The sequence below is a fragment of the Paucibacter sp. TC2R-5 genome, assembly GCF_025717605.1.
GTDB classification, from domain to species: Bacteria; Pseudomonadota; Gammaproteobacteria; order Burkholderiales; family Burkholderiaceae_C; genus Paucibacter_A; species Paucibacter_A albus.
This window is the reverse complement of sequence record NZ_JAJIRQ010000003.1, coordinates 282752-339124: the sequence shown is the minus strand read 5'-3', so window position 1 is coordinate 339124 and position 56373 is coordinate 282752. Positions and strand designations below refer to the sequence as shown.

Below are 56373 nucleotides of genomic sequence, written 5' to 3'. Positions count from 1 at the left end.
CCGAGGCTTTGTGATCAATGTCACGTTTGGCCTGCAATTAAAGGGTTTACCCTTGGCTATTTGATCGAAATCAAAGATACTTCAATACCAGTTGCGAACCAGTGTTGATCTGCTCGCAGCGCCAAATCGGCACACCCGCTTGAAAGACGGGGTCGCAAAGCTTCCGGTCTACCGTTCAGGCGAGCATCACGCTCGGCTGGGCCAAGATAGCGGGGTTGCCAGTCAAGCTCAGTTCAAGCCCCCGTTGATGGTGCGGTTTGGCCGGACTTGCCTGTCAGACAGTTCACCCAGCGCGATCCCGCATCGCCGCCGTGAAGCCTCTGCGACTCTCTTCTCGCTTTCTCCCTTGCAGGGCGTGCCAATGGTTTTGTTTGCCCATTGACCCCTGCGCGTTTGGCACTGGCTGCCCGCGCGGCCGTGCCGGCTCCTGTGAGTCGGCATGCCAACCCAGAGAATTGCATTGAAGATGAACAACTTGTCCAACTCATCAGCCGCTGGCACCCATCCCAAGTCATATGCCAGCCTGGCCCGGCGCGTTGCTGTCGCCGGCGGCTTCAGTGTCGCCGTCTTGATCGGCTTGACCAGCCTGGGCCTGAGCTACAAGGCCACCGGTGCGGAGCGTGAGCGTGCCGCGCTGCTGGCCGCCAGCGAAGCCGGCGCTGTGGCCCGCATGGCCGACGCCTTTGACAACAGCGCGCGGCTGATGGTGGAACGCTTCTACAACACCTTTGCGGGCGACTTCAAGGGCAGTTTCAGTTTGCAGACGGACGCGTCCGACCTGCTGTTCGAGGGGCACAAATTGGCCGGAGACTTCGAGGCCGTCGACCGCTTCAGCCGCAACACCGGTGGTGCCGCCACCATCTTCATGCGCAAGGGCGATGATTTCTTGCGCATCACGACCTCGTTGAAAAAAGAGAACGGCGAGCGCGCGGTCGGCACCACCTTGGGCAAGGCGCATCCGGCTTTTGCCAAGATGATGGAAGGCCAGCCCTATGTGGGCAAGGCGGTGCTGTTTGGCAAGCCGTTTATGAACCATTACCAGCCGATCAAAGACAGCCAAGGGGCGGTCATCGGCATCTTGTTCGTCGGCTTTGATACGTCGGAATTTCAGCGCTCGCTGGAGCAGCTGAGCCAGGGCGTTAGCTTGTTCGGCACCGGCGGTGTTTATTTGATTGACCCGACCGGCGCCAAGGGCAAACCGATGTTCCGCGCTCACCCGACTCAGACGGGCAAAGCGGTGGCCGAGTTTGACCCGGCGGCGGAAGCTTTTTTGACCGAGCTGTTCCGCAAGCCCGCAGCTGATATCGCAAACATGCCCGTCAAGGCACCGGCCCTGCTCAACAAGGCCAATGACGACGCCTGGGTGGTCGCCAAGCACAGCGAGGCAACCGGTTTGTGGGTGGTGGCCGAGGTGTCGGATCGCCAGGCGCTGCGCGAGCATTGGGTGGCGCAGCGCAATCTGTGGCTGACCTTGGGTCTGGCCAGTCTGAGCTTGGCCATGGGCCTGTGGTGGCTGCTGCGGCGCTGGGTCGGCGCGCCGCTGACCGCGCTGAATACGGCAGTTGCCCGCTTTGCAAACGGAGATTTGTCAGTGCCGGTGCGGGCGCAGCGTGATGATGACTTGGGCGCGCTGGCCGGCCATGTCGAGCTGATGCGCCAGCAACTGGCCCAGACCATTGGCTCGGTGCGCATGGCCACCGACGGCATCTCCACCGCAAGCTCGCAAGTGGCGGCCGGCAGCCAGGACTTGTCTGGCCGCACCGAGAGTGGTGCGAGCAGCTTGCAGCAAATTGCCAGCTCGGTTGAGCAGCTGACCGGCGCGGTGGCGCAGACGGCCGAAGCCGCGCGCTCGGCCACGGCCTTGGCGCTCAGCGCCAATCTGGCCGCCAACCAGGGTGGCGAGGAAATGCAGCAGGTCTTGATGACCATGGACGACATCAGCACGGCCAGCCGCAAGATAGTTGAGGTCATTGGCACGATTGACGCAATCGCCTTCCAGACCAATATCCTGGCGCTGAACGCCGCGGTTGAGGCAGCGCGGGCCGGCGATCAGGGGCGCGGCTTTGCGGTGGTGGCCAAGGAGGTGCGCAGCTTGGCCCAGCATTGCGCCGAGTCGGCGCGTGAAATCAAGGGCTTGATCGGTGGCAGCGTGGTCTGTGTGGACGCCGGGCTCAAGCAGGTGCAGGCGGCTGGCCGCTCGATGGGCGAGATCATGAGCAGCATTGGCCGCGTCAATGCGGTGGTGTCGGAGATCAGCGCCGCAGCCAGTGAACAGCGCGCGGGTATCAGCCAGGTCAACGTCGCCATCACGCACCTCGACGCCAGCACGCAGCAAAACGCAGCGTTGGTGGAGGAAAGCACGGCTGCCGCCGAAAGCCTGCAGTCGCAGGCCCAGCATCTGGCCGAGATGGTGAGCGGCTTTCGCCTCGCTTGTGGGCGGGCCGTCCAGGCCTGAGCTTGAGGGCTGGCAGGGGCAAGAAAGAAGCGCCGGGGCTGAGCCGGCGCTTCTTTTGCGGCTGCGACAGATATCGGTCGCAGCTGCACGGGGGTCAAGGGCTCGGTCAGTTGTGATTGGCCACCAGGCTGGCCCCGCTGACGTTGGCATAGGCGCTCAGCAGCAGGTAGTAGACGCCGGCCTTGGGCGCGGCCACGGTGATGGTTTCGGCATTCGTGCTGCCGTCTGACTTCAGCTCGAAGGATGTCGTGCTTGGGGCGGCGCCAAACTTCAGATAGATGTCGCCGTCACCCGTGCCACCGCTGAGCTTGAACGTCAGGTTTGTTGCTGCGGTGGGCACGGTGAGCTTGTACAGCTTGCTGGCACCCTTGGTGAGCGCGATGCCAGTGATCGCCACACCCTTCGTCAGCGCCATGGCCGCCGGCGCCGTCGTGCCGCAGCTGACGCCTACGGCGGCGAAGGCGGCGGTCACATCGGCCGTGGTGTAGCCGCGGTTGGTGGCGGCTTTCTCGACGCCGCATGCGCCTTGGTTGAAGGTGCTGTTGGCCGTCCAGTACAGGCGGTTGGCATCCACCATCACTTCAAACGCCTTGCGGGTGTTCCAGCCGGGGCTGCTGGCCAGCAGGTAATAGGCCTTGTTGTAAACACCACTGGTGTTGTGAACATCCATGCTGCTGGTGTAGTCCTTGGCATTGCCGATCGAGCGGCCATCTTGCGGCGGGTTTTTCATATAGCGCAGCGCGCCACTGGCCTTGAAAATCTCGGCGCCGACCAGCCAGTCGTTCGTGCCCTTCATGAAGTACTCGGCGGCCTCGCCGGCCATGTCCGAGAAGGCTTCGTTCATGCCGCCGGACATGCCCGAATAGACCAGACCCGAATTCTGCTCGGTGAAGCCGTGGCTGACCTCATGCGCAGACACATCCAGCGAGACCAGCGGATAGAAAGTGCTGGCGCCGTCACCGAAGTGCATGGCCGTGCCGTCCCAAAAAGCGTTTTCGTAGTTGCTGCCGTAATGCACGCGCATGTAGAGCGTCTGGCTGATCGGGCGCAGGCTGAACCAGCCTTGATACATATTGAAGACCACATTGCCGAAGTAATGCGCGTCGTTCAGGGGCGAGTAGGCCCCATTGGTCAGCTTGTACTCATTGCGCGAGCAGGTGAACTTGAACGGTGTGCTGCCGGTCGTGCCGCCTTTGAGGTCGACGGTGATCACATTGCCGCTGTTCATCTGGCAGTCGTTGGTGACGACCAGGGGCCCGTAGGTCGTGCCGTACTCGTATTTGCCGGTCTTGGCGTTGCCGCCGGGGCCTGTCGCATTGGCGTGGGTCAGGCCTTCCCATTTCTGCAGCACCGCGCCGCTGTTGGCGTCGATGATGAAGTGAGGCCGGCTTGGATGATCGCCTTGGCCGTTCAGGAATGAGACCAGGTAGACCAGCTGAGCGACGTTGTTTTCGTTCAGACGCACATAGAGCTGGACCTGATCATTGGACGTTCTTGCGCCGCGCACACCACCTGCCACCAAGCCCTTGGCCTGTGCCAGCACGGCGGCGCTGGACAGGCTGGGTTGGGTGTGCGCCAGGTCTTGCTCCAGTTGGCGGATCAGGCTGCCAGTGAAGGTGGAGCCGGCGCGCAGGCCGGCGACCGAGCTGTCGACATGTTCCACCACGGCTTCGTTCCAGATTGGCACGCCTTGGTAGTACTGCTGATGCCTTGTGACGCGCAAATTCTTGCCATAGCTTTGGCTGCGCAGCGGCCTGAGCTCCTCGTTGAGCAGACCCAAGGTGGCCGCAACGCCGCTGGAGGCGACGCCGCTGGCACTGCGCTGAACCGACAAGTTAGCGCCGGCCAAATCCAGGCCCTCCAGTGGAACCCGCTCGGCCGCGATGGCTTGGCAGGCTGCGGCGGTGGCGCTGAGCAGCAAAAGGCCACGGCCTAGTTTTTTGAAGCTGATATGCATGGCGAATCTCCAAATATGGGCCTGTAGCCCGGTTTGTTTGTGCCGACGCGCAGGGTTGATTTGCAGCGGCGGTTTATGCAGTTGGCGGCCCGGATCTCAGGCCGACCCGCTGCCTCATGACCTCTGAAACTGTTGGGATGTCGCACACGAGCGGCTTCACTTCATTTCGCCGCAGGCTTGGCGTCAACAGCCACACCCGGTCACTGGGGCCCCATCCTAGGCAGGGGCGAGAAGCGCGCAAGCTGTCAGAGTTGACATCCATGCTTGCCCTGATTCGCGGGACAAGTTGCGAGCCTAGGATCGCGCCGGTTCAGTCGCCTCGGTCACCTCATTTGGCACATTCGCCCAACCGCCCTAATTGCAACGGAGTCTTCCCCATGCGCTCAGCACCTGCTCCTTTTTTCTCGCCGCTTTGTATGGCACCTCTGGCTTCGCTGCTGGTCGGGCTGGTATTGCTCAACACGACTGCGCCCGCCGCAGCGGCCGGTGACAAGGTCTGGATCAGCTTGGGCGATGCCGCCTGGGCCCAGTTACAACAGCTTCAGCCCGCAGCAAAAGCGAGTGCCAGCGTCGAGATCAAACAAGTCTCAGCAGAGGCGACTCAAGGAGCGCGAGCTGCGATCAAGGCCGAGAAAGTGCATCTGGTCGAAGTTGATGAGGCCGCGCTGCTGGGCTTATCAAACGCTGTGCATGAGAAGTTGCGGCGCTGCGGCGGCTATATGTTTCACGCCAGCAAGGCCGAGGGCATGAAGGCGCTGCAGTCCGGGCAGGCCGGGTTTACCGCGCTGCTGGCCCCCACACGTCCGAGCTATGTGATTGATCAGCAGACGACGGTGAACCCGATGCTCGCGCAAATGCAAGCGAGCAATATCGGTCAAACCATTCTTGATCTATCCGCCAATACCAACCGTTACTACACGACCAGTGGCGGCGTGGCCGCGTCCAATTGGCTCAAAAACCGCTGGAGCAATCTGGCGGCGGGGCGCAGCGACATCACGGTCGAGCAGTTCAGCCATGCGAACTGGGCTCAGAAGTCGGTGATTGCGACCATCAAGGGTAGCGACAACGCCGCGCAAATCGTGGTGCTCGGCGCCCATCTGGATTCGATCAATTCGCAAGGCACGACCGAAACCACCCGCGCACCCGGCGCCGATGACGATGCCTCGGGCGTCGCCAGCCTGACCGAGATCTTCCGTACCTTGGTCAATAGCGGCTTCAAGCCACGCCGCACCCTCAAGTTCATGGCTTACGCGGCCGAGGAGGTGGGCCTGCGAGGTTCGCAAGAAATTGCCAATAGCTTCGCCGCAGCCAATGCCAATGTGGTCGGTGTGATGCAGTTGGATATGACCAATTACAAGGGCGCCGCCAACGACATCTATATCTTCACCGACTACACCGACAGCGCGCAGAACACTTTTGTGAGCAATTTGATCAAGACCTATTTGCCCACACTGAAGGTTGGCACTGACCGCTGCGGCTACGCTTGTTCCGATCATGCCTCTTGGAGCGCCAAGGGCTTTTACGCATCGATGCCGTTTGAATCTTCGTTTGCGGCCGACAACCCCTATATCCACAGCGCCAATGACACCTATGCCAATAGCGGCAACCAGGCCGATCATTCCTTGAAATTCGCGCGCATGGCTTTGGCCTATGCGGTGGAGTTGGGGGCCGACGGCGCCGCCACGCCGCCGGTGGACAAGACCGAAAACTTCAGCGGCAGCCTGGCTTTGAATCAAACCCAATCCTTCGGGCCCTTCAAGCTCGCCAGTGGCGGCAGCTTGAAGGCCAGTACCACCGGCAGCGGAGACATCGACTTGTTCGTCAAGCGGGGCGGCCCTGCCAGCACCAGCAGCTACGACTGCAAGAGCGACGGCAGCACGGCGACCGAAAGCTGCAGCCTTGGTGCCACCGTCAACAGCGACGTCTACGTCTTGCTCAAAGGCTATAGCGCGGGGACATTCAAGTTGACGGTGAGCTACACGCCCCAATAGCGGATGAGCCGTTTGGCTCTTTAGGCAAAATTTGACGTCATCAGGGTATCACCTAGGGTCGCAAGAATGCCCCTTGTCGCGCAGGCTGTCTGCGCTCAGGGAGTAGTAGAGATGAAGACAAAGTCATATGAAGTGAGCGAGAAGGCCCACACCAAGTCCTTGCGTTTGATTGCAGTGGCTTGCGGTCTGGCCTTTGCGGCGCCGGCCTTTGCCGGCGGCGCCTCGCTGGAAGGCTGGGCCATCATGCCCGCCAACACCTTTGCCGACGGCCCCACCACGGGTCAATTTGCCAGCGGCGCTGGCGGCAATCCTTTGCCTTTGCTGAACAAGCAGTCGGTGCAAGGCTTCTCGGCCGTGTTGAATGGTCCGGTGGCGGGCAGCTATTTGTTCATGCCCGATAACGGCTTTGGCACCAAGGGCAACTCGGCCGATGCCTTGCTGCGCATGTATGCCGTAACGCCTGATTTCAAGACATCCCTCGGTGGCAGCGGCACGGTCAAGGCCGCCAACTACAACAGCGGCGCAGTGATGGGCGGCTTCAGCAGCGGCAGCTACATCAATTTGGCCGACCCCGACAAGAAGATCGGCTTCAAGATTCAAGCCGACTACAACAACTACTACAACGACGCCAGCAAGCCCTTGGTCGACGCAAGCATTCGTGCCGGCCGTTTGTTGACAGGTGCGGATTTCGACATCGAGTCGGTGCGCAAAGACAAGAACGGCAATCTGTGGTTTGGTGATGAGTTCGGGCCCTTCCTGGTCAAGGCCGATGCCAGCGGCAAGGTGCTGCGCGGCGAGGTCGGCCTGCCCGGCGTGATGTCGCCGCAAAACCCTTATCTGAACGGCGGCACGCCCAACTTGAACGGCTCCAACGGCTTCGAAGGCATGGCCATCAATCGTTCCGGCGACAAGCTGTTCACGCTGCTGGAAGGCACAGTCGCCGGCGACGACGCCAGCCGCAAGACACTGCGCATCAACGAGTTCAGCATCGATGCCGAGGCCTATACCGGCCAGCAGTGGAAGTACAAGCTCGACGTGGCCGGCACCAATATCGGTGACATGACCGCCATCAATGACCATGAATTCCTGGTCATTGAGCGCAACGGTGTGACGGCCACCTCGGCTTCGGGTACACCGTTCAAGAAGATCTTCCGCATCGACATCAACAAGGTCGATGCGGCCGGCTATGTCGCCAAGTCCGAAGCGGTCGATCTGATGAATATCGCCGACCCGGATGACCTCAACGGCGACGGCAAAACGACCTTCACCTTCCCCTTCGTGACGATCGAAAGCGTGTTGGTCTTGGACGCGAACACCTTGCTGGTGGCGAACGACAACAACTACCCCGGCATCGGTGGCCGTGATCTGGGATCGGACAACACCGAGTTCCTGAAGATCCACCTGACCAGCCCTATCCCTGAGCCAAGCACCTATGCCTTGCTCTTGGCGGGTCTGGGCGGGATCGGCTTCTTTGTGGTGGGTCGCCGCAAGCGGGACTGATCAAAGGGCTGAACTGCCTGCAATTGCAAAGAAGGCCCGAACCAGCAGGTTCGGGCCTTCTTTGCTATGGAAGAGGTGAACAGCTTACAAGCTGGGCCAGACCTCGGCCTGAACGTCAAAGCGCGGGTACCAATCCGAGGGCAGGGTGCCCGACCAGACCCGGTTGTGGTGAGGCAGCAGGCGCTTTTTGCCGAAGGTCATGCGGGCATCGGCTAGGGCCAGCAAGCTGCGTGCAGTCCAGTCTGAGCCGCTAGGGCTGGCGGCGGCTCCCAAGGTCACGGTCAAGGGCGTGGGGCCGCCCAGCGAGGCAAATTCGGCTTCGACCGCCGCGCGCAAGGTTTCGGCGGTGGCCACCGCAGCGGCCAGATCGGTGGCCGGCAGCAGCATCACGAATTCATCGCCGCCCAGATGGGCCAAGCTGGCGCCGGCGGGCATGCGGTCGGCAAATAGTTTGGCCGCACTCTGCAACACGGTTTGGGCTTGGCTCTGGCCTTGGTCTTCGAGATAGGCCTTGAAATGGTCGAGATCCAGCGTTAGCACCGCCAGCGACTGGCCACTCGAGCGGGCCGCAGTGGCCGCCTGCTCCATCAGGGCCTGCAGAGCCTGTCTATCCATCAGGCCGTTCAATTGGTCAGCAATCAGATTGGGCATTGAGCACTCCATTCAGGAACATGAGTCCATAGTATGCAGGCCGGCCGGCTTTGACACCCTCCAAATCCCGATGTTTTTGCCCCCAGTTCCAAAAAAATAGGCTCAGTCCTTGTGCCGGCATGCCAGCAAAAAGCTGTCAATCAAACGTGAATCCCGCCGGTCCTTCAGGCAATACAGGTATTCGCGCACCAGCGGCGCCGCCTCGTCATTGGCCATGCCGGTCAGGGGGATGACGCGCAGATCCGGGTGTTCACAGACTTCGTTGGCGGCAAAGATGCTGACACCCATTTGCCGGATCACCGCCTCGCGCAAGGCCTCACGGCTAGCAATCTCCATGCAGCTGAGCGGCTGTACTTTGGCTCGTGCGAGCATTTGCTCGGTCAGCTGGCGCGTCATCGAGCCGCGCTCGCGCATCAAGAGATGGCAGCCAGCCAAGGCGCTCAGCCGCACCTGGGCGAGTCGCGCGAGCGGATGGTCGCGGTGCGCGACCAGGGCCAGCGGGTCGGCGCCGAGTTCGAGGCGGTGCAGGCGCGGGTCGTCTTCCAGATGAGACGAAGTAGCGATGTCGACCCGGTACTCTTGCAGCGCATCGATCATCTGGCGCGAATTGCCGGCCGCCAAGGTGATCTCGACCTGCGGGAAGCGCTGGCGGTAGCGCTGCACGATGCTCAGCACGTAATAGGGCGCGGTGGCGCCGATGCGCAGGCTGCCGCGCTGCAACTCGCCGGCATTGCGCAGCGCAAACTCCAGGTCGATTTCTTGCTGCAAGAGCTGATCGACGCGCGGCATCAAGAGCACGCCGGCATCGCTGATCAAGAGCCGGCCGCCCTCGCGGCGGAACAGCTCGACGCCGTAATGCTCTTCCAGCGCGCGAATTTGTGTGGTGACCGTGGGCTGGCTCAAGCCAAGGTGCTTGGCCGCCAGCGTCACGCTGCCCAGGCGCGCAACGGTGAAAAACGCCTTCAGCTGGCTCACCAACATGGTCGACCCCCGCAGTCGCTCTGGGGCAGCGGTGCAAAACCCGCCAATAGCTGCTTTGTCAAATTTGCGTCATTTGACGCGCTGTGTTCATCCGTCATCCCTACAGTTTCGCCGATGCGCCGTCTGGCTCATCGGAGCTTTGCGCACCGAGAGCTGAAAACCATTTTTCGTCGAACCTGCTGGAGTTGAAATGCGTCAAACCTTTGTGAAATTGGCCTTGTTGAGCTTGACTACCCTGATGGGTGCCCAAGCATTTGCTCAAGGCAAGACCGAGTTGCTGGTCTATTCGGCGCTGGAAGCCGATCAGATCAAGGCCTACAAGGCTGCTTTCGAGGCCGACAACCCCGGCATCGAACTGAAGTTCGTGCGCGAGTCCACCGGCATCATCACCGCCCGCTTACTGGCCGAAAAAGCCAATCCGCAGGCCGATATGGTGTGGGGGCTGGCCGCAACGTCCTTGATGCTGCTGGACAAAGACGGCCTCTTGCAGCCATATGCGCCCAAGGGCCTGGAGCAGGTGCGCGCCAGCATGCGCGACCCGCGCGCTCAGCCGACCTGGGTCGGCATGGACCTGTGGTCCTCGGCGGTTTGCTTCAACACGGTCGAGGCCGAAAAGCGCCATCTGCCCAAGCCCACCAGTTGGGCCGACCTGACGCAGCCGGTCTACAAGGGCACGGTCACGATGCCGCACCCGGCCTCCAGCGGCACCGGTTTCTTGATGGTGTCGGCCTGGTTGCAAAGCATGGGCGAGGCCAAGGGCTGGGCCTTCATGGACGCGCTGCACCAGAACGTCGGCGTCTACACCCACAGCGGCTCCAAGCCTTGCCGCCAGGCCGGTGCTGGCGAGTTCCCGGTCGGCCTGTCTTTTGACTACCGCGCCAACAAGACCAAGAAGGACGGCGCGCCTATCGACATCATCTTCCCCAAGGAAGGCCTGGGCTGGGATGTTGAGGCGACCGCCATCTTCAAGAGCAGCAAGAAGCAAGAAGCCGCGCGCGCGCTGGCCGACTGGGCGGTGACCAAGAAGGCCAATGAGCTCTATGCCGGCAACTTCGCCGTGCTGGCGCTGCCGCAGGTGCAAGAGCGTTTGGAATTTGTGCCGTCCGACATCGAAAAGTTCTTGGTCAAAAACGACTTCGCCTGGGCCGCCGCCAACCGCGAGCGCATTCTGAACGAGTGGGCGAAGCGTTATGAAGGCAAGGCTGAAGCAAAGAAATAAGAGTAAGCAATGCTCTCGGTACAACACATCACCAAGCGCTACGGCACGCAGTCGGTGCTGCGCGGCATCGCGCTGGACGTGGCGCAGGGCGAGTTCATCAGCTTGCTGGGGCCTTCGGGCTGCGGCAAGACCACGCTCTTGCGCATACTCTGCGGCATCGAGACGCCCGACACCGGCAGCATTTACCTGCGCGGCCAGGACATCACCGCGCTGGAAGCTTCGCAGCGCCGCTTCGGCGTCGTCTTTCAGTCCTATGCCTTGTTCCCCAACCTGAGCGTGGCGGCGAACGTAGCCTATGGGCTGCAAGGCACGAAGCGGGCGCAGCAGCACAGCCGGGCTTTGGAAATGCTGGACCTTGTCGGCCTGGCCGATCAGGCGCACAAGTTCCCGGCCCAGCTGTCCGGCGGCCAGCAGCAGCGCGTGGCCTTGGCGCGAGCGTTGGCGCCGCAGCCGCCGCTGCTCTTGCTGGATGAGCCGCTCTCTGCGCTGGACGCGCAGGTGCGGGTCAGCCTGCGGGCCGAGATCCGCCGCCTGCAAAAGCAGTTAGGCATCACCACGCTGATGGTCACCCATGACCAGGATGAGGCGCTGTCGATGTCGGACCGCGTCGTCGTCATGCACAAGGGGCAGATCGAACAGACCGGCACACCGCAGCAGCTTTACTCGCGGCCGGCGAGCGAGTTTGTGGCCGGTTTTGTCGGCAAGATGAACCTGATGCCGGCGTTGGTGGTCGGGCGCAACCGGGCCCGTGTCGGTACACAGGACTTGCACTGCGATATCGAGGCCTTCAAGACCGGCAGCCCTTTGCTGCTGGGCCTGCGGCCCGAAGCCATTGGATTGCGGCCCTTCGTCGTCGACGCGGAGCCAGGGCCAAGTGCCAGCCTGAATAGCTTGCGCGCGGAGGTGCTGGAGACGGTGTTCCTGGGCCCCTGCACCTTAGTGCGTTTGCGTTGTGAGGCCTTGGGCGGAATCGTCATCGAGGCCGAATTGCCGAGCTCGGATGACGCGACTCTGCCGGTTTGGCTGCAGGGTCAGGTCTTGATGGAACTGCCTGCCATGAGTATTCGCGGCCTGGCGCAGCCGCTCTCAACAATGCGCGCCGCATGAAGATGAAGAGCAATATCAGCGAGCGCGGCCCCTTGGCGCTGCTGTTGGGCGTGGGCCTGCTGGTCTTGGGCCTGGGCATTGCCTTACCGGTCGGCAGCCTGTTGGCGATGAGTTTTTACGGCGCCGACGGCAGCTTCGCCGGCCTGGGCAATTTCAGCGCCTATCTGAGCGGGCCAAACGTGGGCCGGTCCTTGTTCAACAGCCTGTGGCTGTCGGCCTTGAGCGCCGTGATCAGCGTGAGCTTGGCCTATGGCTATGCCTACGCGCTGACCCAGACTTGCATGCCGGGGCGGCGCTTCTTTCGCGCGGTGGCCTTGCTGCCCATCCTGGCACCTTCGTTGTTGATGGCGATCAGCCTGATCTATCTGTTCGGCAACCAAGGCTTGTTGAAGAACGCCTTGGGCTTTGAATCCATCTACGGCCCGCCCGGCATCGTCATTGGCTCGGTGCTGTGGACGCTGCCGCATGCCTTGCTGATTATGTTGACGGCGCTGGCCACCAGCGACGGCCGCTTGCACGAGGCGGCCGCCAGCTTGGGTGCGAACCGCTGGCGGATCTTCCGCACCGTCACGCTGCCGGCCAGCCGCTACGGGCTGCTGATCTCGCTGGTGGTCGTGTTCGTGATGGTCTTGACCGACTTTGGCGTGCCCAAGGTGATTGGCGGCAACACCCAAGTGCTGGCGACCGATATCTACAAGCAGGTGATCGGCCAGCAGCGCCTGCAAATGGGCGCGGTCGTGGCCTTGTTGCTCTTGCTGCCTGCGGTGCTGGCCTTTTGGGTCGAGCAGCGCCTGCGCCGCGCGCAAGGCGCGGCGCTGACCGTGCGCGCTGTGCCCTATCAACCCAGCCCCAGCAGCGGACTTGACGCTGCCATGCTGCTCTATTGCAGCGCTATTGCCTTGCTCTTGATCGCCGTGATGGGCGTTGCCGTGTTCGCCGCGTTCGCGACTTATTGGCCCTATAACTTGGCGCCGTCCTTCAACAACTTTCGCTTCGACATGATGGATGGCGGCGGCTGGGCCAGCTACGGCAATTCGATCAAGCTGGCCATGGGCTGCGCGGTGCTGGGCGCGGGCCTGACCTTTTTGAGCGCCTATCTGGTCGAAAAGCCGCGCCGCTTTGCCGCCGGGCGCGGCCTCTTGAACGCGATGGCCAGCTTGCCGATGGCGGTGCCGGGTCTGGCGCTGGGCCTGGGCTATATCTTGTTTTTCAACGCCGGCTGGAATCCGCTGCACGGCCTTTACGGCAGCTTGAGCCTGCTGATCATCTGCACGGTCGCGCATTTCTACTCGGTCGCCCACATCACGCAGCTGGCCGCGCTGCGCCAGCTGGACCCCGAATACGAGCTGGTTGCCGCGTCCTTGGGCGTGCCGTTTTGGACCACGCTGTGGCGCGTGCATTTGCCGGTCAGCCTGCCGGCCATGATGCAGGTGGCCGCCTATTTCTTCATCAATGCGATGACGACGGTGTCGGCCGTGGTGTTCTTGTATTCGCCCGAAACCACGCTGGCCTCGGTGGCAGTGCTGGCGATGGACGACGCCGGTGACATCGGCCCGGCTGCGGCGATGGCGGTGCTGATCTTTTTGACCGCTGCCTTTGGCCGGTTTTTGATCGCGCTGCTGGAACGCGTGTTGATCAATCGCACCCAAGCCTGGCGTGCACGCTGAGTCTTCGTTCTTCTTTCTAGAGTTTGATAGCAACTATGAAATACGACCTCCTGGTAGTCGGCGCCGGCATCGTCGGCCTCGCCCATGCCTATACCGCCGCCCGGCGCGGCTTGAAGGTGCTGGTGTTGGAGCGCGACGCGGCCTGCGTCGGCGCCTCAATCCGCAACTTTGGCTTTGTCACTGTGACCGGCCAAAAAGCCGGTGCCAGCCATGCCAGAGCGCGTCGCTCGCGCCAGGTTTGGGCTGAGGTGGCGCCGCTCGCCGGCATTGATGTGGTGCACACCGGTCTGTTTCTGGCGGCCGAGCGGCCCGAGGCGCATGCGGTGCTCGAGGCCTTTATGGCGACCGAGATGGCCGAGGCTTGCGAGCTCTTGAGCCCGGCCGAGGCGGCCGATCGCAACGCAGCCCTGCGCACCGAACATTTGCAAAGCGTGCTCTACAGCCCGCATGAACTGCGGGTCGAGTCGCGGACCGCGATCCCGCGCTTGACCACTTGGCTGGCCACCGCGCATGGCGTCGAGTTTCGTTTCGGCGAGGCGGTGCTGGCGGTTGACACGCCCCATGTGCAGACGGCGCGCGCCAGCTACCAGGCCGAGCGGGTGGTGGTCTGCGGCGGCGCCGAGTTGAACGGCTTGTTCGCCAACAGCTGGCTGCCGCACCGGCTGCGCATGTGCCAGTTGCAGATGTTGCGGGTACGCCCCGAGCCCGGCTTCAAACTGCCCGCCTCGGTGATGGGGGACCTGAGTCTGGTGCGTTACGAGGGCTACTCGGAGCTGAAGGAGGCGAGTGCCTTGCGCGCGCGGCTGGAGCAGGAAGAAGCCGCCAGCCTGGCCCACGGCATCCATCTGATCGTGGTGCAAAGCGCCGATGGCTCGCTGGTCGTCGGTGACTCGCACCATTACGGTCCGGTCTTGCCGCCGTTTGCGTCCGAAGAGGTCGATGCCTTGATCCTGCGCCATCTGCGCACAAGCCTGCACATCAAGAGCGTCGAGGTGACCGAGCGCTGGGTCGGCACCTATCCGTCCTCGGCCACCGAGCCCTGCCTGGTCGAGGCGCCCGCCGCCAACACCCGGCTGGTCACGGTCACCAGTGGCACCGGCGCCAGCACCGCGTTTGGGCTGGCCGAAGAAGTTTTCAAGAATTGGTAAACCGCAATGAATGACAAGACGATTCAACATTTGCAAGCGGTGGTGTTCGACTGGGCCGGCACCATCATCGACTTCGGCAGCTTGGCGCCCATGGGCGCGTTTGTCCAACTATTTGCCCGTTATGACGTGAGCATCAGCATTGCCGAGGCGCGTGTGCCGATGGGTCTGGCCAAGTGGGACCATATCCATGCGCTGGGCAATCAGCCTGAGATTGCGCAGCGCTGGCGCCAGGCGCATGGGCGCGACTTTTCTGATGCCGATTGCGATGAGCTGTACGAGGTCTTCACGCCGATGAACCAGGCCAGCGTCACCCAGCACGCAAGCCTCATTCCAGGCGCTTTGGAGACGGTGGTGGCCTTGCGCGCGCGGGGTTTGAAGATCGGCTCAACGACCGGCTACAACCGCCCCATCATGGATGTTGTCGCGCCGCTGGCCGAGGCGCAGGGCTACAAGCCCGACAACCTGGTCTGCGCCGGCGATATGGCCAGCGCTAGACCGGGGCCCCTGATGATGGTGCGCACGCTGTCGGATCTGGGCGTTTGGCCACCGGCTGCGGTCGTCAAGGTGGACGACACGGTGCCGGGCTTGCAAGAGGGCAGGGCGGTCGGCGCCTGGGTGGTCGGCCTGGCCGTCACTGGCAACTGTTTGGGGCTGAGCGAGGCCGAATGGCTGGCCACGCCGGCCGCGCAGCAAGCGCTGCTGCGGGCGCAGGCGCGTCAAGTCTTGCTGGACGGCGGCGCGCATTTTGTGATTGACGGGGTGGCCGACTTGCTGCCGCTGATAGCCGAGATCGAGCGCCGCATGGCTGCGGGCGAATTGCCCGCCTGAACAGTAGTTTTTGGCCGGCCTGAGACAATGCCGGCCATGAATGAATCAGCAACTGTCAGTACAGATCGCCCAGACGGCTTTGTGCGCGTCCAGGCCGCGCTGGCGCAGGCCCGCCATCCCTATGCACCGCAGTGGTTGGAGGTGGCCGCACGCACCTCGCAAGAAGCGGCCGATGCCTTGGGCGTGAGCTTGGGGCAGATTGCCAAATCGGTGGTGTTCAAGCGTAAATCGGATGAGGCCGCTGTGCTGGTGATCACCTCGGGTGACAAGCGCGTGGACGAGAAGAAGCTTGCCCCCCACACCGGGGCGCTGGGCCGCGCCGATGCCGACTACGTTAAGGCGCGCACGGGCTTTTCCATCGGCGGCGTGTCGCCGCTGGGTTTTGCGCCGGCCGCTGATGCGTCGCTGCCCTTGCTGTTTGTCGATCAAGAGCTGTTTCGCTTCGATGTCATCTGGGCCGCTGCGGGGCACCCCAACGGCGTTTTTCAGATGTCGCCGGCCGAGCTGGCCGCCTTGACCGGCGCGCCGGTGATCGATGTGGTGCAAGCATGAGCAGCGTGTCCGCGATCGCCGGGGCGGTTAAATCGCCTTGCACCAATGTCTGCAAGATCCACCAGCCCACCGGCTGGTGCGAGGGCTGCGCCCGCACGATTCCTGAAATCACGGTCTGGTCCAAGGCGGCCGACGTCACCCGCCTGGAAATTCTCGACCGCTTGCCGCCGCGCCGCGAACATTTGCTCAATTTGGGCATCTTCACCGCCGCCGAACAAACCCACGAGCCCTGAAAGGCCAAGCCGCACCATGAAACATATGCGTTTTTATTTCGACCCGATCTCGCCTTACGCGGCACTGGCCTTCGAGCGCCTACCCGAAGCCTTGAGCGGCATCAGCTACAGCGTCGAGTACCGGCCGATTCTGTTCGCGGCGCTGCTACACGCCCTGGGCCAGAAAGGCCCGGCCGAAATCGAGCCCAAACGCCAGTGGACCTTTCGCCAAGTGGCTTGGGCGGCCCATCAGCTGAATATCCCTTTGCAGGTGCCGGCGCAGCACCCGTTTAATCCTTTGCCGCTGCTGCGCCTGGCTTGGGCCTGTGCGCCGGCCGGCGGTACGCCGAACCGGCTGCAGGTCGAGAAGATCTTGCACCATGTCTGGCGCGGCGAGGGTGCCGATGCGAATCAGGCCGAACGCTTGGCGCTGCTGACGCAAGACCTGACCCCGCAGCGCGATGTGGCCAGCGAAGAGATCAAGGAAGCCTTGCGCAACGCCACCGAACAAGCGCTGGAGCTGGGCGTGTTCGGTGTGCCCACCATCGAGGTGGACGGCCGCTTGTTCTGGGGATTGGACTCGCTCGACATGCTAGCGGCCTATCTGCGCGGTGACCCTTGGTTTGAACAGGGGGCCTGGGATGCCGCGGCCAAAGCCCGTCCGGGCGTGCGCCGGGCCAGCAGCACCAAGTGACCCAGGACTTACCCTTGATCTGGATTAAATTTTGCATTGCGAAATCCTAAGCAAGGGTTTCAGCGGGTTTTGTAAGCAAGCGTTCAGCGCGGTGTCAGAGTGGGGTCAGAGGGCGCTTCCATAGTTGCGGCCAAGAGCTGCCGGTCGGTGGTTCTCAGGCAAATATTTGGAGACATCCACCATGGCAACTGCAACAGCAGTCTCCACGAGCAACACGCCAATGACGGGTGAAGAGAAGAAGGTTATCTTCGCCTCCTCGCTGGGCACCGTGTTCGAGTGGTACGACTTTTACCTCTACGGTTCTTTGGCGCCAATTATCGCCAAGCAATTCTTCTCGGGCCTGGACCCGCAAGCGGCGTTCATTGCGTCCTTGCTGGCCTTTGCCGCCGGCTTCATCGTGCGCCCCTTCGGCGCGCTGGTGTTTGGCCGTTTGGGCGACATGATCGGTCGCAAGTACACCTTCTTGGTGACCATTTTGATCATGGGTCTGTCGACCTTCATCGTCGGTGTGCTGCCGAATTACGCCACCATCGGCGCGGCCGCCCCGGTCATCTTGATCGGCCTGCGCATGCTGCAAGGCTTGGCGCTGGGTGGTGAGTACGGCGGTGCCGCAACCTATGTGGCGGAACATGCGCCACAGGGCAAGCGCGGTGCTTACACCTCCTGGATTCAAACCACCGCGACGCTGGGCTTGTTCCTGTCGCTGATGGTGATTCTGGGTACCCGCACGCTGATTGGCGAAGCTGCCTTCGGTGAGTGGGGCTGGCGCGTGCCTTTCATCGTGTCGATCTTGCTGCTGGCCATCAGCGTCTGGATTCGCTTGTCGATGAACGAAAGCCCTGCCTTCCAGAAGATGAAGTCCGAAGGCAAGACTTCCAAGGCGCCGCTGTCCGAGTCCTTCGGTCAGTGGAAGAACCTGAAGATCGTCATGCTGGCGCTGTTCGGTCTGGTCGCCGGTCAGGGCGTGGTCTGGTACACAGGCCAGTTCTATGCGCTGTTCTTCCTGACCAGCGTGTTGAAGGTGGAGATGTCGGCCGCCAACATCATGGTCGCGATCTCGCTGCTCTTGGGCACGCCTTTCTTCGTGATCTTCGGAACACTCTCGGACAAGATCGGCCGCAAGCCCATCATCATGGCCGGCCTGCTGCTCGCCATCGTCACCTACTTCCCGCTGTTCAAGGCGCTGACCAACGCTGCCAACCCTGATCTGGCCAAGGCACAAGCCACAGCGCAAATCACGCTGACGGTGGATACATCGACTTGCTCCTTCCAGGGCAGCCCGATCGCTCGTGAAGTTGACTTCACCAGCAGCTGCGACATCGCCAAGCGCGCTTTGGCTCAGTCTTCCGCCAGCTACGAAACCCTGCCCGGCCCAGCCGGCTCGGTGGCCGTGATCAAGGTCGGCGACAAGGCCATCACCGGCCTGAACGCTACCGTGATGGCCGGCGGGCACAAGTTCGACGAAGCCAGCGCCAAGGGCATCGCCGCCTTCAAGAAGGAGCTGAGCGAAGCAATGAAGGCTGCCGGCTACCCCGCCAAGGCCGATCCTGCCAAGATCAACCAGCCCATGGTCGTCGCGATCCTGTTCATCTTGGTCCTGTATGTGACCATGGTCTACGGCCCGATCGCTGCGATGCTGGTGGAGTTGTTCCCAACCCGTATCCGTTACACCTCGATGAGCTTGCCTTATCACATCGGTAACGGCTGGTTCGGTGGACTGCTGCCTTCCATCACCTTCGCGATGGTTGCGCAAAACGGCAACATCTACCACGGCCTGTGGTACCCAATCGGCGTCGCTGCCATGACGCTGGTGATCGGCCTGCTGTTTGTGCGTGAAACCAAGGATGTGGATATCTACGCCAACGACTAAGCCAAAGCTCCTCAGCGAGCCAAACGCTTGAGTTGCACGGGGCGGCCTTAGGGCCGCCCTTTTTCAATTCGGCTTTGCCAAAGCGCTCTCAGGCTGGAGTCAGCAAGTTCGGTAACAATAAAATTTGCTGCTAACCTTTTCTTTGTACTGGAACCGAATCATGTGGAAATTACTCGTCGGCTTTGCCGCTTTTGCTGCCCTGGCCATCTTTATCTTGATGAAGAGCGGTGGAAACGTTGATATGAGCGGAGAAAAGCACGACGTGGCCGCACCGCATGTCGAAGAGTCAGCTTCGGCTGCTTCGAGCCCTGCTTCGGTGCCAGCCCCCGCTTCCGCCGCATCCAACTAAAGATTGCAGCAAGATCCTAGAAGCGCGGCGCTCTTGACCTAGGTCAATGACCGCCGCATGCCGCAGGCCTACCCTGCGGCATGCGCAAGCTCTATCGAACATTGGCGGGCAAGCTCGCCCTGATTCAAACCACATTCTTGGTCGTGGCGCTGGCCTCGATCGCCTTCACGCTTTGGGTGTCATGGCAGTTGGAGGGCGGGGCGGGTGCCATCAACGAGGCCGGCCGCATGCGCATGCTGACCTACAAGCTGACGCTGATGCATCAGGCCGGTGAACATATGGAGGTCGCGCAGGGTGTCGCAAGCTTTGATGCGATGGTCTTGAGCCTACGGCGAGGGGACCCCTCACGACCGCTCTTCATTCCCGACAATCAAACCAGTCTGGACCGATTCAAAGAGGTCGAGCGGGCCTGGTTGCCGCTGCGCGGCAAGTTGCTGGAGCCCACCGAAGGCCCGGCGCTGCGCAGCCAGGCCGATCAATTTGTCAACACGGTCGATGCCTTTGTTTCGGCCATCGAGAATGCCATCGCCACCCGTACCGCCTTGCTCGGCGGCCTGTGTTTCGGCTTGGTGGTGCTGGTGGCTGCCGCCTCGGTGGTGTTTGTGTCGGGCACTTTTGTCTGGATCATTCAGCCCTTGCAGCGCTTGCGTGATGGCCTGAAGCAAATGGCGGCGCGCGACTTTTCGCTTCGCATCGATGAAAGCAACACCGTCGAAGAGTTCAGTTCACTGGCCTTGGGCTTCAATGCCATGGCCGACGCGCTGGAGGGTTCTTACCGGGGCCTGGAACACAAAGTGGCCGAGAAGACGGCGGATCTGGCTCGCCAGAACGAGCGTTTGGCCGCCCTGTATGACGTCGCCCTGATGGCGGTGCAAAGCCAGCCCAGCACCCAGGACTTGGCGCAAGAGTTCGCCGCGAAGATCTGCCGCATTTCAGGCGCCGATGCGGCCGCCGTGCGTTTGGCTGCCGAGGACGGCGAACGCCTGTTGATGTTGGGTCATCACCGGCTGCCGGCCAGCATGGTCGAGGCCGAAGCCTGCGTGCGCAGGGGCGACTGTGCCTGCGGCGAGCATCTGGAGACCGTGGCCGGCGCGCGCATCATTCCGATTCGGGCCTTGGGCCAGCGCAAGCTCAAGCATTGCGAGGCGGCCGGCTATCAGACCGTGGTCGCGATTCCGATGCGTACGCCCAACCGCACGGTCGGCGAGGTTGAGCTGTTTTTTTACGGCGAGCGAACCATCTCGGAGGAAGAGCGCCATTTGCTGGACGCCTTGGCGGGCCAGGTCGCGACGCAGCTGGACAATCTGCGTTTGGCCTCACGCATGCGCGAGATGGCGGTCAGCGAGGAGCGCAATTTGATGGCGCAGGAGCTGCACGACTCGATCGCGCAGTCGCTTGCCTTCTTGAAAATCCAGGTGCAACTGTTGCGCCGCGGGATCAAGGAGGGGCACTCGCAGGAAGTGGAGGCGAGCTTGGCCGAAATTGATGCCGGTGTGAAGGAAAGTTATGCCGATGTGCGCGAGTTGCTCTTGCACTTTCGCACCCGGCCCGACCAAGAGGATATTGCGCACGCGCTGCGCAGCACCTTGTCTAAATTCGAGCTGCAAAGCGGGCTCAGCACGCAGCTGACGATGGCCGGGCAGGGCGTGCCCTTGCCGCCTGACCAGCAGGTGCAGGTCTTGCATGTGTTGCAAGAAGCGCTCTCCAATGTGCGCAAACATGCCGGTGCCAGCTCGGTGGAGTTGCGCGTCACGCAGTCGCCGCAGTGGCGTTTTGAGGTGCGCGATGATGGCGCCGGCTTCGACGCGCTTGCCGGGCGTTTCGATGAGACCCATGTCGGCCTGCACATCATGCGCGAGCGTGCCCAGCGCATCGGCGCCACCTTGCAGGTGAGCAGCCAGGCGGGGCAGGGCACGCAGATCAGCCTGACGCTGCCGCCGCAGGGCCGCAGTTCAGCGCCCGACATCAGCCTTGTGGCCGATGTTGCCCCGGGTCCCGGCCTTGCCGCTAGGTCCGTTTAAGTTAACCGTTTGCATGCCATGACTATTCGCGTGATGGTGGTCGATGACCACAGCCTGTTTCGCCGCGGCCTGACCGCTCTGTTGACCCATGAGCCAGGGCTGGAGGTGGTGGGGGAGGCGGCAGACGGCGTCGAGGCCTTGCGTCGGGTCAAGGAGCTGCAACCTGCCGTCGTGTTGCTGGACAACCATATGCCCGGTGTGCGCGGTGTTGATTTGCTGCCCGGCTTGTTGGAAGTGGCGCCCGAAACCCAGTTCATCATGTTGACGGTCAGCGAGGACGAAGAAGATCTGGCCGCCGCCTTGCGCGCTGGTGCGGCCGGCTATTTGCTCAAGACCATTGACGGGCAAGACCTGGCGGCAGCGATCCGCCGTGCCGTCGGCGGAGAGTCGGTGGTCAGCGCCGAGATGACGCACAAACTGGTGCGTGCCTTCAAGGCGTCCACAGCGGCTGCGCCGCCCCCTTGTGCAGCCAGCGCGGCCGAGGAGTCTTTGCTGTCGCCGCGCGAGCAAGAGCTGTTGCGCGAAATCGCACGCGGCGCCAGCAACAAGGAAATTGCCCGCACGCTGGGCATTGCCGAGACGACGGTGAAGATCCACGTCCAGCATATTCTGCGCAAGTTGAACCTGAGTTCGCGCGTGCAGGTGGCGGTCTGGGCGAGCGAGCGGGGCCTGGGTTAGCCAAGGCTGGCTTTTTGCGGGCCGGGCTTCATGAGGCCGGCACCTTGATCAAACGCAAACTTAAGCGCCGGCTAGTTCGAAGGAACTATGGCCGGCGTGGTGTCATCGTCCTTATGGCGGCCTGGCGCCTACCCTTGGAAGGATGTTCGCCGCGACGCTGATCCGGGACAGTCACAGACATAGAAAAGAGGAGAACCTCCATGTCTGTGAACCCCGCAAGTCCTGTTGGCGCCAGCGTCGATGCATCAAGCCAAGGCCGCAAGGCGCTCAGCGTCTTGATCGTCAGCACGCTGGCTTTCACCGTTTGCTTTATGGTCTGGATGATGTTTGGCGTGATCGGCATCCCGATCAAGAAGGCGCTGAACCTCAATTCGACCGAGTTCGGTCTGCTGACCGCGATGCCGGTCTTGAGTGGCTCGCTGATCCGTGTGCCGCTGGGCATCTGGACCGACAAGTTCGGCGGCCGCATCGTCTTTTTCTGCCTGATGATGGCCTGCGTCTTGCCCATCTGGCTGATGAGTTATGCCACCGCCTACTGGCATTTTTTGGTCATCGGCCTGTTCGTCGGCCTGGCTGGCGGCTCCTTCTCGGTCGGCACGCCTTATGTGGCGCGCTGGTTCCCGAAGAATCGGCAGGGTTTTGCGATGGGCGTGTTCGGTGCCGGCAACTCCGGCGCTGCGGTCAACAAATTCGTCGCCCCTGGCCTGGTCGTGGCCTTCGGCTGGACCATGGTGCCGCATGTCTATGCCGCCGTGCTCTTGGGTACGGCCATCCTGTTCTGGTTCTTCAGCCACTCGGACGACAAGCATCTGGTCGCCAGCAATGCCAGCTTTGTGTCGCAGCTGAAGGCCTTGAAGGACCCTCGGGTCTTGAAGTACTGCCAGTACTACTCCATCGTGTTCGGCGGTTATGTGGCCTTGAGCCTGTGGATGGTGCAGTACTACGTCGGCGAATACGGCCTCGACATCCGTGTCGCCGCCTTGCTGGCCGCCTGCTTCTCGCTGCCCGGCGGCGTCTTGCGTGCGGTGGGCGGCTGGATGTCGGACAAGCATGGCGCGCACAACGTCACCTGGTGGGTGCTGTGGGTGAGCTGGATATGTTTGTTCATCTTGTCCTACCCGCAGACCGACTTCACCGTCGTGACCGTCAATGGCCCCAAGACTTTCCACATCGGCCTCAATGTCTATGCCTTCACCGGCCTGATGTTCACGCTGGGCATCGCCTGGGCTTTTGGCAAGGCCAGCGTCTTCAAGTACATCAGCGATGACTACGGCGCCAATATCGGCACCATCTCCGGCATCGTCGGCCTGGCCGGCGGCCTCGGCGGCTTCGTGCTGCCCATCATGTTCGGCGCCTTGATGGACCTGACCGGCATCCGCTCCAGCGCCTTCATGCTGATGTACGCGGTGGTCTGGGTCTCGCTGATCTGGATGTATTGGACCGAGGTCCGCAAGACCGAAATGATGGGCAGCAACGCGCCCGCATCACCCATCTAGTGTCATTTAGAACTGAGAGAAAAACATCATGAGTAGCCCATCAAAGAATGACATCGTCGACTGGCGCCCTGAGGACGAAAAGTTCTGGGAATCCACCGGCAAGAAAATCGCCTACCGCAACCTCTGGATCTCGATTCCTGCGCTGCTGTGCGGCTTTGCGGTCTGGGGCATGTGGGGCATCATCACAGTGCAGATGCTCAACCTGGGCTTCCCCTTCAGCAAGGACGAGCTGTTCACGCTGACGGCGATTGCCGGCATCTCGGGCGCCACCATGCGTATCCCGGCCTCCTTTTTGATCCGCATGGCCGGCGGGCGCAACACCATCTTCTTGACCACCGCGATGCTGCTGGCACCTGCTATCGGCACCGGCGTGGCACTGCAGCATCCCGAGTGGCCGCTGTGGGTGTTCCAGCTGATGGCGCTGTGGTCGGGCGTGGGCGGCGGCAACTTCGCCTCGTCGATGTCCAATATCAGCCCCTTCTTCCCCAAGCGCTTGCAGGGCACGGCGCTGGGTCTGAACGCCGGTCTAGGTAATTTTGGCGTTACGACGATGCAGATCGTGATCCCGCTGGTGATGACGGTGGGCCTGTTCGGCGCCTTGGGCGGCGACTCGCGGCCGCTGATCAAGGACAGCGGCTGGATTCTCGGCAAGATCGTGGCCGGCACGCCCACCTGGATTCAAAACGCCGGCTTTGCCTGGGTCTTGTCATTGGTGCCGCTGTCGATTCTGTGCTGGTTCGGCATGAACAATCTGAAAACGGTGTCGCCCGAAACCGGCTCGCCCTTGACCGCTTTCGGCAAGATCATCTATCTGTATTCGCTCGCCTTCGTACCTTCGATCGCGATGCTCTATCTTTACCTGCCAGCACCGACCGGCTTGGGGCTGCTGAATATGTGGGTGGCGATCCCGCTTGACATCATTGCGGCCTTGGTCGTGATGAAGCTGGCCGCCTTTGGCACGATGAAAGAGGGCGTTAGCAAGCAGTTCGCGATCTTCAAGAACAAGCACACCTGGGCGATGACGGCGCTCTATGTCGTGACCTTCGGCAGCTTCATCGGCTTCTCGATGGCCTTGCCCTTGGCCATCACGGTGATCTTCGGCTTCATCCATGCGCCCGATGCGGCCGGCGTGCTGCAACACGCCTTGAAGAACCCTAATGCTCCGTCGGCACTGACCTATGCCTGGATCGGGCCCTTCGTCGGCGCGGCGGTGCGGCCGATCGGCGGCTGGATCGCAGACAAGGTCGGCGGCTCCATCGTCACGCAAGTGATCTCGGCCATCATGGTGTTCGCCTCCGCAGCGGTCGGCTACGTGATGATGCAGGCCTACCAATCAAGCACGCCGGAGCAGTATTTCCAGCTCTTCATGGGCCTGTTCATCCTGCTGTTTGCCGCAACCGGCGTAGGCAATGGCTCGACCTTCCGCAGCGTTGGTTTCATCTTTGACAAGGCCCAAGCCGGCCCAGTGTTGGGCTGGACTTCGGCCGTCGCCGCTTACGGCGCCTTCATCGCCCCGGTGCTGATTGGCCAGCAGATCAAGGCCGGTACGCCGCAATATGCCTTCTACGGCTTCGCGGTCTTCTACGCCGTCTGCCTGATTTTGAACTGGTGGTTCTATCTGCGCGCCAACGCGTACGTCAAGAACCCATGAACGAAGCGCAAACGAAGAACAAACGACAAAACAAGGAATAGACCATGAGCCACTTCCTCGACCGATTGAACTACTTCGCGTTGCCGAAGGAAACGTTCTCCAATGAACACGGCGTCACCACCGCCGAAGACCGCACCTGGGAAGAAGCCTATCGTGCCCGCTGGCAGCATGACAAGATCGTGCGCTCCACCCATGGCACCAATTGCACGGGTTCATGCTCGTGGAAGATCTACGTCAAGGGCGGCATCGTCACCTGGGAAACCCAGCAGACCGATTACCCGCGCACGCGGCCGGACCTGCCCAATCATGAGCCGCGCGGTTGCGCTCGGGGTGCGAGTTACTCCTGGTATCTGTACAGTGCCAACCGGGTCAAATACCCGATGGTGCGGGGCTCGCTGCTCAAGCATTGGCGCGCGGCACGCGGCGTGGCCAAGAGCCCGGTCGATGCCTGGACCAACTTGGTCGAGAACCAGGAACAGCGTACGGAATGGCAAAAAGACCGTGGCCTGGGCGGCTTTGTGCGCTCGACCTGGGATGAGGTCAACGAGATCATCGCCTCGGCCAATATCTACACGGTCAAGAAGCACGGGCCCGATCGCGTGATCGGTTTCTCGCCGATTCCTGCCATGTCCATGATCAGTTATGCCGCTGGCAGCCGCTACCTAAGCCTGATGGGCGGCGTCTGCATGAGCTTCTATGACTGGTATTGCGATCTGCCACCGGCCAGCCCGCAGGTCTGGGGTGAGCAGACCGATGTGCCCGAGAGTGCCGACTGGTACAACAGCAACTACATCATCGCCTGGGGATCCAACGTGCCGCAAACGCGCACGCCGGACGCTCATTTCTTCACCGAGGTGCGCTACAAGGGCGCCAAGACGGTGGCGGTGACGCCGGACTATTCCGAGGTCGCCAAGCTGGCCGACATCTGGATGCACCCCAAGCAGGGCACCGACGCCGCGATCGCGATGGCGATGAGCCATGTGATCTTGAAGGAGTTCTACTTCAAGGATGGCGGCAAAGGGCGCTCCACGTATTTCGACGATTACGCCCGCCGCTACACCGACCTGCCGCTGCTGGTGAAGATGAAGAAGACCACGACCGCCGATGGTCGCGAGCTCTTGGTGCCCGACCGCTATCTGCGTGCAAGCGACTTCGGCGGCAAGCTGGGCCAGGACAACAACCCCGACTGGAAGACGCTGGCCTTTGATACGGCCGGCAAGGTGGTGTTGCCGAATGGCTCGATCGGTTTCCGCTGGGGTGCCGGCGACAGGCCGGACCTGGGCAAGTGGAACCTCGAGTCCAAAGAGGCCGTGCATGACTGCGATGTGAAGCTGAAGCTGTCGGTGCTGGAGGATGGTGAGCAGCCGCATGAGATCGCCACCGTCGGTTTCCCTTATTTCGGCGGCATCGACACGCCGAATTTCCAGTCCAACAAGCAGCAAGATGTGCTGAGTCGCAATGTGCCGGTGGTGCGCCTGAAGCTGGGCAAGCACGAAGACGCGGGCGAATGCCTGGTCGCGACCGTTTTTGACCTGCAAGTCGCGCAGTACGGCATCAACCGCGGCCTGGGCGATGACTGCCCGACCAGCTACGACGACAACCTGCCCTACACCCCAGCCTGGGCGGAGTCCATCACCGGTGTGAAGCGTGAGCAGATCATCACCGTCGGTCGTGAGTTCGGCGACAACGCCGACAAGACCCGTGGCAAGTCCATGGTCATCATCGGTGCGGCGATGAACCACTGGTACCACTGCGATATGAACTACCGCGGCATCATCAATATGCTGATGATGTGCGGCTGTATCGGGCAAAGCGGCGGCGGCTGGGCCCATTACGTCGGCCAGGAAAAGCTGCGTCCGCAGACCGGCTGGACGGCGCTGGCCTTTGCACTCGACTGGATCCGCCCACCACGGCAGATGAACTCGACCAGCTTCTTCTACGCCCACACCGACCAGTGGCGCTACGAGAAGCTGGATGTCTCCGAGATCTTGTCGCCGCTGGCCGACAAGGCCAAGTACGGCGGCAGCCTGATCGACTACAACGTGCGCGCCGAGCGCATGGGCTGGTTGCCGTCCGCGCCGCAGTTGCAGACCAACCCGATGCAGGTGGTCAAGGACGCGGCCGCTGCCGGCATGGATGCCAAGGACTATGCCGTCAAGAGCCTGAAGGACGGCTCGCTGCGCATGAGCTGCGAGGACCCGGATCACCCGTCGAACTGGCCGCGCAATATGTTCGTCTGGCGCTCCAACATCCTTGGCTCATCCGGCAAGGGTCATGAGTATTTCTTGAAGCATCTCTTGGGCACGACCCACGGTGTGCAGGGCAAAGACTTGGGCAAGGATGATGTCAAGCCGGAAGAAGTGGAATGGCACGCCAAGGCGCCCGAGGGCAAGCTGGACTTGCTCGTGACGCTGGACTTCCGCATGAGCACGACCTGTCTGTACTCGGACATCGTCTTGCCCACAGCGACCTGGTATGAGAAGAACGACCTCAATACCTCGGACATGCATCCCTTCATCCACCCGCTGTCCACCGCCGTGGACCCGGCCTGGCAGGCACGCAGCGACTGGGAGATCTACAAGGGTTTTGCCAAGAGCTTCAGCGAGCTTTGCGTCGGCCATTTGGGCGTCGAAAAAGAGCTGGTCTTGACGCCTTTGATGCATGACACGCCGGCCGAATTGGCCCAGCCTTTTGGGGTGCAGGAGTGGAAGAAGGGCGAGATTGATTTGATCCCCGGCAAGACCGCGCCGCAAATCGCCGTGGTCGAGCGCGACTACCCGAATCTGTACAAACGCTTCACTGCTTTAGGCCCCTTGATGAACAAGGTCGGCAATGGCGGCAAGGGCATCAGCTGGAATACCGACACCGAGGTTGAGCAACTTGGCGACTTGAACGGTCGTGTGCGCGATGAAGGTGTGACCAAAGGCATGCCGAGAATCGAGACCGACATCGATGCCGCCGAGGTCGTCTTGCAACTCGCCCCCGAGACCAACGGCCATGTGGCGGTCAAGGCCTGGGAGGCTTTGAGCAAGCAGACCGGCCGCGAGCATGCCCACTTGGCGCTGCACCGTGAGGACGAGAAGATCCGCTTCCGCGACATTCAGGCGCAGCCGCGCAAGATCATCTCGAGTCCGACCTGGTCGGGGCTTGAGAGCGAAAAAGTCAGCTACAACGCCGGCTACACCAATGTGCATGAGCTGATCCCATGGCGCACGCTGACGGGCCGCCAGCAGTTCTACCAGGACCACCCCTGGATGCAGGCCTTCGGCGAGGGCTTCAGCAGCTATCGGCCGCCGGTCGATTTGAAGACCCTGGTGGAAGTGCAGGGGCTCAAACCGAATGGGCATACGGAGATTGCGCTCAACTTCATCACGCCGCACCAGAAATGGGGCATCCACTCGACCTATAGCGACAACATCATGATGCTGACGCTGAACCGGGGCGGCTCGGTGATTTGGATCAGTGAAGACGATGCGACCAAGGCCGGCATCGTCGACAACGACTGGGTCGAGTTGTTCAACGCCAATGGTGCGATTGCGGCGCGCGCCGTGGTCAGCCAGCGGGTCAAGAACGGCATGGTGATGATGTATCACTCGCAAGAGAAGATCATCAACACACCGGGCTCGGAGATCACCGGCACGCGCGGCGGCATCCACAACTCGGTCACCCGCATCGTCACCAAACCGACCCACATGATTGGCGGTTATGCGCAGCTGAGCTACGGCTTCAACTACTACGGCACGATTGGTACCAACCGCGATGAGTTCGTGCTGGTGCGCAAGATGGCCAAGGTGGATTGGTTGGAAGAAGCAGTTGAGGGAGAACACGCATGAAAGTACGCGCTCAAATCGGCATGGTGCTGAACCTGGACAAGTGCATTGGTTGCCACACTTGTTCGGTCACCTGCAAGAACGTCTGGACCAATCGCCCCGGCGTCGAATACGCCTGGTTCAACAATGTTGAGACCAAGCCCGGCATCGGCTACCCGAAGGAATGGGAGAACCAGGACCGCTGGAACGGCGGCTGGCACCGCAAGGCCAATGGCGCGATCGAGCCGCGCCAGGGCGGCAAGTGGAAGTTGCTGATGCGCATCTTCTCCAACCCCAACTTGCCCGAGATCGACGACTATTACGAGCCCTTCACCTTCGACTATGACCATCTGCAGTCGGCGCCGAAGTCGAAGGCGCCGCCGACCGCCCGCCCGCGCAGCCTGATCACCGGCAAGCGCATGGAGAAGATCGAATGGGGTCCGAACTGGGAAGAAATTCTCGGCGGCGAGTTCGCCAAGCGCAGCAAGGATCAGAACTTCGAGAATGTACAGAAGGAGATGTACGGTCAGTTCGAAAACACCTTCATGATGTATTTGCCGCGCCTGTGCGAGCATTGCCTGAACCCGGCCTGCGTGGCGTCTTGCCCCTCGGGCTCGATCTACAAGCGCGAGGAAGACGGCATCGTCTTGATCGACCAGGACAAATGCCGCGGCTGGCGCATGTGCGTGTCGGGCTGCCCTTACAAGAAGATTTACTACAACTGGCAGTCGGGCAAGGCCGAGAAGTGCATCTTCTGCTATCCCCGCATCGAGGCCGGCCAGCCGACCGTGTGTTCGGAAACCTGCGTCGGACGAATCCGTTACCTGGGCGTGCTGCTGTATGACGCAGACCGCATTCAAGAGGCCGCCAGCGTCGTCAATGACAAGGATCTGTACCAAGCGCAGCTGGATATCTTCCTCGACCCGAACGATCCCAAGGTGATCGAACAGGCGCGCAAGGACGGCATCCCCGACGCCTGGATGGCCTCTGCCCGCAAGAGCCCGGTCTACAAGATGGCGGTCGAGTGGAAGGTGGCGCTGCCGCTGCACCCTGAGTACCGCACGCTGCCTATGGTCTGGTATGTGCCACCGCTCTCTCCAATCAGCGCTGCTGCCAATTCGGGTCAGCTCGGTATCAATGGTCAGATCCCGGACGTCAAGCAGTTGCGCATTCCGGTCCAGTACCTGGCCAATTTGCTGACGGCCGGCGACGTGCCACCGGTCGAGCGGGCCTTGGAGCGGATGCTGGCGATGCGCGCCTATCAGCGCAGCAAGCATGTGGACGGCGTCGAGAACAAGGCGGTGCTGGATCAGGTTGGTCTGCTCAAGCACGAGGTCGAGGACATGTACCAGACCATGGCGATTGCCAACTATGAGGATCGCTTCGTGGTCCCGACCACGCACCGCGAATATGCGGAGAACACCTTTGATGTGCGCGGCGGCTGCGGCTTCAGCTTCGGCAATGGCTGCTCCGACGGGCAGACCGAGACCAGCCTCTTCGGTGGCCCCAAGAAGCGCACGATTCCGATCAAAGCGACCGTCTGAGGCAGAGCAAATGAAAACATCGATTTTTTCTAAGTCCTGCCGCGTATTGGCCCGTTTGCTCGACTATCCGCACGCCGAAATGCGCGCAGCCTTGCCGGAGCTGTTTGCCGTGCTGACGGAGGAGGGCGCCTTGAGCCCCGCCCGTCTGGCGGAAATGAAGGCCTTGATGGGGACGCTGCAGCAAGGCGACGCCTACGAAGTCGAAGCCCGCTATGTCGAGAGTTTTGATCGGGGCCGCGCGACCAGCCTGCATATGTTCGAGCATGTACATGGCGACTCGCGCGACCGTGGGCCGGCTTTGATCGACCTGCAGCAGACCTACGCCGCCGGCGGCATGTTTTTTGAAGCCAGTGAGCTACCGGATTACTTGCCGGTGGTCTTGGAGTTCGCGTCCACCCAACCACCCGAGACGGCCAAGGCTTTTCTGGCCGAGATGGCGCATATTCTGAACGCCATCCATAGCGGCCTGATCAAACGTGACAACCCCTATGCCGCCGCGATTGGCGCGGTTTTGGAGTTGGCCGGTGAGAAGCCGCAGGCGGTGCAAATCACCGTTGACGAGGCGCTTGATGAGGCTTGGCAAGAGCCGGCCGCCTTTGATGGTTGCTCGTCCAAAGGTCAGAGCAAGCCCGGTGCGCCTCAGCCAATTCATATCGTCAGAAAAACAGCCCCCCATCAGGAAGGAGTGCGACCATGAACTCTCTCGATTTCGCCTTGTTTGGCATCTACCCCTATATCTGCCTGGCCGTCTTTCTGGTCGGCAGCCTCTTGCGCTTTGATCGCGACCAATACAGCTGGAAGAGCGATTCCTCGCAGCTGCTGCGCGCGGGCTCGCTGCGCTGGGGCAGCAATCTGTTTCATGTCGGCGTGCTGTTCCTGTTCTTCGGCCACACCTTCGGCATGTTGACGCCGCATTTCATGTACGAGCATTTCATCAGTGCCGGCAACAAGCAGCTGATGGCGATGATCAGCGGCGGCATCGCAGGCGTGCTGGGCTTTGCCGGCGTCTCCATCCTCTTGCATCGGCGCCTGAGCGATGAGCGCATCCGCATCAACTCCAAGACCAGCGACATCCTGTTGTTGGTCTTGCTGTGGATTCAGCTGGCCCTGGGTCTGGCGACCATCCCCTTGTCGGCGCAACATCTGGACGGCGGCATGATGATGAATCTGGCTGGTTGGGCCCAGCGTATCGTGACCTTCCAGTCCGGCGGCGTTGAGTTGCTGGCCCATGCCTCTTGGGTCTTCAAGCTGCATATGTTCTTGGGCATGACGGTGTTCCTGGTCTTCCCCTTCACCCGCTTGGTGCATGTGTGGAGCGGCTTCGGTACGGTCGCCTATCTGTTCCGGCCTTACCAGATGGTGCGCAGCCGGCGTTTGTCGCTGCCGCCTGGCCATAACCAGCCGCAACAGCATTGATAGTTAGAGGAGGTTGCTATGAGCCAAGAACAAGGATGTGGCGGCGGGAGCTGCGGCTGCGCCAGCGCGGCGCCGGCCGTTGACGATGTCAAGGTGGCCGTGGCGATGGTCAACGGCGTGCCCTTGCATGGTGAAGGCGAGTCGCCCGACCCGGAGGCGCTGCGCCAACGGGCCTATAGCGAGTTGCTGCGCCAGGCTGCGCAGCGTAAGGGCTTGCTGGCGGTCGGTGACTTACCTTCGCTGGACGGCGTGCTGAGCGAGGCGGCGTCCGATGCGACGCTGGCCCTGCTGGAGCGCGAGCTGCAATTGCCCGAGCCCGACGAGGCCAGCTGTAAACGCTATTTCGACGCCCATCCGGCCCGCTACCATGTCGGCGAAAAGGTTCAGGCCAAACATATTCTGTTTGCCGTAACGCCGGGTGTCGACGTGCCGGCGCTGCGTGGGCGGGCCGAGGCCTTGCTGGTGACGCTGCGCTGCGAAGCGCTGAACAGCCCCGCATTTGCCACGGCCGCAGCCGAAAACTCCAACTGCCCAAGCGGGGCGGAGGGTGGCGATCTGGGCTGGCTGGAGGCACAGGACTGCGCGCCCGAGTTCGCCTCAGCCTTGTTCGCGCAAGACGAAGCGAACGCCCATATCGGCGTGCTGCCGCGCCTGATCACCACGCGCTTTGGCTTTCACATCATCCAGGTGCTGGCCCGCGAGGCCGGGGTGGCCCAGCAGTTCGAGTCCGTCAAGGGCGCGATCGGGCAGGTCTTGCGCCAGCAGGCCTATATGACGGCGCTGCGCCAGTACCTGAGCTTGCTGGCGGGTGAGGCGGAACTGCTGGGGCTCGAACTGGATACGGCGGACTCACCGCTGTTGCAGTGAATTTCAGGGTCAGGCTATGAGCGACGAACTACTGACCCGTCTGCGCCGGTTCAACACCGACTACTTCCCGCAGTATCAGGCGCAGTTCAAGGATCTGGTCGATCAGGGCCAGCATCCGACCACGCTCTTCATCGGCTGCTCCGACTCGCGTCTGGTGCCCTATATGCTGACCGGCGCTGGCCCGGGCGAGCTCTTCATGGTCAGAAACGTCGGCGCTTTTGTGCCGCCCTATGACGGCTCCAGCGGCCTGCACGGCACCGCCGCCGCGATTGAATATGCGGTGCTTGCCCTGCATGTCCAGCACATCATCGTCTGCGGCCACAGCCATTGCGGCGGTATCCGCGCCTTGTACGGAGAGGTGCCCGCCGAGGCCACCAATTTGAAGTCCTGGCTGGAACTGGGCCGCGAGGCGACCTTGCCAGTGCAGCTCAGCGATGAAGCGCTGCGGCGCACCGAGGAGCGCTCGGTGGTGCTGCAGCTGGAGCGGCTGATGGACTACCCGATGGTGCGCTCGCGTGTCGAGGCGGGGCAGATCGCCTTGCACGGTTGGCACTGCGTGATCGAGGCCGGCGAGGTCAATGTGTTTGACGTCAATCTGGGGCGCTTTGTGCCGGCCTCTAGCGCCGAACACAGCGGTACCGGACCTTACCGAGCGCATGCCGAAGACCCTGGCGCCCTGTTCAATGAAATCGATGACGCCTGGGCGCCCAAGGCCTAAATCCTTAGCTCATCAGTGCAGCGAAGCTTCCGCCCCGCCACGCTCGGGCGCCACCGTCGGCAGGCGGATCATCATGCGCGCACCGTTGCCGGGTGAGCTGATGACTTCGATCTGACCGCCCAAGACATTGGTGACGATGTTGTGCACGATGTGCATGCCCAGGCCGGAACCACCAGTGCCAAGCTTGGTGGTGAAGAAGGGGTCAAAGATGCGCCTGCGAACCGACTCATCCATGCCGCGGCCGTCATCGCTGATGCTCAGTTCCACCTCATCGCTGCCCAGTTGTGCGCAGCGAATCATGACCAGCCCTTTGGTCTTGCCCTCGAAGCCATGCACCAGCGCGTTGATCAAGAGATTGGTCAGCACTTGGCCGAGCGAGCCGGGGTAGCTGTTCATCTTGAGTCCAGCGTCAAGCTCGGTCTTGATGACGAAGGGCGTGTGCTTGAAGCTGGGCTCGACCATGATCAACACGTCTTCGACCACACGGGCTAACTCGAAGTCACGCCGCAGGTCGGTGGTTTGATCGATCGCCACTTGTTTGAAGTCGCGGACTAGATCGGCGGCTTTCTGCACATTGCGTTGCAAGATGTCCTGGCCACGCCGGGTATCGCGCACCAGGTCTTCCAGCAAGCTGCGCCGCATCGGCGTATTGCCTTGCAGCATTTCTTCCAAGGCTTTGTATCTGTCCTCGAGCGAGGACACCACGGTCAGCGAGTTGCCCAGCGGTGTGTTCAATTCATGCGCAACGCCGGCCACCAAACGACCCAGCGAGGCCAGCTTCTCCGACTCCACCAGCTCATGTTGCGCCGTCTTCAGATGGGAGAGCGCCTCGGTCAACTCGCTATTGCTGGCGGTCAACTCGGTGGTGCGCTGCTCGACCTGTTCTTCCAGCGTGCTGGCATGTTGGCGCAGCGCTTCAAAGGCGGTGAGCAAGGATTGCCGCATGCGCTCCATCGCCAGGCCCACGCGCGCAATTTCGTCGTGGCCGCCCAGGGCCAGCGGCTTTTCCAGCTTGCCGGCGGCGAGTTCTTCGGCAGCCTGCGTCAGCTGTGTCATCGGGGCCAGCACCCGGCGGCGCATCACCCACAGAATCAAGATAGACGAGGAGGTCAGGGTCAGCACGCTGCGCCAGATGGTGCGCACCATATCGGCCTGTTTGGCTGCCACCAAGGGCCCCGCACTCATCTCAATGGTCAGCTCAGCAATCTGGCGGCCGTCGCGTTTGACTGGGAGGGTCTTGCTGAGGGTCAGGTCGGGGTCACTGGCTCGTTCGGGCCAGCGCTGCTCTTGAAAGGGCGCGGCCGTCGATTGCTCGCGCACCACCACCGAGATGAAGCGGGGGTCGTCGCCTTGCGCCTTGATCATCGGTTCGGCCAAATCGGGCGAGACCTGCCAGACCGGTTCCGCCAGCGACAGCGCCATCACCTGCGTGATGCGCTCCAGGTCTTTGTGCAAAATCTCTTTGGCCGTGCTGCGGGTCGATTGCGCGTCCAGGAACAGCGCCACGGCGGTGGGCACCAGCAGACCAATCAACAGAGCGATGACTACCGCATAGCGAAGCGAAGCGCGCTCAAACATCAGGTTCGTTCCTCGGGCTGAGTTCGCAAGCGCTGAGGCTTGCTGTTCGACCATAAGGCGCTGGTTGTTGTGGCGCTGATTTGCATGGTGCTGAGGCGGATTCCGGTGCGCTGAGTGTAGGGGTAACTCGGGCCAGTTGGCGCAGACTGTTGTCAGGACTTTCCCCCCGTTGCAGTGCGCTCAGCTTTGCTTAAGCGGCGGCGAGCACGGTGACGCAGTTGCGGCCGGTATGTTTGGAGGCGTAGAGGGCGCGGTCGGCACGCTTGAAGAAGGTTTCAGCGCATTCGCCGGCTCGCAGCTGGGTGACGCCCAGGGAAATCGTGACGCGTCTGATGTCTTGTTCGGTGTCGCCGCGCCGGATGCGGCTGGCCGCCACGCAGCTGCGCATGGTCTCGGCCATGGCCTGAGCTTGCTGCAAATTGCCGCTGGGCAGCAGCATCGCGAATTCTTCGCCGCCGACGCGGGCCGCAATTGTGGTTTCTTGCCCTTTATCAGCCTGCGCCGCCACGCCTTTCAAGGTTTGAGCCACCGCCCGCAAGACGCGGTCGCCGAAAGCATGGCCATAGCTGTCGTTGACCTGCTTGAAGAAATCGATATCGCCCAGCACCAAGCAAGGGGCGAGGGCGCTGTCGCCGGGCGGATTGCTGGTGCATTGCTGCAGATGCTGATCAAAGGCGCGCCGATTGGCCAAGCCGGTCAAGGCATCGAGCAAGGCCTCGCCTCGGGCCCGCTGCACCTCTTCGCGCAGACTGTGGATCTCTCCCTGGCTGCTGTCCAGGCGCTGCTGCAACTCGCTCAAAGCGCCGCGTATTTCGCGTGTGCCACTGAGCAGTTCCTGCAGCACATCGGCCTGTGTCTGCGCCGGTGGGTTGCTCAAAAGCTGTTCGACCCAGGCCGACAGGGAGTTGTCAAAGCGGGCGGATTCCTGGCCTGCTTGGGCTGCTGATGTGGCCATGGAGTCGAGCACTTGGCTGAAGCCGTCGGCAATCTTGCCGCCCAGAGCCGGGTCTAGGTCACAGACATGCTCGCGGTACAGGGCCCAGGTTTGCGCCTCGTCCAGCGTGTTGCCGCCTGCGGTGTGGATTTGCAGGGCCTGATTCAGCTTGGGGTTGCTGCCGCTGACGAACTCATACCAAACGGCATAACTGGCCGGATGCAGTGCAGCCCGCTGCTTGGTCATCAAGGGCAACGCGGCGCGCAGATGCTCGGCGCTGCGCGCCATGCTGTCGTGGTATTTCATTCCTAACCCCCCCCCGTTTGCCGGCCGCTGATGCGACGGGCTATTTTCGAAGCCGAACCCGGTCCTCAATGCTTGTGGCCTTTAAGCGCGCAGGTTCGACTTTCGCTTGTGGCTGTACCCGCCCGCTGCAATGCAATCAGCGTGGCCGGCACCTGCTGCTATCGGCTTTGCTTTTGTGAGTCTGAGGCGCAAATGCGGGTCGGTGCAAAGTTGCCGCAACAAGTGCGAAATATTGCCGCTGTGCGGGGCTGTTGGCGGGGCTGCTCGCTGAGTACAAGGCTGCAAACTAGAATCGGGGCAATGACTCCTCTCGCTCCCTCCAGGCCTGTTGCGCCCTTGTGGCCCGGCCTTGTCTTGGCGATGCTCGGGGCGGTGGCCTTCTCCGGCAAGGCCATCATTGTCAAGCTGGCCTATCGCCACGGCGTCGACGCCGTCACCCTGATCATGTTGCGCATGCTGTTTGCCCTGCCGCTGTTTGTGGCGCTGGCACTCTGGGCTGGGCGGGGCAAGGCGGCGCTCACCAGGCGCGACTGGATGGCCGTCATGGGTCTGGGCTTCAGCGGTTATTACCTGGCCAGCTTTTTGGATTTCGCCGGCTTGGCCTATATCAGCGCCAGCTTCGAGCGCCTGATTCTTTACCTGAACCCGACCATCGTCTTGCTACTCGGCTGGCTCTTGTTCAAGCGCCGGGTGACGGCGCGCCAACTCGTAGCCCTGGCCATCAGCTATGCCGGTGTGTTGCTGGTGTTTGGCCAGGAACTGCATCTGCAGGGGGCCGACGCGTTGCTGGGCGCGGCCCTGGTGTTCGGCAGCGCGATCAGCTATGCGATCTACTTGCTCTACAGCGGCGAGGAGGTCAAGCGCCTTGGGGCCCTGCGCCTGACCGGCCTGGCCACCACGGTCGCCTGCCTGCTGTGCATCGCGCAGTTCTTGGTCTTGCGGCCGCTGAGCTCGGCCTTCGCGGTGGCGCCGCAGGTCTTGTGGCTGTCGCTGCTGAATGCCACCCTGTGTACCTTCGCGCCGGTCTTGATGGTGATGATGGCGATCGAGCGTCTGGGTGCCACACTGGCGGCGCAGACCGGCATGATTGGGCCGATGTCGACGATTTTGATGGGCGCGGTGATTCTGGGCGAGCCGTTCACGCCCTGGGTGGCGGCGGGGACTTTGCTGGTGCTCAGCGGGGTCTGGTTGTTAACGAAGTGGCGTTAATAGGACTTACGCAAAACCGCCCCGACGTCGTTCCGCCGCCTTGTCGTACAAGGCGTACTGCCTACGGCGTCATGCCTAGCCGGAACAATTTTGCGTAAATCCTGCTTAAGGAGAAAGCGATGGATCTAGGACTAACCGGCCGCTGGGCCTTGGTGTGTGCGGCGAGCAAGGGCTTGGGGGCGGGCTGCGCCGAGGCGCTGGTGCGCGAGGGCTGCAATGTCGTCATCACCGCGCGCGGCCTGGAGGCACTGACCGCAACGGCCGCGCGCCTGCGCCTGCTCAATCCTGCCGTGCAAGTGATCAGCGTGGCCGGCGACATCGCCACGCCCGAGGCGAGGGCTGCGGCGCTGGCGGCCTGCCCCCAGGTCGACATCTTGATCAATAACGCAGGTGGTCCGCCGCCGGGTGACTTTCGCGACTGGGACCGCGCGACCTGGCTGGCCGCTATCGACGCCAATATGCTGACGCCGATCGAGTTGATCAAGGCGACGGTGGATGCGATGGCCGAACGTGGCTTTGGTCGCGTCATCAACATCACCTCGGGCGCGGTCAAGGCGCCCATCGATGTGCTGGGTCTGAGCAATGGCGCGCGGTCTGGCCTAACGGGCTTTGTCGCCGGGCTGGCGCGTCAAGCGGCCTTGGCCGGGCGCAATGTGACCATCAATAATTTGCTGCCCGGTGCTTTTGATACCGAGCGACTTCACAAGACCTTGGTTGCTGGTGGAGCCAAGGCCGGTCTTTCCAGCGATGACTTTGCCGCCAAGCGCCGCGCCGCCATTCCCGCCCAGCGCTTTGGCACGGCGGCCGAATTCGGTGCCATCTGCGCGATGTTGTGCAGCGCGCAGGCCGCTTATCTGACCGGGCAAAACATCTTGCTGGACGGCGGCGCCTACGCGGGCGTCTTCTAAGCGGCCGGCATTTGAGGCAAGCTCAGTTGCGCGCATGCGTGACCCGGTACTCGGCAACGCCGGGCACCTCGGTGACGCGGCTGGCAAAGCGCGTCAGCGTCTGAGCGCCAAAATTATGCTTGGCGGTGCAGACAAAGCGCCATTCTTCCTGGCCGCCCGTCAGCGTGACGCTGAGTGAGCCGGGCGCAAAGCGAAACCCGAGGGCATCGCAGAACTCGGCCAGTTCTTGTTGTACGAATTTGCGTTGGGGCTCGCCGCGCAGCATCACCGCGATGGCCGGGTGCGAGGGCAGATGCGACTCAAGCTTGGCGCCCCACATCATCAGGCTGGCGCACAGCAGGGTCAGCATGATGGCGGCAAAGTAAAAGCCCATGCCCAGCATGATGCCGATCGACGAAGCGGCCCAGAGCGAAGCGGCGGTGGTCAGGCCGCTGATGTTCATGCCTTCGCGCATGATCACGCCGGCACACAGGAAGCCGATGCCGGTCACGATGCCTTGAATCACCCGCGTCGGGTCGGACAGATGCGGCGCCACGCTGCCCCCTTGCAAGCCGCCGTACCACTGCTGCGGGTAGGCCAAGAGGATGATGACGCCGGTGGAGGCCATGCAGACCAGCGCATAGGTGCGCATGCCGGCGGCACGGCCGTGAAAGGCCCGCTCATAGCCCAAGACCAAGCCCAGCACCATTGCGCCCAGCAGGTGGAACAGCATCAACACATTGGCCTGCCATTGCTCGGCGGTCCAGTAGCGCAAGAGGTGATCGAGGTCGAGTAGGTTCAAGGCTGATCTCCTGCAGTCGCTTCCATGCTAAACGGTTGCTGCGCCGGCTTAGCCATAGAAAAAGGCCCCGAACGGGGCCTTGACTTGGGGCGCTGGGGCGAATTAAACCGCCAGCAATTCCACTTCAAACAGCAGCGTGGCATTGGGCGGAATCACGCCGCCGGCGCCGCGCGCACCGTAGCCCATATCGGCCGGGATCACCAGCATGCGGGTGCCGCCCACCTTCATGCCTTGCACGCCTTCGTCCCAGCCGCGAATTACTTCACCGCCGCCCAGCGCAAAGCGGAAGGGGTCGCCGCGGTCCTTGCTGGAGTCGAACTTCTTGCCCTTGTTGCCATTCTTGAACAACCAGCCGGTGTAGTGCACGGTGACGCGCTGGCCGGCTTTGGCCTCCAGGCCCGTGCCGACTTCGGTGTCTTCATACTGCAGTCCGCTCGGATTGCTCGTCAGGTTCAGCTCAATGGCTTGCTCACCGCCGCTCAGGCCCAGCAGTTCCACTTCAAAAATCAGCGTGGCGTTGGGAGGAATCGCACCGCCCGCGCCGCGCGCGCCATAGCCCAGCTCGGGCGGGATGATCAGGGTGCGGCTGCCGCCGATCTTCATGCCTTGCACGCCTTCGTCCCAGCCACGGATGACCATGCCGCCGTCGAGTTCGAACTTGAAGGGCTGGCCACGGTCTTTGCTGGAGTCGAACTTCTGGCCCTTGACGCCGTCTTTGAACAGCCAGCCGGTGTAATGCACGGACACATCGTGGCCGGACTTGGCGACCGCGCCTGTGCCCTCTACGGTGTCGTCGATCTGCAGGCCGCTTGGGGTGGTAATCATGGAATTTCCTTCAAATGTTTAGACAGGCTTGAGCTTTTTGCCGCCGCTGTGGCCGGCATCATGCCACCAAAACTGGCCTGCCAGCGCTCAAGAGCTTGAGCCAGCACCTCGGCCACCGTGCCGCCCGTGACTTGCAAGCCCAACACACTTGCCGCCAAGCGCAAGGCCAGCGCCGCATCCCCCAGCTCAAGTGCGGCCGCGCCGTTTTGCTTGGACAGCTTGCTGCCGTCCGCGCCCAGCACCAGTGGCGTGTGCAGATATCGCGGTGTTGGCAGGCCAAGCAATTGCTGCAGCCGGATCTGGCGCGGCGTGTTGTCGGCCAGATCCGCGCCGCGCACGATGTCGGTGATGCCTTGGGCCGCGTCGTCGACGACCACCGCCAACTGATAGGCCCACAGGCCGTCGGCGCGCTTGAGCACAAAGTCGCCGACCTCCTTACTTAGATTCTGCGTTTGGGAGCCCATGCGCCGGTCTAGCCAGTTCAGGGTCAGGTCCTCCGTGCCTGCCAAGACAGCCGTACTGCGCAGGCGCCAGGCCCGCGCGGCTTGGCCATGCAAGCCAGTGCGGCAGGTGCCAGGATAGACCAGCTCACCATGGCGCTCGCTGTGCAGCCCTTGAGCCTGCAAGGCTTCGGCAATCTGCTTGCGCGAGCAGGCGCATCCGTAAGCCCAGCCACTCAGCTGCAGCGTGCGCAAGGCCTGCTCGTACAGCGCGCCGCGCGCTGATTGCCACAGCGGCGGTTCGTCCGGGTGCAGGCCGCATTGCGCGAGTTGATCGAGGATCAGGCGGTCCGTGCCGGGCGGGCAGCGCGGCCCGTCCACGTCCTCGATGCGGATCAGCCAGCGTCCACCGTGCGCGCGTGCGTCGAGCCAGCTGGCCAAGGCAGCGACCAAGGAGCCGGCATGCAGCGGGCCGGTGGGCGAGGGGGCAAAGCGGCCGATGTACATCTTCAGGGCAGCGTGCTATTCACAGCTCACAGTTCACAGCTCATAGGATCAGACCCGCATGCTGCTCCAGCAGCGCCAGTCGCGTGGTCGGGCTTTGCAGCTGGCTCAGCCACCAGGCCAAGGCCCGGCCGGGCGGCTGGCCGCCGGCGGCCGAGGTGTTGCGCCAGGCGTAATGCAGCGGAAAAATGCGCCGGCCCTGTGCGGTCTCTTTGATGATCAGCCGGCCGGCCTCGACATGGCGGCGCACCATCTCCAGCGGCATGCTGCCGCAGCCCATGCCGCGCAACAAGGCCTCCAGCTTGGCCGCCATCGAGGGCAGGGTCAGCACTTCCTGGCCCGGCATCACGCCTATGGTCATGGGTGTCAGGCTGCGTGCGGTGTCGGCCACTGCAACGATGCGGTGGCTGGCCATGGTGGTGGCGGCCAGCGGCTCGGCGGCGCCCGCCAGCGGGTGGTGAGGTGCCACACAGAAAACCATCTCCATTTCACCCATAGGCTCGCAATGCACGGCCGCACCGGGCGGCTGCGCCGAGGTGCCTATGGCCAAGTCGGCCTGGCCCGAGATCAAGGCCTCCCAGGTGCCCGACAACACCTCCACGCGCAGCTTCAGGCGCGTGGGTGGCCCCGCCGAGCTGCCGTCCAGGCCGGACGGCACTTGGTAAAACGCTTCCATCAAGTCAAACAGCGCACGGCGAGCGACGGCGTCGTCGACGGCAATGGTCAATTCGCTCTCCCAGCCGGTTGCAATGCGCCGCACCCGGTTGGCGACGGCGTCAATTTCCACCAGCAGGCGCCGGCCTTCCAGCAACAGTTCTTGGCCGGCGGCGGTCAGCTCGGCCTGGCGCGAGCGGCGGTCGAACAGCAGCACATCCAGCGCTTCTTCCAACTGGCGCACGCTATAGGTCAAGGCCGAGGGCACCTTGCCCATTTCGCGCGCGGCCGCCGCAAAGCTGCCGCTGCGGGCGATGGTGTCCATCATGATCAAGGCTTCGGGCGTCAGGGCGCGGCGTTTTTCGGGGCTATGCATGCAGTGCTTCGGGCCAATTTGAGGCAAGTAGCTTCATCTTATTTGAATGATGACATCAAGCCCGTAAGACGATGGCTTGTCGGCCGGCTTTTACAGTGGATGCCTGCTCACCACTTGGTGAATTCAGCCTCTGGAGACGAATCAAAATGCTTGAACTGATCAAATCATCGCAACGCGGCTATGCGGACCATGGCTGGTTGAAGTCTTTTCATAGCTTCTCCTTCGCAGACTACGTGAACGAGAAACGCATGGGCTTCGGCGCGCTGCGCGTCATCAATGAAGACCGCATTGCGGCAGGCACCGGCTTTGGCACCCATGGCCACCGGGATATGGAAATCATCAGTTATGTGTTGGAAGGCGAGTTGGCCCACAAGGACAGCATTGGCACCGGCACCGGCGATCAAGGCCCCGGCGTCATTCGGCCCGGCGATGTGCAGCGCATGAGCGCGGGCAGCGGCGTGCGCCACAGCGAGTTCAACCATGCCCAGGGCAAGGAAACACATTTTCTACAGATATGGATTCAACCCGATCGCCTGGGTGTGGCCCCAAGCTACGAGCAAGCGCATTTCACTGCGGGTGCCAAGCGTGGGCGTTTGGCCTTGATCGCCTCCGGCGACGGCGCCGCTGGCTCGGTGACCCTCAACGCCGATGCCCGTTTGTATGCCGGTTTGTTCGAGGGCACTGAGCGTGCGGAATTGGCCTTGGCGCCAGGGCGGATCAGCTATGTGCATCTGGTGCGCGGCAGCTTGGTGGTCAACGGCCAGGCTTTGCAAGCGGGTGACGCTTTGCAAATCAGTGCGGAGAACAAGCTGGTTTTGGAGGGCGGGCAGGGCGCCGAGGTTCTGGTGTTTGATCTGGCGGCTTAATATGCGTTCCTTCTGAGACGCTAGATCTGCCCCATGAACGAGATGCTGAAGGCGCTGGCCTTCCTACCCCTGGCCGATTGGCTGGCCCTGATCGGTTTCTTCACTGCTTGGATGGGCTACGTCAGCTTCGCCAGCAGGCGTTCGCAGTTTGACGGCTCCTTGCTGGCCGCCACCAACCGCGAGCGCTGGCGCTGGATGTACCAGGCGACGTTCCGGGAGGTGCGGGTGATAGACGGCGTGGTGGTGCAGAACATGTCCACCAGCCCGTCCTTTTTTGCGTCGACGACGATTCTGATCATCGGCGGTTTGCTCGCGATGCTGGGCGCGGGCGAGAAAGCCTCTGCGATGGTGGCGGACCTGCCCTTTGCGGCCCGTACCTCGGAGCTGGTGTTTGAGTTCAAGCTGGTGCTGCTGACGGCGATTTTTGTCTACGCTTTTTTCCGCTTCACCTGGAGCATGCGGCAATACACCTTCGGGGCCTTGCTGGTGGGCGCCGCCCCGGACAGCGAGGTTTTTGAGCGCGGGGATGCCTCGCGTGACGAGTTCGCCGACCGCGCTGGCCGCGTGATGGGCCTGGCCGCCGAAACCTTCAATGACGGCCTGCGCTCCTACTATCTGTCCTTCGCCGTGGTGGCCTGGTTCTTCTCGCCCTGGGCCTTTATGTGCTCGACCGCGGGCGTGATCTTCATCTTGTACCAGCGTGAATTCCGCTCCGAAGTCTTGGAAGTCTTGCGCTCCGGCGGCTGAGCTACTTGAGGCCGCCGCTCAGGAACTGCTGCAGACGCGGGCTTTGCGGCCTCACCAAAACCTCGCGCGGGTCGCCTTCTTCTTCGACCCGGCCCTGGTGCAAAAACATCGTGTAGTTCGACACCTCGCGGGCGAAACCCATTTCATGCGTGACGACGATCATGGTGCGACCCTCGGCCGCCAGGTCGCGCATCACCTTGAGCACCTCGCCGACCAATTCCGGGTCCAGCGCCGAGGTCGGCTCATCAAACAGCATCACCTCGGGCTCGACCGCCAAGGCCCGCGCAATCGCCACGCGCTGCTGCTCGCCGCCCGAGAGCTGCGCCGGGTAAGCGTCTTTGCGGTGTGACACGCCGACCCGCGCCAGCAAGGCCTCGGCCTTGGCGATCGCTTCCGCCTTAGGCACGCCCAAGACATAGACCGGTGCCTCGATGACGTTTTCCAGCACCGTGCGGTGGCCCCAGAGGTTGAAGTTCTGGAACACCATCGCCAAGCGTGAGCGCCAGCGCTGCAGCTGCTTGGCGTCGCCCGCCTTGAGGCTGCCGTCGCGGTCGCGCACCAGCTGCAGTTCCTCGCCGGCGAGCGAAAGCTTGCCTTCAAAGGGCTGTTCCAGCAGGTTCAGGCAGCGCAGAAATGTGCTTTTGCCCGAGCCGCTGGAGCCGATCAGGGTGATCACATCGCCGGTCTTGGCGGCCAGCGACACACCCTTGAGCACCACCCGGTCGCCATAGCGTTTGTGCAGGTTTTCGACAATCAGACTGGCTTCGGACATCTCATGCACCCAATAGTTTGCCGCTGCGCAAAGCCTCGCGGCCTGCGACCTTGGCGACCTTCATGCCGGCGCTGGCGAAGCGCACAAAGTCCCGCGCGAAAAACAGCCCGTCGACTGGGCTTTTCAGCTCGGCCACAGCGCCGCTCAAGGGGCAAATCACATGCGCCAGCACATCGCCCGCTTTGACGGTCTCGCCGGCCTGGCGCAAAAAGGTCAGCACACCGGCTGTTTCGGCCTTGATCGGCATGCAGCCGGCCAGCGGCCGCGCGTCGCCCACGGCGGCGGGCATGGGCGCTGCTGCACCGCTGATCAGCCCACGGTGGCAGAGGAAATTAATGATGTTTTGCGCGTCGGCCTCGGCCAGTCCATGCTCGACATCGGCCGCACCGCGGAGCTCGACCGTGACGGCCAGGCAAGCCTGGGGAACAGGGAAGCGGTCCTCAAAGCGCTTGGCCCATTTCCACCAGACCTGCGAGCAGGCTTCGTCAAAAGGGCTGTCGCCCGAGTCCTGCGCCAGCAGTGTCACGCGTGCGCCGAGATAACGCGCCAGCGCCTCGCATTCGGGCCAGCAAGGTGTTTCGGTATAGAGATGCATGACGGCCTGCGCGTCGCAGTGCAGGTCCAGAACGATGTCGGCGTCGCAAGACAGCGCCATCAGCGTGCGGCGCAGCGACTTCAGCTCGGTGTCGGCCTCGGCCGCAGTGACGGCCTTCTTCAATTCGCGCCGCAAAACCTGCACGTTACGCGCCGCATCGCTGCCCAGCTCGGGCTCGGCGGCCAGGGCGGCGGTGTCGATTTGGTCGGGGTAATGGCGGTTGAAGTTCTCGCCGGTAGTGGCCTCAAAGCGGCCCATATGCATGTGCAAGGCGTACTGCGACAGGCCGATGGGGTTGGCCATGGGCACCAGGATGATCTCGCCGCTGATCCGCCCGGCGGCCTGCAAGGCATTCAACTTCAGGCGCAGATGATGGGCCACCAGCATGCCGGGCAATTCATCGGCATGCAGCGAAGCTTGGATGTAGGCCTTGGGCCCGCCGGTTTGGCCGTAATGCAGCGAGAGCAGCTCGCGTTGGGTGCCGGGCGCGGGCGAAAGCAGCAGATGTTTTTGGATTTGCATCGAATTCAGAAAATGATTGTGGCGGGCTTCAGCGCGGCATCAAGGGCTTGAGCCAGCGGGCCTCGGCCTTGTGGAAGAGTCCGACCAGCGTCAGCGTCATCAAGAAATAGAAAACTGCCGCCGTGATGAAGGCTGCAAAGGGGATGTAGTGGGTCGAGTTGACGACTCTGGCCGCACCGGTCAGGTCAAGAATGGTGACGATGCTGGCCAGTGAAGTGCCGTGCAGCATGAAGATCGCCTCATTGCTGTAAGCGGGCAGCGAGCGGCGCAGCGCCGAGGGCAAGATGATGCGGCGAAACATCACCCAGCGGCTCATGCCTATGGACTTGGCCGCCTCGATTTCGCCGGCCGGCAGCGCCTTGATCGAGCCGGCAATGATTTCGGTCGTGTAGGCGCAGGTGTTGAGCACAAAGGCCAGGCAGGCGCAAAACCAGGCCGAGCTCAAGAGCGGCCAGAGGGCGCTTTGCTGCACCGCTTCGAACTGGGCCAGGCCGTAATAGATCAGGAACAGCTGCACCAGCATCGGCGTGCCGCGAAACACATAGGTGTAGACCCAGATCGCACGCGAGATCAGGCTGCCGCGAAAGCTGCGCAAGACACCCAGGGGAATGGCGAACAGCAGACCCAGCAGCAGCGAGATCAGCAGCAGCTGGAAGGTCGTCCAGGCACCGCTCAAATAGATCGGCAGGTTTTCGAAGATAACGTCCAGGCTCATAGCGCGTTCTTTCGCACGCCGATCGAGAAGCGCCGCTCCAGCCAGCTGAACAAAAACTCGGACGCCGTGGTGAAGAGCAAATAGATCAAGGCCACCGCCAGATAGAACATAAAGGGCTCGCGCGTCGAGCCGGCCGCTTGCTGGCCGCGTGTCATCAAGTCAGACAAGCCGATCACCGACACGATGGCCGTGCTCTTGATCAGCACCAGCCAGTTGTTGGACAAGCCCGGCAGCGCGTGGCGAAACATCTGCGGCAGCGTGATCCGGTAGGCAATCTGCCAGTTGCTCAGGCCAAAGGCCAGACCGGCCTCGCGCTGGCCCGGCGGCACGGCCAGAAAAGCGCCGCGAAAGGCCTCGGTCAGGTAGGCGCCGAAGATGAAACCAATCGTCAGCACTCCGGCCACATAGGGGTTGATGTCGACATATTCCTCGTGGCCCAGCGCCATCAAGGCGTCGTTCAAGGCGATCTGGCCGCCGTAGAAAATCAAGAGCATCAAGACCAGATCGGGCACGCCGCGAATCAAGGTGGTGTAGAGATAGGCCAGGCCGCGTGCAAAGCGCCATTTGGACAATTTGGCCAAAGCGCCCAGCAGCCCCAGGGTCATCGCCATCGTCATCGAGGTCAGGGCCACGCTGAGCGTGACCACTGCCCCTTCGAGCAGGCTGGGCAGGAAGTCAATCAACAAGCCATGCAAAGCCATGGGCGCTTTCTCTATCTCAAACCATCAAACCAGCGGCCCGATGCTGGGGCCTGCAACGATTACTTCTTCGGCGCCAGGTCGTAAGGGAAGTATTTGTCGTTGAGTTTCTTGAAGGTGCCGTTGGCGGCAATCGCTGCAATCGCGTCATTGAACTTCTTGCCCAAGACCTTTTCGTCGGCCTTGCGCATGCCCACGCCCGAGCCGGTGCCGAAGTACTTGACATCGTCGTAGTTAGGGCCGATCAGGGCGAAACCCTTGCCGTCGGGCTTGGCCAGAAAGCCTTGGTCAATCGCCACCAAGTCGGCCAGGGTCAGGTCGATACGGCCCGACTTCAGATCCAAAAAGGCCTGGTCCTGGGTTGCGTAGCGCACGATCTCGCTTTGCTTGAAGACCGTTGCTGCGTAGGTTTCATGGATGGTGCCGCGCTGCACGCCGATTTTCTTGCCCTTCAGGCCGGCGGGCGTGAAGTCAAGCTTGGCATCGGCCTTGCCGGCGAAGCGGGCTGGCGTGTTGTAGTAGGCGTTGGAGAAGGCAATCGCCTTTTGGCGATCGGGTGTGATGGACAGCGAGGCGATGATGGCGTCGATCTTGCGGGCCTGCAGGGCCGGGATCAAACCGTCGAAGTCCACCTGCACCATTTCGCAGGCGACCTTCATCTCGGCGCAATAGGCATTGGCCAGGTCAATCTCGAAGCCCATCACCTTGCCGTCTTTGCCCACTTCGGAGAAGGGCGGGTAAGCGCCCTCGACACCAATGCGGATTTTCTTCATGTCGGCGGTTTGCGCTTGGGCGCTGAAGCCCGTGATGGCGCTGCAGGCGATGGCCGCGATGGCGATCAGATGACGTCTTTGCATGGCTGCTCCGGAAAAGGGTGAAAAAGGAGTAAAGGTCGAAGCCGCTATCTTGCTATGGATATGGCTCATGTCGACCTAGGGTTTGAGCGTAGTTAAAAACGCTTGCACGGGCGCCAGTGTAGTGAGCGGATCTTCTTCGTGCGGCACATGCCCCAAATCGGGGAACACCGTCAGCTGGCTGCCGGCGATGTCACGCGCGAACGCCTGGCCGTTGTCGGGCGGAATCAAGCGGTCTTTGGCGCCCCACAAGATCAAGGTCGGCTGGCGCAGCGTTTTGATGCGCTGGGCTTGGTCGCCCAAGACCATCTGCGCCATGCGTTGGCGCAGTGCTGCGCGGTTGCCGGCGCGCAGCGTCAGCTCGTAATAGCGTTCCACCAAGGCTGGGCTGACCTTGGTCGGGTCGCCGTAGACGCTTTGAACGCTGCGCTCAACCAGGCTGCGCGGCAGCAGGTATTCGCTCAAAACCCCGACGCCTGGCAGCCGGGCCAGCAGAAATCCCACGGGCACCGACTCGGGCGTGAAGGCATAGCCGCCGGCATCGACCAAGATCAGTCCGGCCACCCGCTGTGGCTCGGCGGCCGCCACCATCCAGGCAATTTCACCGCCCAGCGAGTTGCCGCCCAGCACGATGCGCTCAAGCTGCAGATGGTCGAGCAGTGCGCGCACCGTTTTGACGTAGTTGTCAGCGCTGTAGTCTGCCGCCACGGCCGGGCCGCTCAGGCCGAAGCCGGGCAGATCAAAGCTGATCACGCGGCGGGTTTTTGAGAGCTCTTTGACCCAGCCCTCCCAGGTGTGCAGGCTGGCCGATGTGCCGTGGATCAGCACGATGGGCTGCTTGTCCCCGCTGGGCCCCTGGTCGCGCAGGTGTAGCAGCTGGCCGTTCAGGTCAATGAATTCCGACGGCGGCGGGGCCCAGCGCTGGATCAGGCTTTCCAGCGGGCGGTCAGGCGCCTTGGTGGCCGCAAATCCCAAAGCGCCCAGCAGCAAGAGCAGGCCTAAAGCGCGTAACAGGCCTTCGGTCAGGCGACTCATTCTGCTGCTTGGGCGCGATGCGCCTCGCTAGCTGGGCGGCAGATCTCGGTCGATGGGTGCAGGCCTGCGTCGAGTGCTTCGCGCTGGTCAAACACAAAGCAGTCACCCTTGTAATGCGCCCCGCCGGTTTCTTCGAAATACTTCAGGATGCCGCCCTCCAGCTGGTAGACGGGGCCGTCCAGGCCTTGTTGCTCCAGGTAGATGGCGGCTTTCTCGCAGCGTATGCCGCCGGTGCAAAAGCTGACGATGGTCTTGCCCATCAGCTCGGCGCGGTGGTCTTGAACCGCTTGCGGGAATTCGCTGAATTTACTGATGCGCCAATCGATGGCGCCCTCGAACGTACCGTAGTCCACTTCGAAGGCATTGCGGGTGTCCAGCGTGACGACGGGCCGGCCGTCGTCGTCATGGCCTTGGGCCAGCCAGCGTGCCAGTGTGGTGGGGGCCAGCGCCGGTGCACGCGGCAAGGCGTCGGGGCGAATAGCGGGGTGGTTCATGCGGATGATCTCGGCCTTGACCTTGACCAGCAGCTTCCTGAACGGCGGCGCCTCGCTCCAGCTTTCCTTGGGCGACAGATCGGCGAACCGGGCATCTTGTTTCAGCGCGTCGACCCAGGCGCGCACGCTTGCGGCGCTGCCGGCCAAAAACAAATTGATGCCTTCCTCGGCCAGCAGCACCGTACCTTTGAGCTCAAGCGCCATGGCGCGCTCAAAAAGGAGATCGCGCAGCGCATGGCAGTCAGGCAGGCCGACGAATTTGTAGGACGAGATATTGAGAACGGGGAGTGCGTTTTGCATGGTTGCCCGGATTGTAGGCAAGCCACTGCTGCGCCCTACGCAGAATGAAGTCCAATAGGGGATGGACTCCATAAACACCGAACATCGCCTGACCGAGCTGGAAATCAAGGCCAGCTTCAGCGAAGACATGCTTGATCAGCTGAACCTGATCATTACGCGCCAACAAGCGCAAATCGATTTGTTGCTACGCGAAGTCGCCGAGCTGCGCCAGCAGGCACCCGAGTCAGGCGCGCCTGTGTTTCGCAGCTTGATGGACGATTTGCCGCCGCACTATTGAGCCTGCGCGGGATGAGTGCTCAGGCGCTGAGCATTTTGTGAATCAGCTCTGGCGTGGAGCCGGCGGCATATTTTTTCATCAAGCGTGCGCGGTACACGTCCACCGTGCGCGGGCTGATGCCCAACCGGCGGCCAATCATCTTGCTGCTCAGGCCGTCGATCAAGAGCGCGGCGATTTCGCGCTCGCGGGCGGTCAGGTCGACCTTCAAGCGGCGGTGGGCCGACAAGTCCTCGAAGCTCCAGATGCCTTGCGCATGTGGGTCGGCCGGGTCCAGCGCGCGGCCGGAGACATGGCACCAAAACAGCTCGCCGCTGCCGACGCGCTTCATCACCCTGTCGTCGGCATAAAAGCCGCCTTGATCGAGGCTGGCGATGATGCGTGCGCCGGTGCGCTCGAACTCGACCAGGCTGGGGTAGAGCACCTCGAAGCTGCGCCCGACGAGCTGGCCGTGATCGGCGCCGAACATGCTGAGCAGCTGACGGTTGCAATCAACGATCAAGCGATTGGCCGACAAAACCAGGCCAATCGGGGCCAATTCAAAGGCGGTGCGGTAATCAACAGGCATTGGTTTTGCTTCAGGGCAAATAGATGATGCGCAAAGAGCTGTCCACCAGGCTCAAGGGCAGGAAGCCGACGGCCTGGGCATGCGCTTGCAAATGAGTCTTCATGGCCTCGGCATTGCCCAGCTCCAGCGGCGCACGGCGCCTACCCCCAAACTGTTGGCCCGCCCAGGCCGAGCGAAACTGGGCCGCTTCGCGCTGCAGCACCGCGCCGAGAAAATACTGGCGCTCCGCCCCCATGCTCATCACCGGTTCGGCGCGGAGCTGTGCGCCGAGCAAGCTGCTCTGGCCCATAAAGAGATCGACCAGGGCCGAGCGGCTGACGTCGCGCACCCCGCTTTGTACCGAAACTACCACGGCCACCGCCGGGCTCGAACGCGCAGTGTTGATCTGCGCGATTCGGCCGTTAGTCTGCAATTGCTCCAGCGCAGCATAGAGTTGGCGGGCGTCGTAACGCCCGCGTGGCGAGAAGGTGCAACGGTATGGCCGACTCGCCAAAGGCAGACGCCAAGATGCCAGCTTGTTTTCTCCTCCCTGGGCCGCGAACCAGCTCAGCACCTGCCGGTTGCTGATGCCGTAAGGGTGCCGGTCTTTGGTCAGCTTGAGCAGCAAGCGCTCGTCGTCCAATGCGTCGTCGCGTTTGAGCCGGCCTTGCGCAAAGAAGGGCTCCAGCGCCGGGTAAGCCTGCGCCTGCAAGGTTCCCAGCACCGAGCCCGGATTGATTTGTTCCGGCTTGTCCACGGCCGGCGCGCCGGGGTTGCCGGCCAGCATTTCCTGCAGTTCGAACAAGTCGGCGCTTTGTGCCAGAACCTCCCCCTTGGGCAGGTGCAGGGGGCTCAGATTGCAGGCCATATCCGCTTCGCCGCTGCTTAAGGCCGATTCGACCCGCAGACGTGGCAGGGCGATGAACTCGACCTGCGTTTTTAACTGTGCCGCGACGGCTTGGGCGATTTCGACATCGATGCCGCCCACCGCCTGGTTGTCGCGCCAGATCACGAAGGGCGGCGCCAAGGAGCGCGAAACCGCCACTTGCAGCACCGGCAGCTCTTGACTTGCCCGGTCCTGCGCCAACAAGGGCAGGGGCAGGCCGAGCAGCAGCAAACAAAGATATGCGTTGCGGCTTGGGCGTTGCCCGAGGGTATGGAGCAAGGTTCTCATGGCCATGGACTCCAGTTCAGAACACAAAGTCCAGGCTGACCGTCAGCATCTGTACCCTGCCATCCCATGCCGGGCTGCCGCTCGGCAAGTGGATCTCGCCGTCGCGCGGCGTGCTGCTGTCCCGGGTGGCCGTCCAACGCTCATATTGCAGCTTCAAGGCTGCTTTCTCATGCACATCCCAGCGCAGGCCGGCCAATTCGATGCGGCGGTCCCAAGGGCTTTGCAGCCGGCGGTCAAGGCCGGCGATGCCCTGCACCGTGGCCAGGCTGCTGCCTGCCGTCGCTTGTAGGCCTAGCGCAGCTTCCTTGAATCTCGATGCGCCGATGGAGGCATAGGGCGTCAAGGCGCCAAAGCGCCGTGAAACCAGGGCATACCAGGCTTCGACCTCTGCGCTGAACACCGAATTGCCGCCGCGCCGCGTTGCTTCCGCCGTCAGCGTCCAATCGCCACTGTCCCAATTCATGCCGAGATTGATCAGGCGGCCTTCGACGTCGCGGGTGCGGGCTCGGTCAGGCAAGGCGCTAGCGCAGTTGGCGCAGGGGCTGCCGGGACGCATGAGGGCGTCGAATTGCGCGTCCAGCGCGTCGTCATGCAGATCAAAACGGTAAGCGGCTACACCTAAGCGCAGCGACAGGCCACCCTGCTGCCAACGCACCGCGCTGGCCAGCAATGCCTGGGTGTCGACCCGGCCGCGCGGCAAGCTGACGGAGTTGCTGCCGGCCCCCAGATCCAGACTGAGGTTGCCCTCGAAGGCGGGCTGGCTCCAGCTGATGTTGATTCCGTCCACCGGTTCGCTGCCGTTCAGCCCGTAAACCGCAGCCATCGGCCGCACCGCAGTGTGGGCGAAGCCGACTCGCAGCGTCTCGGAGTTGATGTATATCGGCAGGGGCTGACGGCCCAGTCGCACTGACCAGTCTGCGCTGTGCCGCCAGCCGATATAGGCCCATTCGGTGCGGGCTGACAAGCCGCCTACCAAATCGTCGCGCAGCTGGACTTGCCAGACCAGCTCCAGCTGCTCCGAGAGCTGCCATCCGGCCTGCAGGCCCAGCACGGAGTCGCCGTCCCAGCGCCACTGGCCGTCTTGTGAAAAGTTCTTGACCCGATCGCCCGGCCGCACGCCGACCACGGCGTCGTCGCCCCGGTAGGCCGACAAGCTGCCAAAGCCACTGAGCTGCAGGCTTTCGGCCTGAGCGCTAACGCAGGCGCTTAGGCTGACGCTAACGCCGACCATCAAGGGTGCGAGTGGGGCGATCAGCGCATGCCAACTTCTCATTCTGGTCTCCTGGGCCCCGCAGCAAATTGTTGTAGGCGATTCTACGTAAGCATTTTTGCCTCGCGCTCGTAGTACGCTTCGCCGCGTCCGACGATTTAACGGAGATTCATTGATGAACAAAATTTTCCCCAGTGCCGCAGAGGCGCTCAAGGGTATTGTCAAAGACGGCCAGCTGATGGCGGTCGGCGGCTTCGGCCTGTGCGGCATCCCTGAGGCCTTGATCGCCGCGCTGCGCGACAGCGGTGTCAAGGATCTGACGGTGATTTCAAACAATGCCGGCGTTGACGGCTTCGGCCTGGGCCAGTTGCTGGAGACGCGCCAGATCAAGAAGATGATCTCCAGTTATGTGGGCGAGAACAAAGAATTCGAGCGTCAATACCTGGCCGGCGAGTTGCAGCTCGAGTTCACGCCGCAGGGCACGCTGGCCGAGAAGCTGCGCGCCGGCGGTGCGGGCATCCCGGCCTTCTTCACCCGCACCGGCGTGGGCACCATCGTCGCCGACGGCAAGGAACTGCGCGAATTTGATGGCCACACCTATGTGATGGAACATGCTTTGTGCCCCGAAGTGTCCTTGGTCAAGGCCTGGAAGGCCGACAAGAGCGGCAATCTGGTGTTCCGCCGCACGGCGCGCAATTTCAACCCGGCCGCCGCGATGGCCGGCAAGATCACCGTGGTCGAGGTCGAGCAATTGGTCGAGGTGGGCGAGATTGACCCGGACGCCGTGCACCTGCCGGGCATTTATGTGCACCGCATCGTGGTGAACGCCAATCCCGAAAAGCGCATCGAGAAGCGCACTCTGACAGTGAAGGGAGATTGATCATGGCCTGGACTCAAGACCAAATGGCGGCCCGTGCCGCGCAGGAGCTGGAAGACGGTTTCTACGTGAACCTCGGCATCGGCATCCCGACCCTGGTGGCCAATTTTGTGCCGGCGGACAAGGAAGTCTGGCTGCAGAGCGAAAACGGCATGCTGGGCATTGGCCCATTCCCGACCGAAGATGAGGTCGATGCCGACCTGATCAACGCCGGCAAGCAGACGGTCACCACCATCGCCGGCTCTTCGATCTTCGGCAGCCATGACAGCTTTGCCATGATTCGCGGCGGCAAGATCAATCTGAGCATTCTGGGAGCGATGCAGGTCAGCGCCAAGGGCGATCTGGCCAACTGGATGATCCCGGGCAAGATGGTCAAGGGCATGGGCGGCGCGATGGATCTGGTCGCCGGCGTCAAGCGTGTGATCGTGCTGATGGAGCATGTGGCGCGCAAGAAAGACGGCACGGAAGACATGAAGATCCTGCCTCATTGCACCTTGCCGCTGACCGGCGTCGGCGTGGTCAACCGAATCATCACCGATCTGGCCGTGATGGACGTGACGCCGGCGGGCTTGAAGTTGGTCGAACTGGCCGAGGGTGTCACGCGCGAGCAGGTGCAGGCCAAGACGGGCGTACCGCTGCTTTAAGCTGTTGTTAAAGGCCGCCGTTCGGGCCAGTCAAAAAGAAAGTAGAAATAGAGAAGGCCGGCGCAAGCCGGCCTTTTTGCTGGGCCATGCTCAGTGCGAATGGCTTGCCAGCTTGAAGACCGCCACGCTTTGCACCAAGGCCTGCGCCTGCACGCGCAGGCTTTCAGCGGCGGCGGTGCTTTGCTCAACCAGGGCCGAGTTCTGCTGTGTCGCTTGGTCCATCAGATTGAAGGCCTGGCCAACCTGCAAGACGCCGGCACTTTGGGCGCGGCTGGCCTCACTGATCTCGCCCATGATGTCGCTGACATGCTTGATCGCGTCGACGATCTCGTTCATTGTCGAGCCGGCCTGGTTGACCAGATGGCTGCCTTGCTCGACACGCTCCACGCTGGCGCCAATCAAGGTCTTGATCTGCTTGGCCGCTTCGGCGCTGCGCTGCGCCAGGCTGCGAACCTCGGCGGCCACCACCGCGAAGCCGCGCCCTTGCTCGCCCGCGCGGGCAGCTTCCACCGCCGCATTGAGCGCAAGGATATTGGTCTGGAAGGCGATGCCGTCAATCACGCCGATGATGTCGGCGATCTGCTTGGAAGAGTCGTTGATGCCTTTCATGGTGTCGACCACCTGACCCACCACATCGCCGCCCCTGACGGCCACTTCTGACGCACCTTGGGCGAGCCGGTTGGCTTCTCGCGCATGGTCGGCGTTCTTTTCCACCGCCGAACCCAGTACCTTGATGGAAAGGGCCGTGCCCTCCAGCGCCGTCGCCTGCTGCTCGGTACGCTGGCTCAGGTCCATATTGCCCTGGGCGATCTGTGCCGAGGCACTGGCGACAGATTCGGAGTTTTGCCGCACGCTGTGCACCACGCTGGACAGGCTGCCCATCATGCCGACCAGCTGCGCCATCAGGCTGGCGCTGTCGCCCGAGTTCAGCTTGATGCGCTGCGCAAAGTCACCGGCCGCCACGCTTTGCGCCAGGTTGGCCGCCTCCAGCGGATCTCCGCCCAACTGCTTGGCGATATGGCGGCTGAGCCAGAGCCCCGCCGCGATGCCGCAAGCACTGGCCAGCCCCATCATCAGCAGGCTCAAGCCTATGGCCCGCTCGCTCTGGTCCGCGACCAACTGGGCCGCGCGCTCGCCCTGTACGGAAAATTGCGCGTCCAGCTCCTCCAGTAGCTGCGTCGGCGCACGGTCCATGCCTTTGACGGCCGTGTCGCCCGCGCTCGGCTCAAAGTCGGCCGCCGTGAAGGCGCCGTAGCCCAGGCGGTAACTGTCTCCCATCGCCTGGTGGGCGAGCGCGAATTTGGCCAACAGGTCTTTGCTGGCGCCGGCGGGCAGCTCGCGCAGCAGCTTGGCTGTTCGCTCGCTGACCAGGCGCTCCTGCTTTTGAAACGCGGCCCAATGCTTGTCCAGTTGCTGTGGGTCTTTGCCGCGCAAGAGCGTGTTTTTCCACTCCTGAACCTGCACCTTGAAGCCTACGGTCAGCTCGCTCAGCGTGCGCTGCCGGCCATGACTGCTTTGAACCGTCTGGGTGAAACTGTCGAGCGAATGGTTGACGCTGAAGATGCCGTACAAGGCTGCCATTAGCATCAAGGCCAGCACGGCCACAAAGGCAAGAGGTAGTTTCAGACTGAGCTTCATATTTCTTGTTTGAAATCCGGCAAGTTGGCTTCTTAGGGTTCGAAAAATACGCGGGCACCGCAGCTTGTCTGCCAGGCCACTTTGGCCGAGCGCGGGGCGACGGATGTGCGCTCTTCGGCCGGGCCTGGTCGCGACTTGAGGGGCAAATCAGTCTTGCGGTGGGTGCTTGCTTGCCTCAAGCGCCCAAGGGTGGAATTTTTCACGCCATGGGGCTTCGCCGATCAAGGTGGCCAAGCTGTGTTTGGGCGCTGTGCGCGCGGGCGGATTTATTGCTGGGCTGTTTCTTCGCGCGCGGGGGACATACAGCCATGCGAAAAGCCCCGAACTTGGCAGAGACCTGTAGGCCTGAAAAATTGCGCATGCAAATAAGAACTGTTATCATTTGCGTCTGTCGCAGAGTAGACCCAGGTTATCCCCAGGTAAGGCGCGCACGCAAAAAGAAAAGCGGCGCCGCGCCCGCGCTCGAAGAAATCCAATTCGATCCCTGGAGTGTTCCTCAATGTCTTTCATCAAGA

At 62.4% G+C, this 56373-nt stretch carries 51 protein-coding genes, 1 pseudogene and 1 riboswitch (1 of these 53 running past the window's edge); of the genes and pseudogenes, 31 read left to right on the top strand and 21 right to left on the bottom strand.

What is annotated here, in order from left to right; genetic code table 11:
• The first annotated feature begins 118 nt into the window (after positions 1 to 118).
• Positions 119 to 223, top strand: a riboswitch (cyclic di-GMP riboswitch).
• 252 nt (positions 224 to 475) lie between these two features.
• The gene (locus tag LNV08_RS23055; RefSeq protein WP_318014109.1) at positions 476 to 2455 is read left to right on the top strand and encodes a Cache 3/Cache 2 fusion domain-containing protein; all 1980 of its coding nucleotides are present in this window, start codon (positions 476 to 478) and stop codon (positions 2453 to 2455) included.
• A gap of 106 nt (positions 2456 to 2561) precedes the next feature.
• On the opposite strand, the gene LNV08_RS08490 is transcribed toward LNV08_RS23055, so the two are convergent.
• On the bottom strand, positions 2562 to 4412 hold the full coding sequence (locus LNV08_RS08490) for a M4 family metallopeptidase (RefSeq protein ID WP_318014108.1): 1851 nt from the start codon (positions 4410 to 4412) through the stop codon (positions 2562 to 2564).
• A 377-nt stretch (positions 4413 to 4789) separates the two neighbouring features.
• On the opposite strand from LNV08_RS08490, the gene LNV08_RS08485 reads away from it, so the two are divergent.
• Positions 4790 to 6403 carry a M20/M25/M40 family metallo-hydrolase gene (locus LNV08_RS08485; protein WP_263533261.1) on the top strand — a complete coding sequence of 538 codons (1614 nt, stop codon included), beginning with the start codon at positions 4790 to 4792 and terminating at the stop codon, positions 6401 to 6403.
• A gap of 111 nt (positions 6404 to 6514) precedes the next feature.
• Positions 6515 to 7903 carry an esterase-like activity of phytase family protein gene (locus tag LNV08_RS08480; RefSeq protein WP_263533260.1) on the top strand — a complete coding sequence of 463 codons (1389 nt, stop codon included), beginning with the start codon at positions 6515 to 6517 and terminating at the stop codon, positions 7901 to 7903.
• A gap of 84 nt (positions 7904 to 7987) precedes the next feature.
• On the opposite strand, the gene LNV08_RS08475 is transcribed toward LNV08_RS08480, so the two are convergent.
• Positions 7988 to 8554, bottom strand: coding sequence for a GGDEF domain-containing protein (locus tag LNV08_RS08475; protein WP_263533259.1), 567 nt, complete (start codon positions 8552 to 8554; stop codon positions 7988 to 7990).
• Between the two features lie 102 nt (positions 8555 to 8656).
• A complete protein-coding gene (locus tag LNV08_RS08470) occupies positions 8657 to 9535 on the bottom strand; it encodes a LysR substrate-binding domain-containing protein (RefSeq protein ID WP_263533258.1) in 879 nt (292 codons plus the stop codon).
• Between the two features lie 238 nt (positions 9536 to 9773).
• On the opposite strand from LNV08_RS08470, the gene LNV08_RS08465 reads away from it, so the two are divergent.
• From LNV08_RS08465 to LNV08_RS08370, 20 genes are all read left to right on the top strand, one after another.
• Positions 9774 to 10754, top strand: coding sequence for a putative 2-aminoethylphosphonate ABC transporter substrate-binding protein (locus LNV08_RS08465; RefSeq protein WP_263533549.1), 981 nt, complete (start codon positions 9774 to 9776; stop codon positions 10752 to 10754).
• Between the two features lie 9 nt (positions 10755 to 10763).
• Positions 10764 to 11861: an ABC transporter ATP-binding protein gene (locus LNV08_RS08460; protein WP_263533257.1), complete on the top strand. Its 1098-nt coding sequence runs from the start codon at positions 10764 to 10766 to the stop codon at positions 11859 to 11861.
• Positions 11858 to 13528 carry a putative 2-aminoethylphosphonate ABC transporter permease subunit gene (locus LNV08_RS08455; protein ID WP_263533256.1) on the top strand — a complete coding sequence of 557 codons (1671 nt, stop codon included), beginning with the start codon at positions 11858 to 11860 and terminating at the stop codon, positions 13526 to 13528. The genes LNV08_RS08460 and LNV08_RS08455 overlap by 4 nt, the downstream gene beginning before the upstream one ends.
• Before the next feature lie 35 nt (positions 13529 to 13563).
• Positions 13564 to 14676: a TIGR03364 family FAD-dependent oxidoreductase gene (locus tag LNV08_RS08450; protein ID WP_263533255.1), complete on the top strand. Its 1113-nt coding sequence runs from the start codon at positions 13564 to 13566 to the stop codon at positions 14674 to 14676.
• 6 nt (positions 14677 to 14682) lie between these two features.
• Positions 14683 to 15504, top strand: a complete 822-nt coding sequence (gene phnX / locus LNV08_RS08445; protein ID WP_263533254.1) for a phosphonoacetaldehyde hydrolase — start codon at positions 14683 to 14685, stop codon at positions 15502 to 15504.
• Positions 15505 to 15540: 36 nt separating this feature from the next.
• A complete protein-coding gene (locus tag LNV08_RS08440; protein WP_263533253.1) occupies positions 15541 to 16056 on the top strand; it encodes a YbaK/EbsC family protein in 516 nt (171 codons plus the stop codon).
• Positions 16053 to 16289: a DUF1289 domain-containing protein gene (locus LNV08_RS08435; RefSeq protein ID WP_263533252.1), complete on the top strand. Its 237-nt coding sequence runs from the start codon at positions 16053 to 16055 to the stop codon at positions 16287 to 16289. Before LNV08_RS08440 ends, LNV08_RS08435 begins: the two co-directional genes overlap by 4 nt.
• 16 nt (positions 16290 to 16305) lie before the next feature.
• Positions 16306 to 16962: a 2-hydroxychromene-2-carboxylate isomerase gene (locus LNV08_RS08430; protein ID WP_263533251.1), complete on the top strand. Its 657-nt coding sequence runs from the start codon at positions 16306 to 16308 to the stop codon at positions 16960 to 16962.
• Positions 16963 to 17143: 181 nt separating this feature from the next.
• A complete protein-coding gene (locus LNV08_RS08425; protein ID WP_263533250.1) occupies positions 17144 to 18832 on the top strand; it encodes an MFS transporter in 1689 nt (562 codons plus the stop codon).
• A 160-nt stretch (positions 18833 to 18992) separates the two neighbouring features.
• Positions 18993 to 19181, top strand: coding sequence for a hypothetical protein (locus LNV08_RS08420; protein WP_263533249.1), 189 nt, complete (start codon positions 18993 to 18995; stop codon positions 19179 to 19181).
• A gap of 80 nt (positions 19182 to 19261) precedes the next feature.
• A complete protein-coding gene (locus tag LNV08_RS08415; protein ID WP_263533248.1) occupies positions 19262 to 21202 on the top strand; it encodes a type IV pili methyl-accepting chemotaxis transducer N-terminal domain-containing protein in 1941 nt (646 codons plus the stop codon).
• 18 nt (positions 21203 to 21220) lie between these two features.
• The gene (locus LNV08_RS08410) at positions 21221 to 21880 is read left to right on the top strand and encodes a response regulator (RefSeq protein ID WP_263533247.1); all 660 of its coding nucleotides are present in this window, start codon (positions 21221 to 21223) and stop codon (positions 21878 to 21880) included.
• A 200-nt stretch (positions 21881 to 22080) separates the two neighbouring features.
• Positions 22081 to 23376, top strand: a complete 1296-nt coding sequence (locus LNV08_RS08405) for an MFS transporter (RefSeq protein WP_263533246.1) — start codon at positions 22081 to 22083, stop codon at positions 23374 to 23376.
• A gap of 28 nt (positions 23377 to 23404) precedes the next feature.
• Positions 23405 to 25027, top strand: coding sequence for an MFS transporter (locus LNV08_RS08400; RefSeq protein ID WP_263533245.1), 1623 nt, complete (start codon positions 23405 to 23407; stop codon positions 25025 to 25027).
• A 44-nt stretch (positions 25028 to 25071) separates the two neighbouring features.
• Positions 25072 to 28860: a nitrate reductase subunit alpha gene (locus LNV08_RS08395; protein ID WP_263533244.1), complete on the top strand. Its 3789-nt coding sequence runs from the start codon at positions 25072 to 25074 to the stop codon at positions 28858 to 28860.
• Entirely contained in the window at positions 28857 to 30380 is a 1524-nt protein-coding gene (gene narH / locus LNV08_RS08390) for a nitrate reductase subunit beta (protein WP_263533243.1), read from the top strand. Before LNV08_RS08395 ends, narH begins: the two co-directional genes overlap by 4 nt.
• A gap of 10 nt (positions 30381 to 30390) precedes the next feature.
• Positions 30391 to 31077 carry a nitrate reductase molybdenum cofactor assembly chaperone gene (narJ, locus tag LNV08_RS08385; protein WP_263533242.1) on the top strand — a complete coding sequence of 229 codons (687 nt, stop codon included), beginning with the start codon at positions 30391 to 30393 and terminating at the stop codon, positions 31075 to 31077.
• Complete coding sequence (gene narI / locus LNV08_RS08380; RefSeq protein ID WP_263533241.1) at positions 31074 to 31796, top strand: respiratory nitrate reductase subunit gamma; 723 nt, start codon at positions 31074 to 31076, stop codon at positions 31794 to 31796. Before narJ ends, narI begins: the two co-directional genes overlap by 4 nt.
• A gap of 18 nt (positions 31797 to 31814) precedes the next feature.
• Positions 31815 to 32663: a peptidylprolyl isomerase gene (locus LNV08_RS08375; RefSeq protein ID WP_263533240.1), complete on the top strand. Its 849-nt coding sequence runs from the start codon at positions 31815 to 31817 to the stop codon at positions 32661 to 32663.
• 16 nt (positions 32664 to 32679) lie between these two features.
• Positions 32680 to 33381, top strand: coding sequence for a carbonic anhydrase (locus tag LNV08_RS08370; RefSeq protein ID WP_263533239.1), 702 nt, complete (start codon positions 32680 to 32682; stop codon positions 33379 to 33381).
• Between the two features lie 12 nt (positions 33382 to 33393).
• Here the strand turns inward: LNV08_RS08370 and LNV08_RS08365 are convergent, their stop codons facing one another.
• Positions 33394 to 34959 (bottom strand): sensor histidine kinase, encoded by a 1566-nt coding sequence (locus LNV08_RS08365; RefSeq protein WP_263533238.1) that lies wholly within the window; start codon positions 34957 to 34959, stop codon positions 33394 to 33396.
• A gap of 190 nt (positions 34960 to 35149) precedes the next feature.
• Positions 35150 to 36199: a GGDEF domain-containing protein gene (locus LNV08_RS08360; protein WP_263533237.1), complete on the bottom strand. Its 1050-nt coding sequence runs from the start codon at positions 36197 to 36199 to the stop codon at positions 35150 to 35152.
• A gap of 300 nt (positions 36200 to 36499) precedes the next feature.
• Between LNV08_RS08360 and LNV08_RS08355 the strand changes: the two genes are divergently transcribed.
• Positions 36500 to 37408, top strand: coding sequence for a DMT family transporter (locus LNV08_RS08355; protein ID WP_263533236.1), 909 nt, complete (start codon positions 36500 to 36502; stop codon positions 37406 to 37408).
• Between the two features lie 119 nt (positions 37409 to 37527).
• Complete coding sequence (locus LNV08_RS08350; protein ID WP_263533235.1) at positions 37528 to 38316, top strand: SDR family oxidoreductase; 789 nt, start codon at positions 37528 to 37530, stop codon at positions 38314 to 38316.
• Between the two features lie 22 nt (positions 38317 to 38338).
• Here LNV08_RS08350 and LNV08_RS08345 read toward each other — a convergent pair whose 3' ends face one another.
• From LNV08_RS08345 to LNV08_RS08325, 5 genes and pseudogenes are all read right to left on the bottom strand, one after another.
• Positions 38339 to 39097: an MgtC/SapB family protein gene (locus LNV08_RS08345; RefSeq protein WP_263533234.1), complete on the bottom strand. Its 759-nt coding sequence runs from the start codon at positions 39095 to 39097 to the stop codon at positions 38339 to 38341.
• A gap of 102 nt (positions 39098 to 39199) precedes the next feature.
• Positions 39200 to 39547, bottom strand: a complete 348-nt coding sequence (locus LNV08_RS08340) for an FKBP-type peptidyl-prolyl cis-trans isomerase (RefSeq protein ID WP_263533548.1) — start codon at positions 39545 to 39547, stop codon at positions 39200 to 39202.
• A gap of 30 nt (positions 39548 to 39577) precedes the next feature.
• A pseudogene (locus tag LNV08_RS08335) lies at positions 39578 to 39922 on the bottom strand (FKBP-type peptidyl-prolyl cis-trans isomerase); the annotation flags it as partial.
• Complete coding sequence (gene gluQRS / locus LNV08_RS08330; RefSeq protein WP_263533233.1) at positions 39919 to 40869, bottom strand: tRNA glutamyl-Q(34) synthetase GluQRS; 951 nt, start codon at positions 40867 to 40869, stop codon at positions 39919 to 39921. The pseudogene LNV08_RS08335 and the gene gluQRS, both read right to left, overlap by 4 nt.
• A 40-nt stretch (positions 40870 to 40909) precedes the next feature.
• A complete protein-coding gene (locus LNV08_RS08325) occupies positions 40910 to 41896 on the bottom strand; it encodes a LysR family transcriptional regulator (RefSeq protein WP_263533232.1) in 987 nt (328 codons plus the stop codon).
• Between the two features lie 146 nt (positions 41897 to 42042).
• Between LNV08_RS08325 and LNV08_RS08320 the strand changes: the two genes are divergently transcribed.
• The gene (locus tag LNV08_RS08320; RefSeq protein WP_263533231.1) at positions 42043 to 42762 is read left to right on the top strand and encodes a pirin family protein; all 720 of its coding nucleotides are present in this window, start codon (positions 42043 to 42045) and stop codon (positions 42760 to 42762) included.
• Positions 42763 to 42795: 33 nt separating this feature from the next.
• The gene (locus LNV08_RS08315) at positions 42796 to 43509 is read left to right on the top strand and encodes a DUF599 domain-containing protein (protein ID WP_263533230.1); all 714 of its coding nucleotides are present in this window, start codon (positions 42796 to 42798) and stop codon (positions 43507 to 43509) included.
• A gap of 1 nt (position 43510) precedes the next feature.
• On the opposite strand, the gene LNV08_RS08310 is transcribed toward LNV08_RS08315, so the two are convergent.
• The 7 genes from LNV08_RS08310 to LNV08_RS08280 all read right to left on the bottom strand — a co-directional run bounded on the left by LNV08_RS08310 (position 43511) and on the right by LNV08_RS08280 (position 49494).
• Positions 43511 to 44281, bottom strand: a complete 771-nt coding sequence (locus tag LNV08_RS08310) for an ABC transporter ATP-binding protein (protein ID WP_263533229.1) — start codon at positions 44279 to 44281, stop codon at positions 43511 to 43513.
• 1 nt (position 44282) lies between these two features.
• On the bottom strand, positions 44283 to 45398 hold the full coding sequence (locus LNV08_RS08305; RefSeq protein WP_263533228.1) for a succinylglutamate desuccinylase/aspartoacylase family protein: 1116 nt from the start codon (positions 45396 to 45398) through the stop codon (positions 44283 to 44285).
• A gap of 28 nt (positions 45399 to 45426) precedes the next feature.
• Complete coding sequence (locus LNV08_RS08300) at positions 45427 to 46113, bottom strand: ABC transporter permease (protein ID WP_263533227.1); 687 nt, start codon at positions 46111 to 46113, stop codon at positions 45427 to 45429.
• The gene (locus tag LNV08_RS08295) at positions 46110 to 46814 is read right to left on the bottom strand and encodes an ABC transporter permease (RefSeq protein ID WP_263533226.1); all 705 of its coding nucleotides are present in this window, start codon (positions 46812 to 46814) and stop codon (positions 46110 to 46112) included. The genes LNV08_RS08300 and LNV08_RS08295 overlap by 4 nt, the downstream gene beginning before the upstream one ends.
• A gap of 59 nt (positions 46815 to 46873) precedes the next feature.
• A complete protein-coding gene (locus LNV08_RS08290) occupies positions 46874 to 47668 on the bottom strand; it encodes a lysine/arginine/ornithine ABC transporter substrate-binding protein (protein WP_263533225.1) in 795 nt (264 codons plus the stop codon).
• A gap of 75 nt (positions 47669 to 47743) precedes the next feature.
• Positions 47744 to 48700, bottom strand: coding sequence for an alpha/beta fold hydrolase (locus LNV08_RS08285; RefSeq protein ID WP_263533224.1), 957 nt, complete (start codon positions 48698 to 48700; stop codon positions 47744 to 47746).
• Entirely contained in the window at positions 48697 to 49494 is a 798-nt protein-coding gene (locus LNV08_RS08280) for a sulfurtransferase (protein WP_263533223.1), read from the bottom strand. The genes LNV08_RS08285 and LNV08_RS08280 overlap by 4 nt, the downstream gene beginning before the upstream one ends.
• A 61-nt stretch (positions 49495 to 49555) precedes the next feature.
• Between LNV08_RS08280 and LNV08_RS08275 the strand changes: the two genes are divergently transcribed.
• On the top strand, positions 49556 to 49771 hold the full coding sequence (locus tag LNV08_RS08275; RefSeq protein ID WP_263533222.1) for a SlyX family protein: 216 nt from the start codon (positions 49556 to 49558) through the stop codon (positions 49769 to 49771).
• A 19-nt stretch (positions 49772 to 49790) separates the two neighbouring features.
• Here the strand turns inward: LNV08_RS08275 and LNV08_RS08270 are convergent, their stop codons facing one another.
• Genes LNV08_RS08270 through LNV08_RS08260 form a run of 3 tightly spaced genes read right to left on the bottom strand, consistent with a single transcriptional unit; the run spans position 49791 to position 52762 of the window.
• Positions 49791 to 50336, bottom strand: coding sequence for a LuxR C-terminal-related transcriptional regulator (locus LNV08_RS08270; RefSeq protein WP_263533221.1), 546 nt, complete (start codon positions 50334 to 50336; stop codon positions 49791 to 49793).
• Positions 50337 to 50346: 10 nt separating this feature from the next.
• Complete coding sequence (locus tag LNV08_RS08265; RefSeq protein WP_263533220.1) at positions 50347 to 51489, bottom strand: substrate-binding periplasmic protein; 1143 nt, start codon at positions 51487 to 51489, stop codon at positions 50347 to 50349.
• Positions 51490 to 51505: 16 nt separating this feature from the next.
• The gene (locus LNV08_RS08260; protein ID WP_263533219.1) at positions 51506 to 52762 is read right to left on the bottom strand and encodes an OprO/OprP family phosphate-selective porin; all 1257 of its coding nucleotides are present in this window, start codon (positions 52760 to 52762) and stop codon (positions 51506 to 51508) included.
• A 112-nt stretch (positions 52763 to 52874) separates the two neighbouring features.
• Between LNV08_RS08260 and LNV08_RS08255 the strand changes: the two genes are divergently transcribed.
• Together LNV08_RS08255 and LNV08_RS08250 are read left to right on the top strand one after the other, a co-directional pair.
• Positions 52875 to 53579 (top strand): CoA transferase subunit A, encoded by a 705-nt coding sequence (locus LNV08_RS08255; RefSeq protein ID WP_263533218.1) that lies wholly within the window; start codon positions 52875 to 52877, stop codon positions 53577 to 53579.
• A 2-nt stretch (positions 53580 to 53581) separates the two neighbouring features.
• The gene (locus LNV08_RS08250; RefSeq protein WP_263533217.1) at positions 53582 to 54220 is read left to right on the top strand and encodes a 3-oxoacid CoA-transferase subunit B; all 639 of its coding nucleotides are present in this window, start codon (positions 53582 to 53584) and stop codon (positions 54218 to 54220) included.
• Positions 54221 to 54310: 90 nt separating this feature from the next.
• Here LNV08_RS08250 and LNV08_RS23050 read toward each other — a convergent pair whose 3' ends face one another.
• The gene (locus LNV08_RS23050) at positions 54311 to 55858 is read right to left on the bottom strand and encodes a methyl-accepting chemotaxis protein (RefSeq protein WP_318014107.1); all 1548 of its coding nucleotides are present in this window, start codon (positions 55856 to 55858) and stop codon (positions 54311 to 54313) included.
• Positions 55859 to 56357: 499 nt separating this feature from the next.
• Here LNV08_RS23050 and LNV08_RS08240 point away from each other — a divergent pair, with 499 nt between their 5' ends.
• A protein-coding gene (locus LNV08_RS08240) for a catecholate siderophore receptor Fiu (RefSeq protein ID WP_263533216.1) crosses the window boundary here: on the top strand, positions 56358 to 56373 show its 5' end (the start). Its footprint extends 2396 nt past the window's final position; 16 of the gene's 2412 nt are visible here — the first part of the coding sequence; the start codon lies at positions 56358 to 56360; the stop codon falls past the right edge of the window.

Excerpts from the sequence above, each read along its gene's own strand:
- LNV08_RS23050 (WP_318014107.1), bottom strand. The coding sequence starts at position 55,858 with ATGAAGCTCAGTCTGAAACTACCTCTTGCCTTTGTGGCCGTGCTGGCC.
- LNV08_RS08365 (WP_263533238.1), bottom strand. The coding sequence starts at position 34,959 with ATGTTTGAGCGCGCTTCGCTTCGCTATGCGGTAGTCATCGCTCTGTTG.
- LNV08_RS08460 (WP_263533257.1), top strand. The coding sequence starts at position 10,764 with ATGCTCTCGGTACAACACATCACCAAGCGCTACGGCACGCAGTCGGTG.
- LNV08_RS08430 (WP_263533251.1), top strand. The coding sequence starts at position 16,306 with ATGAAACATATGCGTTTTTATTTCGACCCGATCTCGCCTTACGCGGCA.
- LNV08_RS08320 (WP_263533231.1), top strand. The coding sequence starts at position 42,043 with ATGCTTGAACTGATCAAATCATCGCAACGCGGCTATGCGGACCATGGC.
- LNV08_RS08435 (WP_263533252.1), top strand. The coding sequence starts at position 16,053 with ATGAGCAGCGTGTCCGCGATCGCCGGGGCGGTTAAATCGCCTTGCACC.
- LNV08_RS08465 (WP_263533549.1), top strand. The coding sequence starts at position 9,774 with ATGGGTGCCCAAGCATTTGCTCAAGGCAAGACCGAGTTGCTGGTCTAT.
- LNV08_RS08305 (WP_263533228.1), bottom strand. The coding sequence starts at position 45,398 with ATGCAAATCCAAAAACATCTGCTGCTTTCGCCCGCGCCCGGCACCCAA.
- LNV08_RS08395 (WP_263533244.1), top strand. The coding sequence starts at position 25,072 with ATGAGCCACTTCCTCGACCGATTGAACTACTTCGCGTTGCCGAAGGAA.
- LNV08_RS08470 (WP_263533258.1), bottom strand. The coding sequence starts at position 9,535 with ATGTTGGTGAGCCAGCTGAAGGCGTTTTTCACCGTTGCGCGCCTGGGC.
- LNV08_RS08400 (WP_263533245.1), top strand. The coding sequence starts at position 23,405 with ATGAGTAGCCCATCAAAGAATGACATCGTCGACTGGCGCCCTGAGGAC.
- narH (WP_263533243.1), top strand. The coding sequence starts at position 28,857 with ATGAAAGTACGCGCTCAAATCGGCATGGTGCTGAACCTGGACAAGTGC.
- LNV08_RS08405 (WP_263533246.1), top strand. The coding sequence starts at position 22,081 with ATGTCTGTGAACCCCGCAAGTCCTGTTGGCGCCAGCGTCGATGCATCA.
- LNV08_RS08275 (WP_263533222.1), top strand. The coding sequence starts at position 49,556 with ATGGACTCCATAAACACCGAACATCGCCTGACCGAGCTGGAAATCAAG.
- LNV08_RS08255 (WP_263533218.1), top strand. The coding sequence starts at position 52,875 with ATGAACAAAATTTTCCCCAGTGCCGCAGAGGCGCTCAAGGGTATTGTC.
- LNV08_RS08350 (WP_263533235.1), top strand. The coding sequence starts at position 37,528 with ATGGATCTAGGACTAACCGGCCGCTGGGCCTTGGTGTGTGCGGCGAGC.
- LNV08_RS08455 (WP_263533256.1), top strand. The coding sequence starts at position 11,858 with ATGAAGATGAAGAGCAATATCAGCGAGCGCGGCCCCTTGGCGCTGCTG.
- LNV08_RS08480 (WP_263533260.1), top strand. The coding sequence starts at position 6,515 with ATGAAGACAAAGTCATATGAAGTGAGCGAGAAGGCCCACACCAAGTCC.
- LNV08_RS08260 (WP_263533219.1), bottom strand. The coding sequence starts at position 52,762 with ATGAGAAGTTGGCATGCGCTGATCGCCCCACTCGCACCCTTGATGGTC.
- LNV08_RS08300 (WP_263533227.1), bottom strand. The coding sequence starts at position 46,113 with ATGAGCCTGGACGTTATCTTCGAAAACCTGCCGATCTATTTGAGCGGT.
- LNV08_RS08325 (WP_263533232.1), bottom strand. The coding sequence starts at position 41,896 with ATGCATAGCCCCGAAAAACGCCGCGCCCTGACGCCCGAAGCCTTGATC.
- LNV08_RS08285 (WP_263533224.1), bottom strand. The coding sequence starts at position 48,700 with ATGAGTCGCCTGACCGAAGGCCTGTTACGCGCTTTAGGCCTGCTCTTG.
- narI (WP_263533241.1), top strand. The coding sequence starts at position 31,074 with ATGAACTCTCTCGATTTCGCCTTGTTTGGCATCTACCCCTATATCTGC.
- LNV08_RS08485 (WP_263533261.1), top strand. The coding sequence starts at position 4,790 with ATGCGCTCAGCACCTGCTCCTTTTTTCTCGCCGCTTTGTATGGCACCT.
- LNV08_RS08450 (WP_263533255.1), top strand. The coding sequence starts at position 13,564 with ATGAAATACGACCTCCTGGTAGTCGGCGCCGGCATCGTCGGCCTCGCC.
- LNV08_RS08415 (WP_263533248.1), top strand. The coding sequence starts at position 19,262 with ATGCGCAAGCTCTATCGAACATTGGCGGGCAAGCTCGCCCTGATTCAA.
- LNV08_RS08315 (WP_263533230.1), top strand. The coding sequence starts at position 42,796 with ATGAACGAGATGCTGAAGGCGCTGGCCTTCCTACCCCTGGCCGATTGG.
- LNV08_RS08475 (WP_263533259.1), bottom strand. The coding sequence starts at position 8,554 with ATGCCCAATCTGATTGCTGACCAATTGAACGGCCTGATGGATAGACAG.
- LNV08_RS08420 (WP_263533249.1), top strand. The coding sequence starts at position 18,993 with ATGTGGAAATTACTCGTCGGCTTTGCCGCTTTTGCTGCCCTGGCCATC.
- LNV08_RS08355 (WP_263533236.1), top strand. The coding sequence starts at position 36,500 with ATGACTCCTCTCGCTCCCTCCAGGCCTGTTGCGCCCTTGTGGCCCGGC.
- LNV08_RS08265 (WP_263533220.1), bottom strand. The coding sequence starts at position 51,489 with ATGAGAACCTTGCTCCATACCCTCGGGCAACGCCCAAGCCGCAACGCA.
- LNV08_RS08295 (WP_263533226.1), bottom strand. The coding sequence starts at position 46,814 with ATGGCTTTGCATGGCTTGTTGATTGACTTCCTGCCCAGCCTGCTCGAA.
- LNV08_RS08490 (WP_318014108.1), bottom strand. The coding sequence starts at position 4,412 with ATGCATATCAGCTTCAAAAAACTAGGCCGTGGCCTTTTGCTGCTCAGC.
- LNV08_RS08370 (WP_263533239.1), top strand. The coding sequence starts at position 32,680 with ATGAGCGACGAACTACTGACCCGTCTGCGCCGGTTCAACACCGACTAC.
- LNV08_RS08270 (WP_263533221.1), bottom strand. The coding sequence starts at position 50,336 with ATGCCTGTTGATTACCGCACCGCCTTTGAATTGGCCCCGATTGGCCTG.
- LNV08_RS08425 (WP_263533250.1), top strand. The coding sequence starts at position 17,144 with ATGGCAACTGCAACAGCAGTCTCCACGAGCAACACGCCAATGACGGGT.
- LNV08_RS08440 (WP_263533253.1), top strand. The coding sequence starts at position 15,541 with ATGAATGAATCAGCAACTGTCAGTACAGATCGCCCAGACGGCTTTGTG.
- LNV08_RS08290 (WP_263533225.1), bottom strand. The coding sequence starts at position 47,668 with ATGCAAAGACGTCATCTGATCGCCATCGCGGCCATCGCCTGCAGCGCC.
- gluQRS (WP_263533233.1), bottom strand. The coding sequence starts at position 40,869 with ATGTACATCGGCCGCTTTGCCCCCTCGCCCACCGGCCCGCTGCATGCC.
- LNV08_RS08360 (WP_263533237.1), bottom strand. The coding sequence starts at position 36,199 with ATGAAATACCACGACAGCATGGCGCGCAGCGCCGAGCATCTGCGCGCC.
- phnX (WP_263533254.1), top strand. The coding sequence starts at position 14,683 with ATGAATGACAAGACGATTCAACATTTGCAAGCGGTGGTGTTCGACTGG.
- LNV08_RS08250 (WP_263533217.1), top strand. The coding sequence starts at position 53,582 with ATGGCCTGGACTCAAGACCAAATGGCGGCCCGTGCCGCGCAGGAGCTG.
- narJ (WP_263533242.1), top strand. The coding sequence starts at position 30,391 with ATGAAAACATCGATTTTTTCTAAGTCCTGCCGCGTATTGGCCCGTTTG.
- LNV08_RS08280 (WP_263533223.1), bottom strand. The coding sequence starts at position 49,494 with ATGCAAAACGCACTCCCCGTTCTCAATATCTCGTCCTACAAATTCGTC.
- LNV08_RS08310 (WP_263533229.1), bottom strand. The coding sequence starts at position 44,281 with ATGTCCGAAGCCAGTCTGATTGTCGAAAACCTGCACAAACGCTATGGC.
- LNV08_RS08410 (WP_263533247.1), top strand. The coding sequence starts at position 21,221 with ATGACTATTCGCGTGATGGTGGTCGATGACCACAGCCTGTTTCGCCGC.
- LNV08_RS08375 (WP_263533240.1), top strand. The coding sequence starts at position 31,815 with ATGAGCCAAGAACAAGGATGTGGCGGCGGGAGCTGCGGCTGCGCCAGC.